46 protein-coding genes and 2 pseudogenes (2 of these 48 only partly in view) are annotated in these 57671 nt (G+C 42.3%); 23 read left to right on the top strand and 25 right to left on the bottom strand.

Annotation, left to right across the window (positions count from 1 at the left end):
• The 5 genes and pseudogenes from AAGA51_RS17095 to acnA form a co-directional block, all read left to right on the top strand.
• Positions 1-82, top strand: partial view of a DUF1611 domain-containing protein gene (locus AAGA51_RS17095; protein ID WP_042487390.1) — the end only. Its footprint begins 1124 nt before the window's first position; the window shows 82 of its 1206 coding nt (coding positions 1125-1206); the start codon falls outside the window, past its left edge; its stop codon occupies positions 80-82.
• Entirely contained in the window at positions 79-1212 is a 1134-nt protein-coding gene (locus tag AAGA51_RS17090) for an alanine/ornithine racemase family PLP-dependent enzyme (RefSeq protein ID WP_042487392.1), read from the top strand. Before AAGA51_RS17095 ends, AAGA51_RS17090 begins: the two co-directional genes overlap by 4 nt.
• A gap of 409 nt (positions 1213-1621) precedes the next feature.
• Positions 1622-1824, top strand: a pseudogene (locus AAGA51_RS17085) (cold-shock protein).
• A 119-nt stretch (positions 1825-1943) separates the two neighbouring features.
• On the top strand, positions 1944-2984 hold the full coding sequence (locus AAGA51_RS17080; RefSeq protein WP_000903432.1) for an IS481-like element ISVvu4 family transposase: 1041 nt from the start codon (positions 1944-1946) through the stop codon (positions 2982-2984).
• A gap of 299 nt (positions 2985-3283) precedes the next feature.
• Positions 3284-6007, top strand: coding sequence for an aconitate hydratase AcnA (gene acnA / locus AAGA51_RS17075; RefSeq protein WP_081878641.1), 2724 nt, complete (start codon positions 3284-3286; stop codon positions 6005-6007).
• 516 nt (positions 6008-6523) lie between these two features.
• Here acnA and AAGA51_RS17070 read toward each other — a convergent pair.
• The 3 genes from AAGA51_RS17070 to AAGA51_RS17060 all read right to left on the bottom strand — a co-directional run bounded on the left by AAGA51_RS17070 (position 6524) and on the right by AAGA51_RS17060 (position 8861).
• On the bottom strand, positions 6524-7075 hold the full coding sequence (locus tag AAGA51_RS17070) for a DUF4019 domain-containing protein (protein WP_052404543.1): 552 nt from the start codon (positions 7073-7075) through the stop codon (positions 6524-6526).
• 306 nt (positions 7076-7381) lie between these two features.
• Positions 7382-7726: a YajD family HNH nuclease gene (locus tag AAGA51_RS17065; protein ID WP_042480824.1), complete on the bottom strand. Its 345-nt coding sequence runs from the start codon at positions 7724-7726 to the stop codon at positions 7382-7384.
• 247 nt (positions 7727-7973) lie between these two features.
• Positions 7974-8861 (bottom strand): LysR family transcriptional regulator, encoded by an 888-nt coding sequence (locus AAGA51_RS17060; RefSeq protein WP_042480827.1) that lies wholly within the window; start codon positions 8859-8861, stop codon positions 7974-7976.
• Between the two features lie 98 nt (positions 8862-8959).
• On the opposite strand from AAGA51_RS17060, the gene AAGA51_RS17055 reads away from it, so the two are divergent.
• The 3 genes from AAGA51_RS17055 (at position 8960) to AAGA51_RS17045 (ending at position 11635) form a co-directional block, all read left to right on the top strand.
• Positions 8960-9925, top strand: a complete 966-nt coding sequence (locus AAGA51_RS17055) for a nitrilase family protein (protein ID WP_042480830.1) — start codon at positions 8960-8962, stop codon at positions 9923-9925.
• 282 nt (positions 9926-10207) lie between these two features.
• Complete coding sequence (locus tag AAGA51_RS17050; protein WP_042480835.1) at positions 10208-11287, top strand: hypothetical protein; 1080 nt, start codon at positions 10208-10210, stop codon at positions 11285-11287.
• Positions 11288-11308: 21 nt separating this feature from the next.
• A complete protein-coding gene (locus AAGA51_RS17045) occupies positions 11309-11635 on the top strand; it encodes a hypothetical protein (RefSeq protein ID WP_042480838.1) in 327 nt (108 codons plus the stop codon).
• Positions 11636-11793: 158 nt separating this feature from the next.
• Here the strand turns inward: AAGA51_RS17045 and glgC are convergent, their stop codons facing one another.
• Positions 11794-13050 carry a glucose-1-phosphate adenylyltransferase gene (gene glgC, locus AAGA51_RS17040; protein WP_042480841.1) on the bottom strand — a complete coding sequence of 419 codons (1257 nt, stop codon included), beginning with the start codon at positions 13048-13050 and terminating at the stop codon, positions 11794-11796.
• Between the two features lie 555 nt (positions 13051-13605).
• Between glgC and AAGA51_RS17035 the strand changes: the two genes are divergently transcribed.
• The 4 genes from AAGA51_RS17035 to AAGA51_RS17020 are packed head-to-tail and all read left to right on the top strand — an operon-like array spanning position 13606 to position 19277.
• On the top strand, positions 13606-15663 hold the full coding sequence (locus tag AAGA51_RS17035; protein ID WP_042480844.1) for a type VI secretion system Vgr family protein: 2058 nt from the start codon (positions 13606-13608) through the stop codon (positions 15661-15663).
• Positions 15660-16439 carry a DUF4123 domain-containing protein gene (locus AAGA51_RS17030; protein WP_042480847.1) on the top strand — a complete coding sequence of 260 codons (780 nt, stop codon included), beginning with the start codon at positions 15660-15662 and terminating at the stop codon, positions 16437-16439. The genes AAGA51_RS17035 and AAGA51_RS17030 overlap by 4 nt, the downstream gene beginning before the upstream one ends.
• Entirely contained in the window at positions 16436-18535 is a 2100-nt protein-coding gene (locus AAGA51_RS17025; protein WP_042480849.1) for a phospholipase effector Tle1 domain-containing protein, read from the top strand. Before AAGA51_RS17030 ends, AAGA51_RS17025 begins: the two co-directional genes overlap by 4 nt.
• Positions 18525-19277, top strand: a complete 753-nt coding sequence (locus AAGA51_RS17020; protein ID WP_042480853.1) for a DUF2931 family protein — start codon at positions 18525-18527, stop codon at positions 19275-19277. Before AAGA51_RS17025 ends, AAGA51_RS17020 begins: the two co-directional genes overlap by 11 nt.
• Positions 19278-19430: 153 nt before the next feature.
• On the opposite strand, the pseudogene AAGA51_RS17015 reads toward AAGA51_RS17020, so the two are convergent.
• Positions 19431-19601: pseudogene (locus AAGA51_RS17015) on the bottom strand (3-oxoacyl-[acyl-carrier-protein] synthase III C-terminal domain-containing protein); the annotation flags it as partial.
• Between the two features lie 87 nt (positions 19602-19688).
• Here AAGA51_RS17015 and AAGA51_RS17010 point away from each other — a divergent pair.
• Together AAGA51_RS17010 and AAGA51_RS17005 are read left to right on the top strand one after the other, a co-directional pair.
• Positions 19689-20447 carry a DUF2931 family protein gene (locus AAGA51_RS17010; protein WP_042480856.1) on the top strand — a complete coding sequence of 253 codons (759 nt, stop codon included), beginning with the start codon at positions 19689-19691 and terminating at the stop codon, positions 20445-20447.
• 299 nt (positions 20448-20746) lie between these two features.
• A complete protein-coding gene (locus AAGA51_RS17005) occupies positions 20747-21289 on the top strand; it encodes a glutathione peroxidase (protein WP_042480861.1) in 543 nt (180 codons plus the stop codon).
• A 60-nt stretch (positions 21290-21349) separates the two neighbouring features.
• Here the strand turns inward: AAGA51_RS17005 and AAGA51_RS17000 are convergent, their stop codons facing one another.
• The 3 genes from AAGA51_RS17000 to AAGA51_RS16990 all read right to left on the bottom strand — a co-directional run bounded on the left by AAGA51_RS17000 (position 21350) and on the right by AAGA51_RS16990 (position 24109).
• Positions 21350-21802 (bottom strand): EF-hand domain-containing protein, encoded by a 453-nt coding sequence (locus AAGA51_RS17000; protein ID WP_042480864.1) that lies wholly within the window; start codon positions 21800-21802, stop codon positions 21350-21352.
• Positions 21803-21971: 169 nt separating this feature from the next.
• Positions 21972-22667 carry a hypothetical protein gene (locus AAGA51_RS16995; protein ID WP_042480869.1) on the bottom strand — a complete coding sequence of 232 codons (696 nt, stop codon included), beginning with the start codon at positions 22665-22667 and terminating at the stop codon, positions 21972-21974.
• Between the two features lie 281 nt (positions 22668-22948).
• Positions 22949-24109, bottom strand: a complete 1161-nt coding sequence (locus AAGA51_RS16990; RefSeq protein ID WP_042480871.1) for a benzoate/H(+) symporter BenE family transporter — start codon at positions 24107-24109, stop codon at positions 22949-22951.
• A gap of 98 nt (positions 24110-24207) precedes the next feature.
• Between AAGA51_RS16990 and AAGA51_RS16985 the strand changes: the two genes are divergently transcribed.
• The 3 genes from AAGA51_RS16985 (at position 24208) to AAGA51_RS16975 (ending at position 25933) form a co-directional block, all read left to right on the top strand.
• Complete coding sequence (locus tag AAGA51_RS16985; protein WP_042480872.1) at positions 24208-24750, top strand: helix-turn-helix domain-containing protein; 543 nt, start codon at positions 24208-24210, stop codon at positions 24748-24750.
• Positions 24751-25077: 327 nt separating this feature from the next.
• Positions 25078-25596, top strand: a complete 519-nt coding sequence (locus AAGA51_RS16980) for a YgjV family protein (protein WP_042480875.1) — start codon at positions 25078-25080, stop codon at positions 25594-25596.
• A gap of 13 nt (positions 25597-25609) precedes the next feature.
• The gene (locus AAGA51_RS16975) at positions 25610-25933 is read left to right on the top strand and encodes a cupin domain-containing protein (protein WP_042480878.1); all 324 of its coding nucleotides are present in this window, start codon (positions 25610-25612) and stop codon (positions 25931-25933) included.
• 123 nt (positions 25934-26056) lie between these two features.
• On the opposite strand, the gene AAGA51_RS16970 is transcribed toward AAGA51_RS16975, so the two are convergent.
• The 9 genes from AAGA51_RS16970 to AAGA51_RS16930 form a co-directional block, all read right to left on the bottom strand.
• Positions 26057-26407, bottom strand: a complete 351-nt coding sequence (locus AAGA51_RS16970; protein WP_042480880.1) for a helix-turn-helix domain-containing protein — start codon at positions 26405-26407, stop codon at positions 26057-26059.
• A gap of 226 nt (positions 26408-26633) precedes the next feature.
• Positions 26634-27422 (bottom strand): DNA-binding transcriptional regulator KdgR, encoded by a 789-nt coding sequence (kdgR, locus tag AAGA51_RS16965; protein ID WP_042480882.1) that lies wholly within the window; start codon positions 27420-27422, stop codon positions 26634-26636.
• 314 nt (positions 27423-27736) lie between these two features.
• Entirely contained in the window at positions 27737-29707 is a 1971-nt protein-coding gene (locus AAGA51_RS16960; RefSeq protein ID WP_042480886.1) for a methyl-accepting chemotaxis protein, read from the bottom strand.
• A 63-nt stretch (positions 29708-29770) separates the two neighbouring features.
• Positions 29771-31459: a dipeptide ABC transporter ATP-binding protein gene (locus AAGA51_RS16955; protein WP_042480888.1), complete on the bottom strand. Its 1689-nt coding sequence runs from the start codon at positions 31457-31459 to the stop codon at positions 29771-29773.
• Positions 31459-32619, bottom strand: a complete 1161-nt coding sequence (locus AAGA51_RS16950) for an ABC transporter permease (protein WP_042480889.1) — start codon at positions 32617-32619, stop codon at positions 31459-31461. Before AAGA51_RS16950 ends, AAGA51_RS16955 begins: the two co-directional genes overlap by 1 nt.
• Before the next feature lie 2 nt (positions 32620-32621).
• Positions 32622-33629, bottom strand: coding sequence for an ABC transporter permease (locus AAGA51_RS16945; protein ID WP_042480893.1), 1008 nt, complete (start codon positions 33627-33629; stop codon positions 32622-32624).
• Positions 33630-33800: 171 nt separating this feature from the next.
• Positions 33801-35720, bottom strand: coding sequence for an ABC transporter substrate-binding protein (locus AAGA51_RS16940; protein ID WP_042480896.1), 1920 nt, complete (start codon positions 35718-35720; stop codon positions 33801-33803).
• 74 nt (positions 35721-35794) lie between these two features.
• On the bottom strand, positions 35795-37507 hold the full coding sequence (locus tag AAGA51_RS16935; RefSeq protein WP_042480899.1) for a DUF2264 domain-containing protein: 1713 nt from the start codon (positions 37505-37507) through the stop codon (positions 35795-35797).
• A gap of 289 nt (positions 37508-37796) precedes the next feature.
• On the bottom strand, positions 37797-38996 hold the full coding sequence (locus tag AAGA51_RS16930) for an anaerobic sulfatase maturase (RefSeq protein WP_042480902.1): 1200 nt from the start codon (positions 38994-38996) through the stop codon (positions 37797-37799).
• 180 nt (positions 38997-39176) lie between these two features.
• Here AAGA51_RS16930 and AAGA51_RS16925 point away from each other — a divergent pair, with 180 nt between their 5' ends.
• Both AAGA51_RS16925 and AAGA51_RS16920 read left to right on the top strand, forming a co-directional pair.
• A complete protein-coding gene (locus AAGA51_RS16925; protein ID WP_042480904.1) occupies positions 39177-40652 on the top strand; it encodes a sulfatase family protein in 1476 nt (491 codons plus the stop codon).
• Complete coding sequence (locus tag AAGA51_RS16920; RefSeq protein WP_042480908.1) at positions 40652-42115, top strand: sulfatase family protein; 1464 nt, start codon at positions 40652-40654, stop codon at positions 42113-42115. Before AAGA51_RS16925 ends, AAGA51_RS16920 begins: the two co-directional genes overlap by 1 nt.
• Before the next feature lie 107 nt (positions 42116-42222).
• On the opposite strand, the gene gnpA is transcribed toward AAGA51_RS16920, so the two are convergent.
• The 4 genes from gnpA to AAGA51_RS16900 all read right to left on the bottom strand — a co-directional run bounded on the left by gnpA (position 42223) and on the right by AAGA51_RS16900 (position 48450).
• Positions 42223-44409 carry a 1,3-beta-galactosyl-N-acetylhexosamine phosphorylase gene (gene gnpA, locus AAGA51_RS16915; RefSeq protein WP_042480910.1) on the bottom strand — a complete coding sequence of 729 codons (2187 nt, stop codon included), beginning with the start codon at positions 44407-44409 and terminating at the stop codon, positions 42223-42225.
• 80 nt (positions 44410-44489) lie between these two features.
• A complete protein-coding gene (locus tag AAGA51_RS16910) occupies positions 44490-45659 on the bottom strand; it encodes a glycoside hydrolase family 88 protein (RefSeq protein ID WP_042480912.1) in 1170 nt (389 codons plus the stop codon).
• A gap of 39 nt (positions 45660-45698) precedes the next feature.
• The gene (gene galT, locus AAGA51_RS16905) at positions 45699-46748 is read right to left on the bottom strand and encodes a galactose-1-phosphate uridylyltransferase (RefSeq protein ID WP_042480914.1); all 1050 of its coding nucleotides are present in this window, start codon (positions 46746-46748) and stop codon (positions 45699-45701) included.
• A gap of 64 nt (positions 46749-46812) precedes the next feature.
• Positions 46813-48450 carry a SulP family inorganic anion transporter gene (locus AAGA51_RS16900; RefSeq protein WP_042480918.1) on the bottom strand — a complete coding sequence of 546 codons (1638 nt, stop codon included), beginning with the start codon at positions 48448-48450 and terminating at the stop codon, positions 46813-46815.
• A gap of 707 nt (positions 48451-49157) precedes the next feature.
• Here AAGA51_RS16900 and AAGA51_RS16895 point away from each other — a divergent pair.
• The 3 genes from AAGA51_RS16895 (at position 49158) to AAGA51_RS16885 (ending at position 53323) form a co-directional block, all read left to right on the top strand.
• On the top strand, positions 49158-50123 hold the full coding sequence (locus AAGA51_RS16895; RefSeq protein ID WP_042480921.1) for a porin: 966 nt from the start codon (positions 49158-49160) through the stop codon (positions 50121-50123).
• Between the two features lie 193 nt (positions 50124-50316).
• Positions 50317-51270, top strand: coding sequence for a ketopantoate reductase family protein (locus AAGA51_RS16890; RefSeq protein WP_042480925.1), 954 nt, complete (start codon positions 50317-50319; stop codon positions 51268-51270).
• 394 nt (positions 51271-51664) lie between these two features.
• Positions 51665-53323 (top strand): putative transporter, encoded by a 1659-nt coding sequence (locus AAGA51_RS16885; RefSeq protein WP_042480927.1) that lies wholly within the window; start codon positions 51665-51667, stop codon positions 53321-53323.
• Between the two features lie 75 nt (positions 53324-53398).
• Here AAGA51_RS16885 and AAGA51_RS16880 read toward each other — a convergent pair whose 3' ends face one another.
• The 4 genes from AAGA51_RS16880 to AAGA51_RS16865 form a co-directional block, all read right to left on the bottom strand.
• Positions 53399-54151 carry an amino acid ABC transporter ATP-binding protein gene (locus tag AAGA51_RS16880; protein ID WP_269350155.1) on the bottom strand — a complete coding sequence of 251 codons (753 nt, stop codon included), beginning with the start codon at positions 54149-54151 and terminating at the stop codon, positions 53399-53401.
• Complete coding sequence (locus AAGA51_RS16875) at positions 54144-55088, bottom strand: amino acid ABC transporter permease (RefSeq protein WP_042480929.1); 945 nt, start codon at positions 55086-55088, stop codon at positions 54144-54146. Before AAGA51_RS16875 ends, AAGA51_RS16880 begins: the two co-directional genes overlap by 8 nt.
• 77 nt (positions 55089-55165) lie before the next feature.
• Positions 55166-55972 (bottom strand): transporter substrate-binding domain-containing protein, encoded by an 807-nt coding sequence (locus tag AAGA51_RS16870; RefSeq protein WP_042480932.1) that lies wholly within the window; start codon positions 55970-55972, stop codon positions 55166-55168.
• 181 nt (positions 55973-56153) lie between these two features.
• Positions 56154-57386 (bottom strand): trans-sulfuration enzyme family protein, encoded by a 1233-nt coding sequence (locus AAGA51_RS16865; RefSeq protein WP_042480935.1) that lies wholly within the window; start codon positions 57384-57386, stop codon positions 56154-56156.
• Between the two features lie 223 nt (positions 57387-57609).
• On the opposite strand from AAGA51_RS16865, the gene AAGA51_RS16860 reads away from it, so the two are divergent.
• Positions 57610-57671, top strand: partial view of an Lrp/AsnC family transcriptional regulator gene (locus AAGA51_RS16860; protein ID WP_042480938.1) — the 5' end (the start) only. 409 nt of this gene lie beyond the right edge of the window; 62 of the gene's 471 nt are visible here — the first part of the coding sequence; the start codon lies at positions 57610-57612; its stop codon lies off the right edge, out of view.

Below are 57671 nucleotides of genomic sequence, written 5' to 3'. Positions count from 1 at the left end.
ATCACAACCTGTTGAACATCTACTGAACATCGTAGTGTCAGCCTTCCCTATAATCGCAAGTAAACTGGCCGGAAAAGAGTGAACTACCCTAGGTTAGACATCGACTGTGGGAAAATTCACCACAACGCTCAGTTCCTTATTACTCAGCTCTCACTGAAAAACATCTCAATTACGCCTGTAACAAAAGCCTTCCTCGGCCACCCTATCATCGCACAAGTTCTTATTGATGCTGGCGCAACAATGTTAGCGGATTCAAGAATTGAAAATCTTCAAAAGATGACAGAATCTGGCATTTCTATTCCTAAAATGCTGATACGCACACCCATGCTAAGCCAAGCGGCTAGCGTAATTAAGTATAGTGACGTGAGTTTAAATTCTGAAGTAGAAGTTATTCAGAGGCTTTCATATGTAGCGGAACAACAAAATTGTCGTCACGATATTATTATTATGGTTGAGCTAGGAGATCTTAGAGAAGGTGTGATGCCGAATCGCATGATTGATTTTGTCCGTGAAATTATTTCTTTACCGAACATCACAATAAAAGGAATTGGTGCAAATTTAGCCTGTCGGTATGGTGTCGCTCCAGATGATCAAAATATGAAGATTCTTTCTGATCTTGCCGATGGGATTGAAGTTACATTTGGAATCAGCCTAGAGATTATTTCAGGGGGAAATTCTGCTTCTGTTAACTGGGCTCTTCAGAGAACTGGCCTAACTCGAGTAAATAACCTTCGTATAGGAGAAGCAATTTTTTTAGGCTGCGAACCTTTAGAGCAGGAAAATATCAAAGGTTTACATACAGACGCGGTTTCTTTGACCGCTGAAGTGATTGAATCCAATATTAAACCGACTTTGCCTTGGGGAAATCGGGGGTTAAATGCTTTTGGTGAAAATCAAAGGCTTCAAGATAGAGGGGTGGTCTCACAAGCTATTCTTGCATTAGGCCGCCAAGATGTTTGTGTCAGCGGTCTTAAAGCTCCGAATGGGATTAAGATCATGTCCTCAACCAGCGATCATCTTGTCCTTGAATCTTCACAGAAACCATTATTTGTAGGGGAAACAGTCACATTCAGTCTAGATTATAGTGCTCTCTTATCTTCTATGTCTTCACGTTATATTCATAAATACTTCAAGGCACATAAAGGGGCAAAAATATTTCAGCCGGGTGTGTCCAAATCGAAGGTGAACATAATAAGTTACAGCTCTTGCTAGATTAGTAAATTTCAAATTATTGGAAGTTTGGCAAAGACCTAACCTCCAAAACTAGACGGCTTATCCAGAAAGTGTCTATCAAGTCAGTAGATATTCAATCTAAGCGCTACTATCTATGGAATCATCGCAATTAACCAAAACGTTAAAAATATTGCTGATATTTTTTCATAAATATCATCACCGTATAACTAAAAGAATATATGGCTGAGGACTAAAGCAACTATTTTAAAAATAAGTCTTATACTTAAAGTAGTTCTGCCAGTTTGAGTTATTTTTTTCATTATAAAACAAGTTTCCTTTCACAGTAATTCTCGAAATTTTTCGTTTAACTTCTGCGACAGCCCTCTTGAGTGACTATGAAATAACTCAAGTTATCAGATCCTTAGGCTATAAAGTAATCGTGGTATATATGTCTGATAGAGGCAATGAATCAGTAAAATGGTTTAACGAAAATAAAGGATCTGGTTTTATCACCAAGGATAGTGATGGCAAGAATATTTTCGTTCGACTTCATCTGATGGATTTAAGACCCTATTGGACGGACAAAAAGTCAGTTTTGAAGTTGAATTTGGTGAGAAAGGTCCGCAAGCAACAAAAGTGGCTCTCATCTAGATACGGTTGAAGTGTATTAGTTCCGACTAGATCTGACACTTCAATTTGAAAAGAAGAGAGTTACCCACTTTGATTAAAGGTGCTTAATCACTAATCAAAGACAAAAAGAGGTAACTCTCATGCTTCATACTAGCAATCCAATTATCAAACACAAAGCGGGCCTTCTCAATCTTGCAGAAGAACTCGGTAATGTATCTAGAGCCTGTAAGGTTATGGGGGTATCAAGAGATACTTTCTACCGTTATCAAGAGTTGGTTGAGACGGGGGGTATTGATGCTCTGATTAACCGTAGCCGAAGAGCACCGAATTTGAAGAACCGTGTTGATAGTGAAACTGAGCAAGCCGTTATCAAATACGCCATCGACTTCCCAGCTCATGGACAAGTTAGAACGAGTAATGAATTACGTAAATTGGGAGTGTTTATCTCTCCAAGTGGCGTACGCTCAATCTGGCTTCGCAATGACCTAGAGAACTTCAAGAAACGTCTTATCGCACTGGAGAAACAGGTCGCAGAGAACGGTATTATCCTAACAGACGAGCAAGTTGCGGCTCTTGAGCGTAAGAAGCACGATGATGAGGCTTGTGGTGAGATAGAAACAGCGCATCCAGGTTATCTCGGCTCTCAAGACACATTCTATGTTGGCAACTTGAAAGGTGTTGGTCGCATCTATCAACAAACCTTCGTTGATACCTACAGTAAAGTCGCCTTTGCCAAGCTCTACACAACGAAAACACCAATCACCGCAGCGGATATATTGAATGATAAGGTTCTACCGTTCTTTGAGGCGCATGAACTGCCAATGCTGCGAATCTTGACTGACCGAGGCACTGAATACTGTGGTCGTGTTGAGCAGCACGATTACCAGCTCTACCTAGCCATTAATGATATCGACCACACGAAAACTAAAGCGATGTCACCACAAACAAATGGTATCTGCGAGCGCTTCCACAAGACCATATTGAATGAGTTCTACCAAGTGACATTCAGAAAGAAACTGTATGGTTCTATCGAAGAGTTGCAGAAAGATCTGGACGAATGGATGGACTACTACAACAATCACCGTACTCATCAAGGAAAAATGTGCTGTGGCAGAACGCCGATAGAAACATTAGAGGATGGGAAATCAATCTGGGCTGAAAAGAATCTAGCCCAGATATAATCTGACAGGCACCAAGTCGAAAAGTGGGTAACTGTCAGATCAGGTCTGAATTAGTACAGTTGAAGGCACAGTAATCACAAGCTTTCCTTCATTTTTTGAGTCTAGTTATTGTTTGGTGGCAACAGTCCATTCCAACTTATTCCTTCTTTTGGATTTTCAACTCTGATCCTTTCACTTTATAGATTTTGAAATGATTAAAGTTATTTGGATATGGGAAAAAATAAAAATGCCCAAAAAACATCTCTACGACAAGGAGGTTCCTTTTACAAAGGTCAACCATTATTGAAAGGAAACAAATCATGATACCTACCAACGAAAAATCATGGTGCCAAACATATCTAAGATCACTGGATGTAAAAGGTATTGAATATAGATACTGGTCGTTAAGAAAACTTGCCCAAGATTATCAAGTAAGCCTGTCCAACATTCCCTTTACTAAGCGCCTGCTTATTGAAAATGTAATGCGTCAATCCTCTGACTTAAAAGAATCATCTCGAATTATTGAAGCTTTATTTGTTAAAAAATCGACGTTCGATTCCGAGAGCAGCAGTAACTCATCAGAATTTAATTTCTATCCCAGCAGAGTGCTAATGCAAGACTATACCGGCATACCTGCTTTGGTCGATCTTGCCGCGATAAGAGATGCTGTAGCTCAAGGGGGCGGAGACCCGTGCCATGTAACACCTAAGTGCCCGGTAGATCTAGTCATAGACCACTCGTTAATTGTTGACCAGTCAGGTTCAGAATCCTCAATACATACGAATCGTAAACATGAAATGGCTCGAAATAGAGAGCGCTATACATTCCTTAAGTGGGCACAAAAAAACTTCCGTAACTTGACCGTTATACCGCCAGGTAAGGGCATATGCCATCAAGTGAATCTGGAGTATCTATCTCAAGTGGTTCGTGTAAACGAAAATGGAGTGTTAACACCAGATACTGTTATAGGAACTGACAGCCACACGACTATGGTTAACGGGTTGGGTGTGTTGGGTTGGGGAGTGGGAGGTATAGAAGCCGAAGCTGTAATGCTGGGTCAACCGCTCAATATTGCCGTCCCACGTGTTGTCGGCGTGCGTCTTGATGGGCAATTGCGTCCCGGCGTTACAGCTACTGATCTGGTTTTAACGATTACAGAAAGATTGAGGTCCCACGGAGTGGTCGGTAAGTTCGTAGAGTACTTTGGTTGTGGCGTAGCTCATTTATCTGTGCCCGACCGTGCTACTCTAGCCAATATGGCCCCTGAGTATGGCGCCACATGTGGATTTTTCCCGATTGACGAAAACACGATTACCTATTTAACTCTTACAAACCGCCCCTCTTCATTAGTTGATAGAGTTCGTGCTTATGCTCAAGAGCAAGCACTATGGTTGGATACAAACAGCCCTTCACCGGAATATGATGAAACTGTTGTGGTGAATTTATCTGATATTGTCACTTCAATAGCAGGTCCCAAACGACCGCAAGATAGACTTAACATCAGTGCAATTAAGCAAGTGACTCTTGATCATTGTTCTATTGAAGGTGCCTCAAAGTTAGACCGCTTAGACTCATATAAGCACTTAAACCATGGCGATGTCGTCATTGCAGCTATCACATCATGCACTAACACATCGAACCCTGCTGTTATGCTTACTGCTGGTCTGGTTGCTATGGCAGCAGTTGAAAAAGGGTTGACCGTTCCTAGTTATGTCAAAACTTCTCTCGCACCCGGGTCATTAGCTGTCGCTCGATATCTCAACGATACTGGTTTACAACACTACCTAGACCTATTGGGATTTCATCGCGTTGGATACGGCTGCACAACATGCATTGGTAACTCTGGCCCACTGAAGAATAATCTTGAAACCGAGATCGTAGAAAACAACCTGAACGTATCGGCAGTATTATCAGGCAATCGGAACTTTGAAGGCCGAATTCACCCATCCGTTAGCCTAAACTGGCTTGCCTCACCACCATTAGTCGTCGCATTTGCGCTAGCGGGTACAACCTGTATTGACTTAGAAAACGAACCAATTGCTATCAATGGTAACAATGAACCTGTATTTCTAAGAGATCTTTGGCCAAGCCAATCCACGCTAAATGAAATGCTGAATCAAGTACATGAGAACCACTTTAGATTGAGCTACAACGATATTACTGAAGGCAATGAAGAATGGGAACAATTGTCGATGAAAGATAGTCCCTGCTACCCGTGGGACGAAAACTCCACTTATATACAACGCCCACCATTTTTGGAAGTACCATCACCAACTTTTCCTATTGAATCAGCGCGTGTATTAGCAATTTTGGGAGATTCGATTACAACCGATCATATTTCACCAGCGGGTCTCATTTCAGAAAATAGTCCGGCGGGTCAATATTTGCTTTCAAAAAACGTCCCATCAGGGGAGTTCAATAGCTATGGTTCACGCCGAGGAAATCATCACATTATGGTTCGTGGGACTTTTTCAAATTCACGTTTGGAGAACAAAATTGCCTCCCCGACTATAGGCGGTTTCACGAGATGTCACGGCGATACCAAACTTAATGACTGTAACATGTCGACCACTGAGAAAGCGTCCCCAGTTATTCCTATTTTCGACGCGAGCAGGAGATCAATTGAACTTCAAGTTCCTTTGGTAATATTTGCTGGCAAAGAGTATGGATCAGGTTCTAGTCGAGATTGGGCGGCAAAAGGATGTTTGTTATTGAATGTAAAAGCGGTAGTCGCGGAATCGTTTGAACGGATTCATCGCAGTAATTTAGTCGGTATGGGCGTGCTGCCTCTTCAACTGACTCGACCAGATGAATTGGATTCACTGACTCTAGAGGGTAATGAGACCGTATTTATCGCCCCGAATGAACCTATAAAGCCCTTATTAGACTTGAATATTATCGTGGTAACCGCTCAAGGTTCCGAACTCACCATTCCAGTTATTGCACGTATAGATAATTACAAGGAGCTAGAGTATTTCAATTCAGGAGGTATTCTTCAGTATGTTCTGAAGCAGCTGAAAGCGAATATACCTAAAATGTCATAGTGAAATCTGCCCCTCTGGCGATGAAATAACGGCTTCTGCGATAATTTATTACCGCAGACTGCCGCCCCTCTATATTTCAGATCTGATGTTGTTCTTCTTTTCTCTCTCACAGAGAAATACCGTAAAAGTTAGAACGAGCAATGTTGCACAGATGGAAGCTGAGAAAATCCCAAGATTTATAGCATTAATGTGGTCAGGGCTATATGCCAATTCCTAGATAAACAAGACCATCGTAAAACCAAGACTGGCTAACATATCGCCTGATAAATCATTCCCTCTACTAGAGAGAAGAGTAAAACGTTGCGAACTCCCAATAACCTCATATTTCTCGAAGAACAATAAAACCTACCATTCATAAAAGAAACCGGGACAAAATCGAAGATCCGAGAAAATACATTGATGAAGAAAGAAAAGGAGGCATAGCTGATTTTGTTCCCATAATGGATTCAGAATGAGTAACAGTGTTTGAAGATGAGGTGTATTTTTAGAGTTAAATAACTCCTTTTAAATCAATTTTTAATTGATGAAATACCCTGAAACTCGCCATTCACTGGCTATTTTCTGCAACATCACAGTTTCTATAGCCGAGCTTTTTTTCCCAAAACTTGCTGCGAAATTGATAACAAGATACTGACCATCAGCAACCCCAGGAAGAGAATTGTGTTCAGAAGCTCTTTTAACTGAGCGAGAAATAACTTTGCCTAAAGGTGTGCGTATTTGAGTAAGCATTCTTATCCATTTGGAACTTGAAATCCTTTCTTGAAACACAGGCGCAGCTTTACTCCAACTCAAGGCATATTCACCTGAATCAACAATCTCTAACCATGATATAGCCGCATCTCTTTTACTATCATTTATACCTAAAACCGTTGAATTTGATTCAACACTTAGATCAGCAACATCTAGTTCAAAAGCAGCTGCAATAGCTTTCTGTGATTCCAACGAACACTTACCTTCATTTTCCGCTCTTTGAACTGTGCGAAGACCGATACCTGCAATGAGTGCCAGATGTTCCTGAGACCAGAATTTTCCTGAACGAAGTTTTTTGATTAGTTCTTGATTTACCATCTATTCCAACTTTCCCAGAGAAAATACGAAAATAAATTATTACAGGAGTGTTATTAGTTTTCCACGTCAGTCATACGACACATACGCCAAACACTAGCCTAAGCAATTAGCTTTACTAAATTATGCAGCGATAATCCGTTGAGGATTGAATATTCACTTTAGGAAATAGTGAATAGCCAACATGATGTTAGTCTCTTTTAAAATTACCCAAAATCGGTCAATTAATGACAAAAGCGATGTGTCCGAAATTTGGGACAGGATCAATACTTTAGCGCACAAGAGTCAAATCGCTCATGTGCTTTAGATTCACTTCTTCATCATCTTTGCTAAATCAGCAAATGGATTGTACGTCGCCCCTTTGTGTTCATCTTCACCTGGTTTTATCTCACTACCATAAAGTTCATGTTCTAGGTATTTACTATGCTCATGATCGTGGCAGTAGAGACACAATAGCTCCCAATTGCTGCCATCCTCGGGGTTATTCGTATGATCATGATCTTTGTGGTGAACCGTTAATTCACGCAGATTTGAATATACAAACTCTCTAGCACACCTTCCGCATACCCAGGGATAGAGTTTTAGAGCTTTTTCTCTATAGCCTGCTTCTTTACGTGCGTAATTGGCACTGGCTCCGTAATGGTCTGATGACATGTTTGTACCCTAAGTCGTATTTAAACTCAGATGCTAGCACGAGTATAAATTGGGGAAAAGTGACCAATGTTTCGCTGTTCGCAATCAGGGATTGATGCAAAATGGACCTTAACTCAACCAGCCAAAGCAGTCAGCGCCTTGTTGGCAAAGTTTGTCAGTACTTTTATTAAGTTAGAGATTTATGAATAGCTACAGGTATAAAAAGTCGCTTAACGTCATTCAGTCGTAATGCCGCAAATAATAAACTTTATAACCTTTTTAATTCTTCCAGCTTCTCTTTCACAATGAATTTTATGAAACTATCTCTAGCAGAATTACCCAAGTCCTCGTTCCAAATTAAACCAACATCCCATATAGCACTTGAACTAGGTAATGGAATAAAACGAACACTTTCATTGGCTATATTTTCAACACTGGCAGGAACAATGGTAAAGCCTATATTTGCTGAAACTAGTGCTAGAAGTGTCAGAATATCATCAGCTTCCTGTGCTGGATGTAATGTTTGATTTTGCTCTATCAGTAACTTTTCTATCTGTTTGGCTAACCCTAACCCACGTTCTGGTGTGAGTCTTAAGTAATCTAAATGACGTAATGAATTCCAAAGCTCGCTTTCGTCAATCAATTGGCTACGATGAACTGCGACTACTAAATGATCTGAGGAAAACTTTATACCTTTAAGTGGAGGAATGGCTGGTAGTCGGTTAAAGCCAAGGTGAAGTTCTCCGCGTAATAAGGATCCAGTTTGTAGCTGTGATGGCATGTCATTGAGCACAATATGAATATTCGGAAACGCCTGTTTAAACTGAGCGATATAGTGTGGAGCAAGATGATAGGAAGATATCCCAAAGCCTATTTTAAGGGTTCCCGTCGTTCCCTCAGCCACCAAATGAGTTAGAGCCTGAAAGGCATTAAAGTTATCCACCATACGTTGTGCTTCGGGCAGAAGCGTCAGACCAGCCTGAGTCAAACAAGCACCTTGTCTTCCTCTCTCAAAAAGAACCAATCCGGTATGCGCTTCGAGACGCTGAATCTTTTTGGTTAAAGCCGACTGCGTGATGCAAAGATGTTCAGATGCTACTCGGTAGTTACCATCTGTAGCTAACTGGCAAAAAGTGCGTAATTGATCGAAATCCATTCCATACCGTCATTAAACATAGAATATTTTTCATTATATGGAATGTATTTGAATTTTTATACTGGTGACGTCAATTCAGAACAGCAAAGGAGCTCTCAATGAAAGACGTGCGTGTTGCCTCAGTCCAGTTCAATCATAAAGCTAATGACAAAATCTACAATCTCTCAGTCATTAAGCACTATGTAGAAAAAGCCGCACTATTAGATGTGAAAATTATAGTGTTTCCCGAAATGTGCGTAACTGGATATTGGCATGTATCAAAACTCAGTAGGTCGGAGATTCAAACCCTCTCTGAGCGTGTTCCCCAGGGAGAGACATGTCAGGCTTTATTAGTTATGTCCGCTAAGCACAAAATCAGTATTGGTGCGGGTTTAATTGAAATAGACGATGCAGGTAACCTCTACAATACCTACACAATGGCGATGCCTGATGGCCGACTAAAGAAGCATCGAAAACTTCATACATTTGTCAGCAAACACATGGCAAGTGGTAGTGAATATACCGTTTTTGACACACCACATGGATGCCGTGTAGGTATACTTATCTGTTGGGATAATAACCTAGTCGAAAATGCCAGAATCACCGCTTTGAAAGGCGCAGATATCCTCGTTGCACCTCATCAAACCGGTGGCTGTAATTCCCGCAGTCCTAACGCCATGGGACTCATTGACACCCAATTATGGTATGACCGTAAACAAAACCCTGACGCCATACGTAAAGAAATGCAAGGACAGAAAGGACGTGAATGGTTAATGCGCTGGCTACCGTCACGTGCTCATGACAACGGGATGTTTCTAATATTCAGTAATGGCGTCGGTGTCGATATGGATGAAGTCAGGACAGGTAACGCCATGATCCTTAATCCATATGGACAAATCATAGCTGAAACAGATTGCGTCGAAGACGATATGGTCATCGCCGACCTCAAAGCACACGAGTTAGATATGTGTACAGGGCGACGTTGGATTCGTGGCCGCAGACCAGAACTCTATCAACCGCTCACGGCCAAAGGTAGTGAACTGTCACCTTTTGATGCTAGATTTTCAGAAGAAAAAATAGATTAGGTGTGCCTCTACATTGGACACTGACACAGTTAACAACTGTAGTCAGTGTCCATATTAACTATTCCAATAACACTAACGATTTCCCAATCTATTGATGCTAATTAACATCAGATAAAAAGGACGCAAATCTAATAAAATATAAGCCAATTCAATTTTGGACAGTAGTACACCTTCTTCCCTAGAGCGCACCGAACTATGAACATTATTTTGAGATCTTCACACTACTTTCAATACTAAACGTCTACTACGCTTTTAGCTGTTTCACTAAACAGGGACGCTAGGATGACAAAAATCAAATTATCACAATATGTTATCGCCCTTGGGGCAATAACAGTACTTTCCGCTTGCTCTTCAACATCAACCCAAATCAGTAGTTATGGTGCTGCTGTAGAACAACTTACAAGCCAGATTGACGCTACCATAAACGAGACTAACCAATTGAGTATCGACTATAAGTTGTCAAGAATAGCGGAGCAAAGCCACTACGGGGCCAACAAGGATTCTTCCAATGGTGGATGCTTCATCGTTGTTTCGCAAATAACAGACAACGTTGACGGTAATAGCAATCTCTGTACTCGTATAGGATTACCGACATTTGAAGATATTACACCCGTCATTCCAGAGAATGAGATAAAGTCACTCTACCTTTATAAGGCCAACAAAGCATTGCAATCTTATGCTCAGAGTCTCCAAAAGCTTAATGACGCAGGCTCCGCTCAAGAAATTACATCTGCAACGATCAAACTCGATAGTTCACTCGTGGGGTTATACACGCAATACGAGGCTCTATCGGGCGACACGGCATATAATGAAGATTTCCATAAAACCCTAGATATTGTCTCTGGCTCGATAGCTGCCATAGGACGCTCAGTAGCTGAAGCAAAACGACGTAAGGCGCTCAAAACTATTATAAAAGAAGCTGATCCATGGATTATCAGAGTAACGAAGTCAATGGAACAGGAACTTAACAATGACCATTTGGGGAAGTTAAAAAAAGCCTATGAGCAGACCTCTTTAAGGGAATTATTCACAAACTATAATGACTTAGTGCGAGCGAACAAACTAGATAAACAACAGCGCAAAGAAATGATCAACGATATTTATGAAACATGGAAAGATTACAGTGCCCGTGAAATGAAGAGCAATGCTTTAGTCAAAGCCGTTGAGAAAATAAGAGTCTCACATAACACTCTAAAATCCGAAGTTTCAAGAGATATATTTGTCAGCTCAGAAATATCGAATACTGTCAGCGAACTTAACGACTATTACAAGCAACTTGACTCTTTTCATGAACTGCTCGCTTCATGCAAAGGCACACTTAAGTTAGAAGATGAAACATACACTTGTAGCAACGAAGGCTAAGGACGTCAGAAGGAATGATGTATGGATATTGAAACCCAATTAGAAGAACATTTAGTTAAAACGATAAAGATCACAAACAGAAATATTCCGATTTTAAGTGACGAAAAACGACGTATCGCAGAACTTACTGTAATCGAAGCAATAAACAAACTAGAGCTACTTATAAAGGGCAAATCAACAGCAACGTCTCAAGAACAACAAGAAGCTCTGGATGCACTGAAGGAGATCACTAAAGAGGCAACGGAAGCTAAGAACGATATAGCTAAGATATCGAATGCCATCGACAAACTAGCGGGTGCAATTAACAAAGTTGAAAAAGTGGCATCGAAAGTCGTTAAGTATATTTAGCGATATACTGGATTACGACGAGTTGCAAAATGGTCTTATCTTCAGAAAGTGAAGACAAGACCTTAATTCGGGTGTCAGACCAATCAATCTCGCTTGCCTTGGTTCTCGGCAAGCGATGCCTTTGACTAGAGTTTCCCTATCGCAATAATTCGGTACGTTTATTTTGCGAGTTTATCCAGCATAGCTTTAGTGACCAAGGTCACTCCTTTTTCAGTCACGCGGAAACCATTCGCTATATCTTGCTTTCTATCATAACCAATACATAAGCCGGCAGGGACACTACAATAACTGTCAAGGATGACTCGTTTCAACTTAGCACGCTCACCCACATGGCTACCATGCAACAACACTGACTCTTCGATAAGGCTGTATGAGTGGGCATGAACACTCGAATATAACAATGATTTTCGTATGGTAGAGCCTGAAATAATGCACCCTCCTGATACCGTTGAATCTACGGCCATTCCGCGTCGTTCGTCGTTGTCAAAAATGAATTTAGCAGGTGGAAGCTGCTCTTGATACGTCCAAATTGGCCAAGCTTTATCATAAAGATCAAGTTGTGGCTTAGGAGTAACAAGCTCCATGTTGGCTTCCCAAAATGAGTCTAATGTGCCCACATCACGCCAATAGGGTTGATTGTCACTGTCAGGGTCTTTGAAAGAGTACGCGAAAACATTGCTCTCATTAATAATTGAAGGAATGATGTCGTGTCCAAAATCATGGGTCGAGCCTTCGGTATCCACATCTTTTAATAGCTGATTGAAGAGAAAATCAACATTAAACAGGTAATTTCCCATTGAAGCCAAACACTTACCCGGTTTATTCGGAATCTCATTAGGTTGTGCTGGTTTCTCATCAAAGGCAACAATTTTACTTTTAGAATCTACAGTCAAAACACCGAAACTGCCCGCTGCTTCTTCGGTATCGACTTCAAGACAACAGACTGTCATATCGGCATTATTCGCCACATGCTCAGCGAGCAAAGTACCATAATCCATGCGGTACACATGGTCACCAGACAAAATTAGAATGTATTTAGGATTATGAGAACGAATGATATCAATATTTTGATATACCGCATCTGCTGTACCAGCATACCAATCATCACCGGTTCGTTGTGAAGCTGGCAAAATTTCAACAAATTGTTGAGCCCTAAAACTTCCCCAACCACGGCTAATATGGCGGATCAACGAGTGTGATTTATACTGAGTTGCGATACCTACTCGGTGAATACCTGAGTTGAAACAATTTGATAATGGGAAATCGATAATACGAAACTTGCCACCAAAATAAACAGCTGGCTTGGCTCGAGAATCAGTGAGTTCAAAAAGACGGCTACCACGGCCTCCTGCCAATATCAAAGCATATGTATCTTTAGTCAAATTACTGATATGTCTGTCATAGTTATGGGACATAGAGGCCTCCTGAGCGTACGATTTATATAGATTTATTAGTTAGTTTTGTTATTAAAAGGCGTAGTTAAAGAACGGGCAGCGGTGCTGTCTATTGAATCTATGTTAGTTACTATATCGTTCAATCAACCGTTAAACTGTGACTAACTCAGGGCATTGCAGTTAGACAGGTTGAGCTAATTTGAAATAATTAAAGAACTAACAAGGCATTGCCCACCTACAAGTCTCACTTACTTTAAAGCTAGGTCGAAACCTATTTGCCTGCTTCACTTCTCGGTTGTTTTGCTGTTTGAAGTCACAAACTTTATTTGCTCCAGTGTTATGCCTAACTATTGTCTAATACTCCTCGGCTACACACTGAGTTCACCTTTTGCGAATAGTGAATACATCCAAGTAAAAACTTGCACCAAGTGTCACTTATTGCTCGCTGACTAGTAAAAACTTGCCCACCACTTGATAAAAAATCATTAAGCCACTGAAATATAGACACTTTATAATTGGCACTTCACTTGCCTACTCCCTCTACTCGTATGCGATAAACGTTGTTCAGAGGGATACATGACAAAGCTTAATTTCACGTTAACGGTTGATGGACTACCTGAAGACACGTTTGTTGTACGCGAATACAAAGGCTATGAATCTCTATCCGACACCCTTTTAGACAACGGTGATACTTGTTATGGATTTCGCTACTACATTGATTTAGCAAGCCGTCGGGCAAACCTCACGGCTAACAATATCGTCGACCGAAATGCGCATTTGAAGGTGTACAGAAACGGAGAGGAGGTTCAGCAGGTCAACGGCATCGTTCGAAGTTTCAGCCAAGGTGACACTGGGCACTCACACTCTTACTATTCCGTCACACTAGTTCCCTCATTAGAGCGTTTGTCGCTGCGCCAAAATTGTAGGATTTTTCAGTTAAAAACCGTTCCTGAAATCATCACCTTGTTATTGAATGAAATGGGCATCAGTGATGTTGTCTTTACCTTGAAACAGCCCAAAAAGAAGCGTGAGTTTTGTGTTCAATACCGTGAAAGTGACTTGGCTTTCGTGCAAAGACTCGCAGCAGAAGAAGGCATCGTTTACCACTTCGCCCATAAGAATGATAAACACACGTTATTTTTTAACGATGACAGCAATACTCAACCAAAGCTCAATACGCCAATTCCTTACAATGCTGCCGCTGGTGGAACGGCGGATTCTACCTTCGTTTTTTCTCTCATCAAGAGCACTCAATCCGATGTTTCTGAGATTCAGCTTTCTGACTATAGCTTCAAAAAGCCCGATTATCTTTTCCGCCAAACTAGCGCTGGCACTGAATTGGATTACCAATTAGAAACATACGAACACTTTGATTTTCCAGGACGATTCAAAGACAACGAAAACGGCAAATCTTACAGCCAAGCTCGATTAGGCTTTTTGCGCAGAGAAGCGAAGACAGCAATTGCGAAAAGCAACGAGCCAGCACTTCAAGCGGGATATAAATTTGATTTAGAAGAACATCTGGACGACACCAATAATCGCGATTGGCTGGTCGTTTATGCTCAACATTCCGCAACCCAGCCACAAGCTTTAGAAGAAGCCGGTGGGCATGGCGCGACCACCTACTCAAACCAACTCAAACTGATTCCTGCACACATACACTGGCAAGCTACGCCAATGGCGAAACATCAAGTGGACGGCCCCTGTATTGCCACCGTCGTCGGGCCTGAGGGCGAAGAGATTTTCTGTGATGAACACGGACGTGTAAAACTTCACTTCCCATGGGACAGATACTCGAAAGGAGACGAACACAGTTCTTGTTGGGTTCGAGTATCGCAAAGCTGGGCTGGAAGCCAATACGGTGTTATAGCGGTTCCACGCATAGGCCATGAAGTGATTGTCTCATTCTTAAATGGCGACCCTGACCAACCTATCGTGACAGGGCGTACCTATCACGCAACAAACACTCCACCCTACTTGCTGCCGGAGAACAAAACCAAAACCGTTATCCGCACTGAAACCCATAAAGGGACAGGATTTAACGAGCTCAGTTTTGAAGACCAAGCCAACGAGGAAAAAATCTATCTGCATGCTCAAAAAGATTATGAAGCCGATGTTCTCAATGATCATTCAACCCACATAAAACAGGACAAGCACTTAACGGTTGATAACGACCAATTTAGCTATATCAAAAACAATCAGCACATCACTGTAAACGGAGAAAGCCGCTTAAAAGTCGTGAAAGACTTCACCCAAATAATAAGCGGTAACCATCACCATAAAGTGGGTAGCCTGTATACCACTATCGCAGGAAGTGAAATTCACTTACAAAGTGGCACCAAAATAGTCATTGAAGCAGGAGCAGAAATCACATTTAAAGCCGCTGGTAGTTTCGTCAAAATAGACGCTTCTGGTGTCAGTATCGTAGGCCCAGCCATCAACCTGAATTCCGGCGGTCGAGCAGGTAACGGAAGCGGATATAACGGTCAATCTCCCACACTCCCAAATGGTGTTGAAAAACGACAACCTCCAGTAAAAAGCTCCAGTCAAGTCTCATATCAGCAACTTTTGAACGCTGAAAAAAATCACGTACCGGCAGTTAAAACATGCCCACTAGTAAAAGAGAATAGATGATGAAAGAGTGGGTTTTAGATCATTCAAATCACATCTACTGGTTGGTTACCGCTGATCTATTTAAAAAGGCACTCTATGAAAACATGCCAGCAGATGAAGCCATTCCCCTTTTCTGTATCGGTCAATTTAAAGACTTGATGCCGATGTCACCTTGGCTGCTACCCTCTGAATCGTTAACAGTTCTAAATGAAGAACTCCTTCAACAAGGATTGCTGCTGGAATCAGACTACCCTACAAATGAAGTGTTGAACCATCTGCGCAGCCTGCTGCTTGCTGGCTTAGACGGTGAAGAGGTTCTTTTTAGATTTTATGACCCTATAGTCATCGCGCCCATGTTAAACCTAATGCAAGAGTCAGAAAAATACCTTTTTATGGGCAACATTAAAACGTTACGGTATTGCCACCTCGAGAAAGTCTTCATTTTGAACAATCCGCTACATGATTGCCATAAAAAGAATGAAGAACCTTGGTGGGTTATTCAACCTGAGCATTTAGTGAACTCCTATGACTTAGATACTCATTGTCAGATTTTAGATAGACGTTTTTGGAATGTCATACCCGAAGTCATGGAGGCTAACGTTACTTCCAATATCATCATTAAAGACGCACTTATCTATGCATCAAATCAGCAGTGGTCTAGTGATGACGCTGAACTCTATGCTCTTTCACAACTGCTAGTAACAAGCAACTCTTCTATCGCAGACATAACCAAAAAATTCCACTTATCCAGCAGTGACGCTACCACATTAGTAAAATTTAGTGAGGTTAAAGCATGAGTACACTTGGCGTTAACAGTTGTTGCCTCAGCTGTGAACAATATAAAGACTGGATAGAAATTGTGATTCGTGATGAACACAATAGGCCCTTCCCAAACATAAAAGGCATCCTCACAGGTGCTTGTGGTGCTACTTATCCAATCACTGTTGGAGAACACCCAATCTTTTTAGACTCATTAGCTTCAGGCCGTGTGTCAATAACACTAGAAAACGATTTGTGGCTAGAAGCAACTCAAAGTCGCTTACCTGCAGAAGGTAAAGCCAAAGGTCTCAAGGATTGGCTTAGTTTACATCCACATGGTTACAACCAAAGCGCTTGGAAGAGTCAAACATTAGCTTTGGGAGATTTCATTCAACTAAAACCAAATCAAGAGATCCCTAAACGTCACCTCGCTAATGCATGTGAAACGCCAAACCTCGTCACAGGCAAGAGTCACTATATAACCATTCAAGGGTGTCGATATATCACTTTACGTCTGGGAGTATTTTTTGATGGTACAGCAAACAACACCTACAGTGCCAAATGGGGCAAAAAGCAACTCGATAAACATGTGAATCTTTGGAAAGCATCGTATGAGGCTTCAAACGCCATCCTACGTGACAAGGGGATATTTAAGGAACACCTATCGGCCGTAGAGCTAATAGATAAATGTTTTGAATACCCACCAGAAATAGAAAACCTTGAATGTGCTAGCGCAAAAAACGAACTCACCAATATTCAAAAGCTGTTTGATTTATACAGAAATAATGAATTCAGCAATAACAAAGATGCTTACTATCATGCTCAATACATAACAGGAATTGCTACAGGAAACAGTACAGAGATAGCTCCCGCTGATGAAGATCAAGAATGCGGTCAAGGCATGGGTATAGGTAAATACGGAGTCTTGGAGAAAGTAAAAACTGGTATAGAACAAATCTGTAGTCAAATGGAACTTATTATTTCAAATGCAAAAAGGCATTTCATTGTAGATGGATTCAATAAAGTTGAATTCGATGTTTTTGGATTCAGTCGAGGTGCGGCGGCGGCAAGACACTTTATAAATACCGTTTTTGATAATAACGATAGGTTATTCCAAGAACCTTTTTCCAATGCATGCATATCCCATCGTTTTTATTTGACTCATAATTTCGACTGGAATAGTAATGAACATTGCTGCATTGCCTTTGCGGGATTGTTCGATACCGTTGCGGCAGTGGCAAACTTTTGGGAGCTGGACTTTTCAGCACATGATAATGATAACGGTCCTATCAAACTCTGGTTAAACCCAGACCGCGTAGCGAAAGCCGTTCATCTGGTAGCAAGTAGCCATACTGAATACCGCCACAACTTCAGTGTAAACTTATTAAATAAAGCACCACACTTTGATGAAATAGTGGTGCCGGGCGCTCATTCAGATATAGGAGGAGGTTACCATTCTAGACAAGCGTTTAGTGATAAAAGCTACTTACTTCCGTTACTCGAAAACCAATTAATTAAGTCTATCTCAAAAGACAATATTCCCCGTTTTGAGGAAACACGCATAGTTAATTCAATGCTATCCAAGCTAGAAAAATCAAAGCATTTCGATCAGTCACATGGCTGGAGTATAGACAGCTATCTTATACCTAAACATAAAATTCGTTTTGCAGCCAAAGACAATAAGTATGCAGAAGCGAGGTTATTGTATCGTAACTGTACAGAAGGCGATTTATCTCGATTGTACTTAAGAGTGATGTTCGGGCTTGCAGTGCATCATGGTGTCCCTTTCGATGATTCGGAAGGTAGTAACGTAGTATGGAACAAGTCCAATGATAGTAATATTGGTAAAGTGGAATACTACACCATCCCTAAGAGTCTGTATTACCCCAACAAAAATGCTCCCCCTTTCCCTTTTGGCGAATTTTGCCAACACGCTATGGACATAGCCAAATCAGGTAACATTATAGAATTGCAAGAGACTCTCGGCTCCCCAAAACTCACAAAGCTCTTCCAGTCTCTTAACCTTATACATCATTCCTCAAATGAAAGCTTGAGTAGCGGAGTAATCAAACCATTTATACCTAATTTGAAAGATAACCGCTATTTAAGAGAGGAGTACGAATGTGAAGTGTAACTTTAAGATTGTTTCAATACTTACACTAATCCCTGCTATTACAGCTTGCTCAGCCAGAGCAGACTTCCCTAACGACGAACGTTTTCATCCATGGAGAATAGGAGTCGCGATACCATGGGTCTACGTATCCGGCGTAACAGAAGCTTATGGAGTGAATGAAAAGAATGATTGGACAAGTTTAATGCTGCCATATAGTCAACTATTGTTAAGCGATAGCAGACGAAACATCAATTACATTCGGGAAGATCTGCAACGGCAAGACTATGATGGCTATGGAATTGCACTTGGACATTCAGACTTTACTCCCAATCAAATTGGCTTAGGTTACAAAACTCTGCCAGATGAACTCTATCTCTATTGGAATTCAAGTTTCACTAATAGACATTACGCAACCGTGGTCAAAGTTACACCAAAAATAAAAGCCGCCATGAAGAAACCCTATCCTCATCCTTGGATCGAGGGAGAAAACTGCTATCAGACTACTTTTAAGTTCGGATTATTACCCGATGGACGAGCAAAACTTTGGCTGGAGGGGTGCAATGTTTATACGTATGTTGGAGTATTTGCCCCTGCTCGCTCCGAGTTAAGAAGCCCAAATTGGACGAAAGAAACTTCAAGTGCTTATCACGCGGCTAAACAGGAAGGTTTAACTATAGAACCAATACCTTGGGAAAAAGTAGACAAAGTCTGGTACAACGAAAAAAGGGATAAAATGCAAACACTTGAAGAAGCGTTGAGATAGTAGATTCAAACATCTAACAAAATGTTAGTTGATATATATCGACCGAGTACTTCTCCAAAATCTAATACGCCCGATAAAATTCATCAGGCGTATTGGACTCAAATGAACATCAATCTACTCGGTACATAGTTTCAATGCGGATGTATTACCTTAATTTTGAATGTTTACAAACGCTTTGTCTTGACTGATACCTGATACATCACACAACGACTGGATTATACGAATGTTCGCTAGGTGTAGAATAACGACATCAACATCGTCGCTTGACCGACCGCTTCGTTGCTGTACTTGCTGAAAAGCAGCTCCCATACCACACACTGCACGCATCTGATGTAAGTATAGGAGCTGGCGCTATCAAACCACTTAAAGCCAAGTTGGTTGATAATACTTATCAACGTAAGGAACTTGAATGTGAACAGTAGTTTAAAACTTATAGCCGTGATACTTATGGCTTCGAATGCATCAGCATGTTCAACCACTGACGACTTCCCTCAAGACGCACGATTCCATCCATGGAGAATAGGAGTCGCTATACCATGGGTCTACGTATCCGGCGTAACAGAAGCTTATGGAGTGAATGAAAAGAATGATTGGACAAGTCTAATGCTGCCATATAGTCAACTATTGTTAAGCGATAGCAGAAGAAACATCAATTACATTCGGGAAGACCTACAACGGCGAGACTATGATGGCTATGGAATTGCACTTGGACATTCAGACTTTACTCCCAATCAAATTGGCTTAGGTTACAAAACTCTGCCAGATGAACTCTATATCTATTGGAACTCAAGTTTCACTAATAGACATTACGCGACCGTGGTAAAAGTTACACCACAAATAAAGGCCGCCATGAAAAAGCCTTATCCACATCCAAGTTGGCGATTCGAAGGACAAAACTGCTATCAGACTACTTTTAAGTTCGGATTATTACCCGATGGACGAGCAAAACTTTGGCTGGAGGGGTGCAATATTTATACGTATGTTGGAGTGTTTGCCCCTGCTCGCTCCGAGTTAAGAAACCCAAATTGGACGAAAGAAACTTCAAGTGCTTATTACGCCGCTAAACAGGAGAGCCTCACTATAGACCCAATACCTTGGGATAAAGTAGACAAAGTTTGGTACAACAAAAAAAGAGATACAATGCAAACACTTGATGATGCTTTGAAATAGATAATTAAGATTTATTTCGTGCAACTAACACAGATAATAATTTAAATGCCTCTTAGTTTAACGGTAAGAACGCTCTCTACTATCTCTATTGTCACCTCTCTCTAACAGAATACTTGAATACTATAGAAATCGATTCGTCTTTAACCCGTTAACTAATTTATCATTGCTCACAATATAATTGTGCGATACCTTGATATTGTGAACGTTAATCAGACTTGAAGTCTCGGCTATTGCCGCTAAAACTTCATTGAGAAAATAAGAAACTAAAAGTACTTCAACCGGAATACAAGGACAGAATAATGAGCTCAATTTATGATATTGATTTAGTGACAATCGAAGGTAAACAGCAAAAGCTAGCTGACTTTAAAGGTAAAACACTGCTGATCGTTAACACTGCTTCTGAATGTGGTCTCACACCTCAATATGAAGGTTTAGAAAAGCTTTACCAAGCTGAAAAAGAGAATGGATTAGAGATTCTTGGTTTTCCATGTAATCAGTTTGGCGCACAAGAACCAGGTCAAGAGGCAGATATTCAGTCATTTTGCAGCATGCGTTTTGGCGTAACTTTTCCTCTATTTAGCAAAATCGAAGTTAACGGCGAAGGTCGTCACCCTCTATACCAACATCTGTTTTCTGCTCTACCAGAGCGCACTACTGCGCCAGAAAGCGGTTTTGCAGAAAAGCTCAAAGGTCATGGTATCGAAGCGAAAGAAGGCGATATTATGTGGAACTTTGAAAAATTCCTAGTAAGTAAGGATGGCGAAGTTATTGGGCATTTTGCTCCAGATATGACTCCAGACCACGAAATTCTAGCTAAGGCGATTGAAAAAGCTCTAGCATAATTCCTTACCCAGTATTTAATCCCCCGAGCCATCAAGTTCAGGGGATTATGTCTTATCTATTTAATTATTTTTATTGCCTTTTCCGTTGCTGTTGTTGCTGTTGCCACCACCATTATCATTTTTAGATTTGTTGCGGTTAGTCTTTTCTTCTTTATACATCTTCATTTCACCTGTACCGTTACCAGGGTTTGAATAACGACTATGGGCTGCAAATTCTTCTTGGGTAATCACACCATCTTTGTTCTTATCGAATGAGGCAAATGCGCTCACTGAGTCTCTCTTATTCAATTGTTTTGCATTCGTAGTTGAATCACTTCCCTGATTCATTTGCATGGGCATACTTGAACGGTATGTATCCAATTCAGACATACTGATCACGCCGTCACCATCGGTGTCCACGCTCTCAAATGAAGGCATAATTCTCATTGGTCGAGTATCTGTCTCTTCACTCGCCAAACTGTTAACAGACAATACGCTCGCACACACTAGTAATCCGACACTTAGTTTGTTCATAGTTAGGTACCTACTCATGACTAAAGACCTTTTAATAATAGAATAGTTAACGCTAACTGCAGCCCTATAAATGAAGTAAATAGTTTTAAAAATAAAGATTGGAATCAGAGTTTAAAAAGGCCTCTGATTTCTTTCATAACCAAAGACCTTGATGCGAATAAATACTAGATTATTTTGACTCTACAAATTCAAGTTTGGTACTAGGAAATACTTGAACGATATAGCGGCTAGTTGTGTAGATGAGAAGAGCAATACCCAACATTTCCAGCGTTTCTTCACAGGTGTAACTCATGGCATAAATAAACGACTCTGTTCCCGATTTCTGCGCGATCACACCGCCCACCAGTTCAAGCCCTATCGCACCTGATAAGAACACTACGCCAGATAGCAGATACAGTCCCAACATATTTTTTGGCAAATTCAGCAGGAATCGAAAGTAAGCAGTACCCAACACAATTGCCACAATGCCATATGGAATAACCCATGCGAAATAGAAAACACCTGAAGTATGTAAAGTCTCTCTCACTGGGCCAACGAGCATTTCATGAAACTCTGATGACTCATCTATTGATAAAAAGATAAAGATAAATGCTAAGCCAAACCAAGGAAAACTAGATTCCTTTCTCACCCGATGCATATAGCCAACCAACGCAAGTAGACTACTTGCAACAAACATCGCAAATGAAGAATACAAGGTTGGAATGTTCATTTCTGTATCAACATCGACAAGACGAATAAAGCTCTTAATATGAGGAAAATTCAGATAGAACCGAGCATATACACCAACCAAGTTGGCAATAACAAGAAGGACGATTATAAATAGAAACGTCAAAAATATAGACTTGGGATTTAACTTCACACTCACTGCGGTTCTCCACCTATATGCTGGTTCAATAAGTTAAGTCAGTTCTATTAAATATGTAACCAGACACACATTCTTTTTCGTGTAGTAATCCTAGCTAACTCATTAATGTACCGTCTAGAAATTTCTAGTATTAATTCAATTAATAGCAATATTAAGAATGTAGAACTCTAGAACAATCACACACCCGTTACTGCAAAACTCGATAGATCATTTGAGGACAAGCTCTGTATAGATCTAAATCACTGGAAGCTCTCGCAAGCAAAAACCTTTGCAGCAATCATCTACACTTTCTTGGCTATAAAGTGTACATGCAACAGCCCTACAACTAAGCCCCACACCACAGAACCAATCCCAAGAAATGTCACTCCAGACAAGGTGATCAGAAATGTGTATAGAGCGGATTCACGAATATTTTCGTCTTTAAAAGCCGTCTGAAAACACATCAATAAGGTACCGAGCAAGGCGAGACCTGCAAGAATCTGCGTCACTTCTTTAGGCAGAGCTAGGAACGTTGCCACCACCGTGGTCGCCCAAACACCGGCTATCAAATAAAAGATGCCTGCCCAAATCACAGCACGATATCTTTGAGCGGGATCTTCATCGACTTCTTTGTTCATACAAATCGCCGCGGATATCGCTGCTAAATTCACGCTAAAGCCGCCTATAGGTGCAAACAGAATATTGGCTAAACCACTACCAAGAAGCAACGGCTTGACTGGAACTTCATAAGAGTGCGATCTCATCATGGCAATACCGGGTAAGTTTTGAGAAAGCATAGTAATGATATAAAGCGGAAAGCTCAGGTTGATCATCGCTGCGATACTAAAACTCGGCGAGATCCACTCCGGTCTTGCAAACGTCAGATCAATACTTTGATTGTCGAATGCACCACTAATCACTGAATAAACAATACCAACAAGCAGCAATATCGCCATAGTGTACTGAGGCAGAAATCGCTTTCCAGCTAAAAATGCGGCAAACATACAGAAGAAGATAATAGGGTCTGTCATCACAGGGCTAAAGGTTTTCACGCAGAACGAAAGCAAAATAGCTCCCAACATTGCAGTCGCCAACTGCGGAGGGATATTAGCCAGAGCTTTACTCAGTGGTGATATCAGCCCCGTAAATACAATCAATAAGCCAGAGATGACAAATGCGCCTAGCACCACTGACATATCATATTGCCCGACTACAGCTACCAGCATAGCCGCTCCCGGCGTTGACCAAGCCGTTAAAATTGGCTTCTTGAAATACCAGGAAAAGGCAATCGAAGTGAGGCCCATTGCTAACCCAAGAGCCAGCAACCAACTTTCTATTTGAGAAGAAGTAGCACCCGCGGCCGTTGCAGCTTGAATAATTATCACCACCGAACTGGTGTAACCCACTAATACTGCGGTAAAGCCTGCCGAAACGTGACTTAAATTAAACATTCCTTTTTGCATTTCATACCCTTTTCCTAGAAATCCTTTTAGTCGTGCGTTATAACGTACGTAGCTGAGAATATCACCGTGCGCTATAACGCACAACAAGGATTTTATTTGTGGATGACACCATTTTCAAAACTCAAATAGCCAACTACTTACGTGCTCTAAGAACAAACAAAGGGTTGAGTTTAGATGCAGCATCAAAGCTAACTGGAGTTTCAAAAGCCATGCTTGGGCAAATCGAAAGAGGCGAATCAAGCCCAACCATTTCAACACTTTGGAAGATTGCCAGTGGATTAGAAACCTCATTTTCAGCTTTCTTTGCTGATGAACCAGAGCTACGAAGCAGTGAGCTGATCTTTCCTGACGATCCCAAAATGAAAGTAAATACGTTGTTCCCCTTTAATGAAGACGCTGGATTTGAAATGTTCGAAATAACCTTAACCGATCAGCATCAACAGATGTCGGAAGCCCATGATGTAGGGGTAATAGAGCATGTCCACGTTCTAAGTGGTGAACTAAATCTCTACTTTGAGGGGCAATGGCACCTTATTGGTCAAGGAGAGAGCATTCGTTTCATGGCAGATCAACCCCATGGCTATCAAGCGGTTACAGATAAGGCTGTATTTCAGAACATAGTCTGTTATCCAAGAAGATAGGTAGCTTTATATCTAAACGCTGATTTAAAAAAGTTAATCACCCACACATTACTGAAAAGGTGTTTTAATATTAATTGTAATTAATGCTTTTTTTGTATATCGTACCAACGATAAAACACTCAGATACTGATGAAGAATATTTTACTAAATGCTTCTAATTACTTGTTAAATCTGTATTTGATAAGCATCAGTGGGAAGAGTGGATAGGCAAAATGGCTCGCTGAGCATGTCAAAAGGTAAACATCAAGCGCAGTCCATTTGAAAAGGGTTCTGAGTAATTTTTATGATTTGCTCAGTTGTCTATTACTTTTCGAGTGTGAGAGTTTGATGGATTTTTCTTTGGCTCAGGCTTTAGGGTTAGTCAGTTTTGCTTTGGGTATATCAACGTTTTATCAAAAAGATGACCGTAAATTGAAAATCATTATGTTGATTTTCAATATGAATCATCTGTTGCATTACTTGTTACTCGGTTCAATGACTTCGGCTTTAAGTGCTGCCTTATCTGCCGCAAGGACCGGGACATCGATTTATACTTCCTCTAGATATGTTGCCGCTGTATTTATAGTTTTGGGTCTAACTTTAGGGTTAAGTATTTCAAACCACTGGTGGGACATGTGGCCGATTGTTGGGACTGTTATCGGGACATTCGCTGTGTTTATGCTCAGGGGGATAGCGATGCGCATTGCCTTCTTAGTTGGAGGAGTCTGCTGGTTAATCAACAATATAATCGTAGGTTCCATTGGTGGAACCATGCTTGAAGCGACCTTGATTTGCGTTAACTTGCTGACCATGTATCGCTTAGTTAGAGACGAAAAGAAAGCAGCAATTCCATCAGAAGTTATATAAGAAAGGACAAGCTATGTTCATATACAACAAAGACGTAAAATTGGAAGATCTGGGCAATGGTATATCTCGCAAAATCCTTGCATACAGCGAGAACATCATGAGCGTAGAAGTCTATTTTGAAAAAGGTGCGGTCGGTACTCTACACAACCATCCGCACGAACAACTGACTTATGTTCTTTCCGGCGAATTCGAATTCACTATAGGTGATGAAAAGAAAATCGTAAAAGCAGGAGACGCGCTCTACAAAGAACCAAACGTAATGCACGGCTGTGTTTGTTTAGAAAAAGGTGTCTTGCTAGATAACTTTACGCCAATGCGTAAAGACTTCATCGCCTGATCAAAAGTTTATTAAAACAACGACATGACAACACCCTAGAAATAGGAACTCATCGATCTCCTTGCCAGTCTCTATGACTGGCTTTTTTTATCAATCTACAATCTTAAATCGCGCCCATTCTCATTACGACTTCGCTACATGCACATATTCAATAATGACTTGATTGCCTTCCACGTGCACTTTCTGAATCTCACCATCCACACTGACTCGGTTCTGCAAATAAACGACAGACTCCCCTCTTCCACTCTTCTGTCTCAACGTTGGTAATACGTTTTCCGGTTCAACGTGTAAGTGTTTACAGAACTTTGTCACGAATGACATAGATAAAGGCTCGGTACCACGTAGAAGATTTGAAAACTCCACCTGGCTGACACCAAGACGCTTGGTTATTTCCATTTGGGTAAGATGCATTTTCGCTTTTTGCGACATCCATACATCATATAAGGCTCTTCGATCTTCTTGGCAAAATTCCATGTCATATCTCTTAAAACATCACTCAAACATATAAGTACAATGCCAAATCATCATAAGAAAAATGTCAGTCCAGAGTGAGATTCTGTCCAAGGTTTTGGCAATTTCCGTTCATTTTGCTGTTGCAATATCTCAAGGAAAGAATCTGTTTAGTATTTAAACAGCCCAAAGTAAAAAAGCCGTGTATAGGTGAGGCTATACACGGCTTTTATATATTAAACGTTGTTAATTAGTCTGCATATGGATAGTCAGCGCAGCCTAGCTTCTTAGAAATACGTCGAGCAGCAGCATGCAACTCAGTAACATATTCCACTTTCTTCTCTTCGGTAAAACGTATGGTTGGAAGAGAAATACTTAAGCCCGCGATCACTTGATGGAAACGGTCGTATACAGGTACGGCAATACAGCGCAAGCCGATTTCTTGTTCTTCCACATCTTCTGCAAAACCTTGCTCTTTAACCAGCGCTAGCTCAACGAGTAAAGAATCCACATCTTTATGCGTACGCTCTGTTGTTTGAACAAACTCAACCTCAGAAAGAATGTCGCGAACTTCCTGCTCAGGGCGAGTACATAGCAATACTTTACCGATTGCCGTCGAGTAAAGCGGATTGCGGCGTCCTATACGTGACTGCATACGTAAGTTGTATTTAGAATCCAACTTATGCACATAGATAATGCTATCACCGTCCAGAGCCCCTAGATGGAGGGCTTCCATAGTCAGGTCGGAGATGCGACGCATTTCGATGTTCGCTATCTCCACCAAATCAACATACTCAAGTGCAGCTGAACCGAGTTCAAACAGCTTTAGAGTTAACGAATAGTTCTCGGTTTCACCTTCTTGAGCAACGTAACCAAGAGATTTCATCGTTTGCAGAAAACGATATACCGTGCTTTTAGACATCATTAATCTTTGAGCTAACTCACTGATGCCAATATCCTTTTGCGTCGCAAGTGCCTGTAAAATACCAAATGTCTTCAATACGGAAGAAACAGATTCGGGTTGCTTGTCAGCTGTCATCTTGTCTTACCTATTATTCATATTCATTTTTATCGACATACTCTTTATCGCCCAATGAGCAGTTGGCATGAGCTCGATTCAGATAGAATGCCGCCTAGAGCAGCTTTCAAAAAAACTAAAACACGTTTCCAAACAACTAAACGTCCACCCGTTAATTTAAAATAATGTGCTCAAAAAAAATAGGGTTCAGTTATCTTTTTTCACAATTAATCGCCGAAGTGAACTGTTTTAGTGATTTTCATGGCCTTTTCAACAAAAAATGGCTGATAGTCAAGAAATTACATACAGTTTCATTAACATTATCTATCTTGAGCTCAGATGGCGTAGTCACTGACTAAGGCGCGCTGTTTAGAAGAGACTTGCTTGATCTCACTGATGCTATCGGAAAGAGCCTCAACACTCTTGGTATTGTTTTGCGCGCTGATTTTAATTGCCGTCAACTTTTCCACCATGACATGACTTGTTGTCAGTTGTTGCGACGTTGCAACGGATATTGCATGTGACATCTCGGCAGCAGTATCAATGCATAGTTTTACTTCCTTCACCGCATCATAAGAAATTTGAGAGCTGTGTGTGGCTTCTAACATGCTACTTTTACATTGTTGAATCAGTTGTACCGATTGAGAAACACTTTGTTGCAGCGATTGAATGTTGCCCAAAATACCGTTGGTTGATTGCGTGGTGTTAGTCGCTAATTGGCGAACTTCATCAGCAACAACGGCAAAGCCACGGCCATGTTTTCCTGCCCGAGCGGCTTCTATCGCTGCATTCAATGCGAGTAAGTTCGTTTGATCTGCAATTTCTTCGATCATCGCAAGGGCCGATTCTATTTGCTTAGCATCTTTTACTAGATGGTCAATCGTTTCTACTGCTTGATCGAGTAACATTGAAGTCGAAACAATGCACTGGTCATTGAGCTTTATATGTTCATAGCCTTTTTGAGATTCATCAACCGCTAACGCCATTCTGTCGCTGGTTGCTTTGGCCTGCTGAGCCACATGTTTGATAACGCCCTCCATCTCTTCGGTTAATGAAGCGACTTCATCGGTTAACTCAACTTGGTGTTTTAACGCTAGCTCAGTTTGGCGCGCATGGACGCTGTTATGTTCCACGACCTCATTCAGGGTATGAGAGGATTGTTGCAGTTGCCCCAATAGTCCACACTGTAGCTCACGAACCGATTCTACGTGCTTAGCCAACCACGCCATTTCTCTACTTTTGCTATACGATGCTTGCAAGGTGAGATCACGATTTGCCATCGAATTTAGAACCGCTCTTAGTGCCCTTAAGCCAGCTTGTATATTTCGAGAAGTCGCGATGACAAGCCCTAATGACAATACCCCCACAGCTGCGATGAAGGCAACCAACTGCAACATATAACGACTCTGCTGTTCTTTTACTTCCAAGACCTTGTTTTGGGCTTTAACAATTAAAACATCTCTAAAGGTCTCTAAAGCATTTATTTGTTCTCGCACATGAAAAGAGAGATTCTGCGTAATGCTTTTCTCTTCGGCAGATAACTTGATCATCTGTAAATGATTAAAAACCGCACCATCATGCTGAGTACCGTGCGCTAGTAGTGATTCAATTAACTTCTGATTTTTTTTCGACACACTGTTACTGCGCTCGGCGAGTTCCGAAACCATAGCAATGATTTGGTTACTGACTTCTTTGTTCTTGACGAAAAAAGTTTCAACCTCTTCTAGGTTGGTTGAATCCAATGCCTTGTCTGTATTGAACATAAGGGAGTCTAAACGACTACTTAAGTTCTCCACCATCATGGCACTGTTCATATCTTTCTCAGTAGCGCTCAAGGTATAAATAAAGCGTTTTACCTGTGAAGAAAGTAAGCGGTAGTTTTGTGTGCGTTTTTTCTGCTCCGATAACAGTTCACCGTGCATCTCCATCATGTTCATCAAACGTTGAAAATCTTGCTCAAAGCTTTCTGGTACCACCCACTGTAAACTTAACCCATTGTGTTGATTGTCAATTTGAGCGATTTCTTGTTTTGAGAAGTTGACGTGAACCAGTACGTGTTCACTGATCTCTTTCCATGTATCGGTGTCAAAATTAGCGATATCGTTTTCCAAATCGACCAACTCAGTTTCAACGACCGATAAGCGAGACAACTCATCCATAGAAAACTTGCCAATGTAATCTAACTGCTCCGTCAGCTTCTGACTTTGCCAATAGCCAATGCCTCCTATCGCTGTAATGACCACCAGCAAAAGGCTAGTGACAAAATAGAACCTACCAACAATAGACATTTTGTGCCAAATACTCATGCTAGATCTCCAACGAAAGAAGCCTTCTCAATATCCCTAATGAGAAGGCTATGAATAATAGAATTAAACGGATATTTCAGGCGCTAACTCAGCGACGGGAACGGCTGAAATTAACTGTTGGGTATAAGCCTGTTCCGGATGGTATATCACCTGTTCCACCGCACCCTGTTCCACGATTTTTCCGTGTTGTAGCACTAATACTCGGTCACAGAAGTACTTCACCGTAGCAATGTCGTGGGTAATGAGGATGAATGCTGTGCCATACACGTTCTGGAACTCGATAAGCAAATCCAGAACCTGTGAACGCAGTGATACATCCAGTGCTGCCGTTGCTTCATCTGCAATGACCACTTTCGGAATAGTGACCAACGCACGAGCAATAACGATACGTTGCCTCTGACCACCCGAGAATGCGTGGGGATAACGGCTTGAGAACTGAGGTGGCAACCCAACCCACTTCATAATATTACGAACACGCTCTTCACGTTCCGCTTTGTTCATTTCAGTACGCAGTTTAATTAACGGCTCTTCGATGATATCAAATACAGTCATACGTGGATTTAACGACGACCAAGGGTCTTGGAATATCAATCGAAGATCTGCAAACAGCGGGTCACGTACCACACGTTTGTAGTCAGATAGCTCAATGTCAACGTTACCTTTTTCATCAACGTATTGAATCGTACCTGATGTCGCCGGAGACATACCAAGAATGGCTCGCCCTAAAGTACTCTTACCCGAACCAGATTCACCCACAATGCCCAACGACTCACCTGGATACAATTTGAGGTGAGCATTATCAACCGCTGTCATCGTGCTTTTTTTCTGGAACACTTTTGCAGGCTTATGAAAAACTTTCGTTACACCGTTCAAATCCAGAATTGGACGAACATTGCTGCCCTCTTGCAAGCAATATGGCACTTTCACTTTTGAAGGTTTTTCTAGAGATCGCGTCGCTTCCATCAACTTTTTGGTATATGGATGTTCAGGACGTTCAAAGACTTGGCGAATATTTCCACATTCAACCACCTCTCCCTTTTCCATCACCACAACTCTGTCTGAAATTTGTGCTACTACACCAAGGTCATGAGTGATGAACAGAATCGCCATACCTATTTCATCTTGCAGCTTCTTAAACAAATCTAAAATCTCTGCCTGTGTAGTGACATCAAGGGCAGTTGTCGGTTCATCGGCGATTAAAACGTCGGGGCGAGACGCAATGGCCATTGCAATCACGACACGCTGTCTCTGACCACCCGATAACTCAAATGAGTACTTATTAATTAAACTTGATGGTTCTGGCATCTGCACTTGTTCAAGCAGTTCAATTGCTCTCATGTGTGCTTGCTGTTTCGTGATACTTGGTTCAACCAGACACAAAACTTCTTTGATTTGATCACCGACAGTGTGCACTGGGCTCAACGCTGCCATCGGCTCTTGTGAAACTAGTGAAAAGTTGAAACAGCGTAATGAACGCATACTCTTGCTGCGTGGATCCATTTGTGCAATATCAATAACATCACCCGTTTCGGTGGTGTAAAGAATCTCACCGGAATCTATTCGCCCTGGTTTATCTAAGAGCTGCATAATTGCAGACGAAGTGACCGACTTACCTGAGCCCGACTCGCCGATAACAGACAGTGTTTCACCACGATACAAATCGAATGACACATTTTTAACCGCATGGAAGTGCTCCATACTGGTCGGGAAACTCACATTAAGGTTTTTAACTTGTAGAATTTTATCGCTCATTATTTTGCTCCCTGATCATGGTATGGGTCACAGGCATCACGCAGACCATCACCAACGAAGTTCATCGCTAGAATAACAATAATTACCGCTACCGCAGGAATGAGTAGCCAAGTAGCTTCAGCCAAAGCTCGAATATTTTGTGCTTCTTGAAGTAGTACACCCCAGCTCACCATTGGAGCTTGTAGACCTAAGCCAAGGAAGCTCAATGCTGTCTCACCCAAAATCATCATAGGAATTGCGAGTGTCACTACAGCGATAATGTGGCTCATAAAGTTCGGTGCCATATAACGTCGGATAATTTCAAACGGGCTATTACCATCCAACCAAGCAGCAGCCACATATTCCTCACCACGTAATGACATAAAGCGACTGCGCACCACTCGAGCCATATCAGGCCAAGAAACTAAGCCCAAAATGATGGTAATTAAGAAGTATTTGGTTAGTGAGCTCCACTCAGCAGGCAGAGACGCCGATAGCGCCATCCACAGCGGAAGTGTCGGAATCGATTTGATGAACTCAATCGTGCGTTGAATGATGTTATCTACCGTACCGCCAAAATAACCCGACACACCACCGATCAAAATACCCAAAACAAATGTTGTGAATACCCCCATAAGGCCAACAGACAATGAAATACGTGCACCATAAATAAGACGCGACAACATATCTCGTCCCATACGATCTGAACCCAAAATGAAGAAAGGTTGCTTGGTATCGTGCGGCACGATGAACTTGTAGCTCATAGGGATAAAGCCCATCAGTTCATAAGACTCTGTTTTGCCAAAGAATGAAAAGTAAACTTTAGTCTCTGGATCCAACTGATAATGCCTCTTTAAGGTGCGCTTATCTGTTTCACTCTTATAAAACTCCAAATGAGGAGCCCAGCGCCATCCATCATGGCTATTTTCAAACAAGCTCACAGATTGTGGCGGAGCATAGGTATAGCGTCTCCAGTTATCACTCGGATCAAACGGTGCAAAGAACTCGGCAAACGCAGCAATAACGTACACAATGATCAAAAACTTCAAACTGAACCATGCCAGCTTGTGCTGACGCATTTTCATGCCTATAAGCTGCCACTGAGTTGCAGTACTTAAATCAATAGTTTTCTTGCGGCGCTTAAACAGATGCCCAAGATTACGAATAGCAGACGTAGTCATAATTAAAACTCCTTCGCAACGCCAACACGTACTCGAGGGTCAATCCAGTACAGTAAAAGGTCAGAAATCAAGGTACCAATGATGGTGAGAATGGACATGATCAATAGAACATCACCCGCAACATACATATCTTGAGAACGTAATGACGCGAGCATTAGTGGGCCAAGAGTTGGTATGTTCATTACTTGGCTTACAATAATGTCTGCGCCCAGCAACGCAGGAAGCATCCAGCCAATAGTTGACACAATCGGAAGAATCGCAATACGAACTGGGTATTTCAAAATGAGTTTTGCTTCCGTTTGTCCTTTCGCTCGCGCTGTTTTCACATAGGGCTTCTTCAGCTCATCGAGTAAGTTCGCGCGCATGATTCGAATAATGCCTGCCATACCTGCGGTACCAACAACCAGAATGTAAATCCAGCTTCTTGAAGCAGCGTCCATAAGTTTTGCCCAAGACATTGGTTGATCAAGATATGCATCAGAATATAAACCGGAAACCACGGTATCGAAGCTGTAGTAGCCAATCAGCAGAGCGACAATTGCAATCACGAAGTTAGGCGTTGCCATGCCAATGAAACCAAAAATTGTTGCTATGTAGTCTCCCCAAGAGTACTGACGTAACGCTGAATACATGCCAATCGGAATAGCGATTAGAAACTGGAAAATGAATACGGCTGCAGCAAGTGAAACTGTAGGCCATATACGTGGCTCGATCGTTTCCCACACAGACTGGTTAGTGGTTAGCGATATTCCTAAATCGCCAACTAACAATCCTGCAATCCAATTGACATAGCGTTCGCCCAGAGATTTATCCAAACCATACATTTCGCGCATGGTATGAATCATCTGCGGATCCACAGTTTGTCCCATCGCTTGAAGTTCAGCGATCTTGGCCGTAGCAAAATCGCCGGGAGGCAGATCTATGACGGCAAAAACGACAATTGATACGGCCAAAAGAGTGACGAATATCGACACCAGCCGCTTACCTGCAAACAGAAAAAAACTGTTCATTACTGTTCCTTAAATAGTGACACCAAATTGTTTACCACTGACGTGTGATGAATGTGAGCTCGAAGAAATGGACCATTTCTCAAGCTGCAACTTTTATAGGTATATTTGTTGTTATTCGTGCTAAAGATTGCCCCACTATCCCGTGGGGCAAGGACTTTCAAACGCTATTGATTATTGGCTTTTCCATAACTGGCTCATGCGCATTGGTCCAGGAGTTGGGAAGTTCCAAGACTGAGGCATGTTTTCTGGAACGTTGTGCAGTTTATTACTCACCACGACACCAGCAGGCATAGCTTCAACAGTACCAATCACGTAGAAATTTTCTTTCGCGATTTGCATGATTTCTTTCATGTATTTCTGTTGTTCTTCCTGAGAAGAGGTTTCTGTTACCTTTTTCCACAACTCAAGCTGCTGTTTCACGTAAGCTGGTGGCTCAACGGCAAACTCATTGGTTGGCTCATTTGCCCATAGGTAGTAACCCATACCCCATGTAGATTCAGGGCTGAATGGGAAGTAGTAACGAGCTTCATCAATAACACCAACACCGCCTTCACCTAGGTTAGGAATCAAATCGAAATCATTCGTTAGACGAAGGTTGATCAGGTGATTAGATTCAATGATACGGATGTCTAGGAAGATACCGACGTCTTTCCATTGGTTTTTGATCAGTTCTAATGCATCTGCAAATACACCTTTTCTGCGAGTTTCAGATATCGCTTCAATACGCAGACGCTCGCCATTCTTAAGCAAACGATAGCCTTCCGCATCACGTTTAGTCAGGCCTAAATCATCAAGGATTTTGTTGGCTTTCTTAACATCATATTGCGTGTACTGCTCTACAGCATCTTTATCATAGAAAGGCGAAATATCTGTTGGAGCAGCCTGATGTGGTCCTACAACACCTGAATAAACCGTTTCACTGATTTCTGAACGATCGATCGCATGTGAAAGAGCGATACGGAAATCCTTATTCGCGAATAGCTCACGTTTCAGAGGATCTTTAGATGTTTGGTTCAAAGGCAGTGCAAGCTCAGTGCTTAGTGTGCTAGGACGGAACTTGTAGGTGTAATTGCCCTTCTTTTCATTTTCAATCAACAAAGAGCGGTACGATGTCTGACCGATATCGCGGTGTTGGAAATCCGTTTCACCGTTTGCAGCACGAAGCACCATTTCTTCCTGATCTTCACTGTAACGCCAGCGAACAGAATCCAAATATGGTAGCTGGTTACCTTCAGTATCAACCTGCCAGTAATAAGGGTTACGTTCATAAACTGCATACGTCGCGTTTGGTCCCGGAGGTGTGGTCACTTTCCATGCGGTAAGTACCGGGCGATCTACGTTTGCATGGTGCTCAAGGAAATAATGTGCTTCACAACGTGTTGAAGCGTATTGGCGCCAAGAATCAAATCCTTTTGCCTTCGCATTTTCTACCGCTTTGTCATTGAACTTAGGCATAAATTGAGAACAGTAGTGTTTAGGGAAAGCGGTGAAACTTTCACTATCTACAGTCGCTAATGTACGGATAAACATGCCGTTTGGTTTAGCCAAAGTGATTTTCACAGTATGCGCGTCAATCACTTCTGCTTTTGCTGAATCATGAGCAGGCAGTGCTAAAGGACGGTTACCAGAATGTTCTGGGTCACCGATGATTTCATTGATATAAAATGCAATATCGTCCGCAGTGAACGCAGTACCGTCAGACCATTTCACTCCCTTACGCAGTTGAATGGTGAACTCAGTATTCTCGGTATTCGAAGTGAAACCAACCGCTAAGTTTGGAATGACTTTCGAGTATGTAGTATCAAAATTAAACAAGTTGTCATAAGCGATGGTGCGGATGCGGTGACCGTTATCCATTGCTTTACCAACTAGGTTCAAGGTTCCACCGTATTGACCGATAGACTCATTCGGCTCAACAACCAATGGATTTTCTGGTAAACGTTCCTCAACTTTAGGTAACTTACCGGACTTCACCAACTCATTCAGCTGAGGCGCTTCATTATAAGTACCTGCCCAACTTGAGAAAGACAGCGCTGCAGCAACTGCTAAAGCCGCTTTGCCCAAATGAGGTATCTTATTGTGTTTCTTCATATTTAACTCCATAAGATGATCTATTGTTTCAAGGTTTTTGTTTTAAGGAATTCAAGGCATTACATAAGCAATGCTCATATATTTCCGGCCAGAACATGGACTTCTATGTCCGTGTCACCAACATTGATGACACCCGAAATAGCGGGAACACTGGAATGCGGATACACCACGTTGGTGTTCGGAGCGCACGGGTAGCAACAGGCTTGCCCCTGACCTCTGACCAACCGCAATTCACTAAATAATTTTTTGGATTCAATTCGCGAAGGCGCTGCGGCAGCGTGACTAAACCAGCCTCGCCACTCGTCCACACAATATCCGGTCATAAGGAACGACAAATCTCGGTCACTCGTTATTCGATGAATGCGAACTTCTCGATCTGTTTGAAGACTTTGGTAGGTGGTAACGTTGCAACCATTGAATGGAGACCAGACAGAGACCAACGCCTCTCCCTCTCGATAGGCTTCAATATGTCTCGGTCTGCTATACCACTGCAGCGTGTCTGGATGCTGGAAAGCGAGAATGTTATCACCAGCCCACCCTTGGTTTATCCAACGCACACTGTCTATACAGAACCCATGAGCAGAGCTATAGGCAAACTTGTAGTATTTATCTACACATTCACGCAGCTCGTTGCTGCCAGAAGCGTTGGTCAATAAATAGCTACCGCCGTTACGCCACTGAAGATGTCTGTCGTTTACCCACTGTGGTTTTGTGGTAGGCGTCAGTGATGCAACTTCTACCTGCCAAAATGGATGAGTATCTTCCATCGCTAAAGCATTAAACGCTTTAAAAGCTAATAGCGGTGACACTGAGCTGGTATAGAATTCACTCATTAGCAAGTTAGGATATGCGAATCCCGGTAGAAGTAAGCCGTTGTTGTCAGAAATAGGCTGCTTCGCCCACCAGTTCATCCCTTGCGTCCAAAGCGTTCGCCATAAGCCAATATCAGGATGCTCTGGGTTAACTCTGGCAAGTTCGGCCCAAAAAGCTAATGCTGCGAAACGGTAATTTAATGAACGGCCGTAGGCAAGTTGACGTCCTTCAACGTCAAACCAGTCACTGTAAGTTTTCGCGAACTCTAACGCGTTACTAAGCAGTAATTCTTTACGTGGTGATTCTGGATTCCAGCGACAATACATCAAGGCGTAAAGATGAAATGCCATAGGATTGTAGTAATCCATAACACCAGTGGCACCATCTTCATACCAACCTTGCTCAAGCTGCATATCATCGATGGCTTGTAGATCGAACTCTAAGTTCAACGCATCAACAGCAATACCAACCGAAGACAGAGATTCCAAAACAAGCACGCGGAACCAATACCAGTTGTTGGGTGGCAGTGCGATGTACGTAGACGATAGCAACCATTCAGACAAATTCGCTTGTTGCTCTTCAGTTAATGGTTGCCAGTAGATTTCAGGCGCTTCCACAAGCGCCATCGCGATGGCCGACATTTCTACAACTCGTTGGTCATAGTCCTTTGCAGGTTGCCAAAACTCACTAGAATCAGGCGCAGTTCCATCGATGATTCTCTGACTCAACAAATGATTGATTTCAGGATGAACATGCTTTGCCGGAACCGCTAACCATAATAAACGGCATACATATTCAATATCTGCCGTTTGACGCGTGTAATGGGCGGCACTATTTGCTTGAACATCTAATTTAACTTGGTCGGAAATAATCATTACGTGTTGATGCAACACATTTTTGGCTAATTCTGCAACGCTCTGACGAGTCGCAAATAAATTGTCTTTCTCGGTTAAATCTTTCCAGCACACAGACATTATAAATAATCACTCAGTTAAATAAGCTGCTTCGTTGGAAATAATTTAATATCACGAATTATTATTATTAAAACGACTTTTTATATTTTCGATATCTGAGTCATAACTCCATCCATTCACCTCAATTATTTTTCGATTGCATCGCATTTTTTGACGAAAGATTAATTCACACTTTTACATAAATTATTAAAAACAAATTAACAGAACATAAATCAAGAAAAATGGAACCCAAAAAATCATTAAGCGCATCGCACTTATAGAAGAAGATATTTACTTACTTCAATATTATTTATTCTTCCCCTTTGACGAAATGTGAGTAATAAATCACCGGCAATTGTTGTCTTAAACATTCACCCATCGCTTTTAAATACGGTTCAATAAAAGAGAAGAACATAAAGTATCCTTCACACAGATGGTGCTTCTCAGTGAACGAGATCTCTCCGTTTTGATTGATCCTCTGAGCAGGACAAGCCCCATGACACAAATAACGTTGTGAACACTGACCACAGTGCAGCGCGCTTGACGATGGTTTTCCGCGAGAAAAGTTCTGCTGGATTGGTGTTTCAATCAGATCTGGATAGTCACTGCGTTTTATGTTGCCCAGTTTAAATTGCGGATAAACAAAATGGTCACAACTGTACACATCACCGTTGTGTTCAATGACTAAGTTATTGCCACAGCTTGGCGAATGAACACAGCTCGATGAAGGCATACCCAAGCTCATGCCCAATGCATTGTCGAAGTGGCTTACAAACACTCGACCAATATCGTTTTCACGCCAAGTGTTAAATACCTCGATCATGAAGCGGCCAAATTGCTTTGCTCCGACTGTTCGATCTGTGACACCTTTGCCTTTCTCAGCTTCAACGACCGGAATAAATTGAATGAACTGAACGCCAAGTGATGTGAGATGTTGATAAACCCTTCTACCGTGACTGCCGTTATTTGCTTGAACCACGGTTAACACGTTGTATTCCACATCATACTTTTGAAGACAACGTAGCCCTCTTAATACCTGCTGATAAGATCCTTTGCCGTTTCGATGTTTGCGGTAGCGATCATGCAACTCTTCGTCGCCATCAAGACTAATACCCACCAGAAAACAATTCAGTTTCAAAAACTGCGCCCATTCATCATTGATAAGCACACCGTTAGTCTGAAATGTGTTCAACACATTCATGTCCTCTCGTTTGTGCTTTTTCTGATAGGCGATGGCTCGCTTGTAAAAGTCGATACCGCGTAGAGTCGGCTCTCCCCCTTGCCAGCCAAAGGTTACCTCTACCGTGCCGCGGGGCTGACTTTCGATGTATCCCTTAATATGAGCTTCTAGAAGTGCGTCACTCATATCAAAACGATTTTGATTTGGAAAATATTCTGTCTTATCGAGATAGAAGCAGTAGTCACAATCTAGGTTACACAAGGGGCCAATGGGCTTAATAAGTACATGAAATGGATTTAAAGCGGTTGGTTTCGATGTAAATATGTGCATATGAGTTGCTTCATTGAGTTTCGAAAAAGAAAATACTAAAGCATTAAAGTCATGAGGTAGATAAGAATATATCGAACAAATTATTAATTTATCGTTTGCGAGTAAGTTAAAAAAATGCCATAAAAACACTCAACTAAATAGTTATAAAATCCAGTTATTTTTCATACATAAGTTGTCTATATGAATAAACCAAATTTACTCTATATATTCCCAGATCAATTCCGACAAATGTCGATGAGTTTGTGGAATGAATTACTATTTAAAGAACATTGTTCTGGAAAAGCTGACCCAGTATATACGCCTAACCTCGATAAATTTGCTCAACAAGCCTATTTATTACCGAACGCTGTAAGTAATTGTCCGGTATGCAGCCCTCATCGCGGAAGTTTATTTACCGGCCAGTATCCAAATAAAAGTGGCGTTCCTCTTAACTGTAATTCTGATCGAGTAATATCTGACCTCCCTGCTAGTGCTACTTGCTTTACCGACATTCTGGATCAATCAGGCTACCACGTTGGTTATATTGGTAAATGGCACCTTGATTTACCAACCCCTAATGCGCCTGATAAGCCCGGAGAGTATGTCGATTCCTCAGTCCCAGCCTGGGATTCTTATACGGAACCACAGCGCAGGCATGGTATTCATTACTGGTATGGTTACGGTACCTTTGACGAGCATCGTAATCCCCACTACTACGATACTGATGGCGTGAGACACGAACCTCGCACTTGGTCTGCTGAACATGAAGCAGATAAAGCTATCGCTTATTTAAAAAATGAGAATGCTGAAAGAGACCCAAGCCGTCCATTTGCTCTTTTCGTTTCTATGAATCCTCCTCATAGCCCTTATCAAAGTTTAGAAGATTGTCGTGAGCAAGATTTACAGCTTTATGAGGCATTTATCGATGAACAACTTCTGGTGCGTGACAACGCCAAACTGGATTTAGAGAAAGCCGCAAGCGCAAGATATTACTTTGCGAATGTCAGTGGCGTTGACCAGCAGTTCGGACGAATTGTTGAAACTCTAAAAGAGATTGGTGAATGGGATAACACTATCGTGGTGTTCACCAGCGATCATGGTGAAACCTTGTGCAGCCAAGGCCTAACAGATGCGAAAAACGTAATTTTTGAAGAAGCGTTCCTCGTACCATTCTTAGTCAAAGACGCTGATCAAAATCTGCCTAAAGTGTCTGAAACCTTTCTAAACAGCGCAGACATCATGCCAACGATTTTAGACATGCTAGGTCTAAAAGAGGACTTACCAACCAATATCACAGGCCAAAGTAAAGCGTCGTCTATTATCGACAACAAGAACGACATTCATTCGAACTGTGCCCTTTATATTCGCAATTTAGATGGCGAAAAAGACGAGAATGGCAAAGTAGTTAGCTACTTCCCACAAAGCAGAGGAATTAGGACTGACCGTTATACCTTTGCCTTGGAAATCGACCGCAAGCTTAAGCTCGATAGCATTTTACTATTCGATAATAAGAGAGACCCTTACCAGTTAGCCAACATCGCTTGGCAAGCATCCGCTTCTCTCACTCAAGAACTACTTTCACAACTTGCTGCAGAACTGGCTCGTATCCAAGACCCTTGGGCAGAGCTGAAAATTCTAAACGATATATTACCTTATCCTCATTCTAAGGACTGTTAATGAACAATACTCCTCCTAATGTCATCATTCTCTATGCCGACGACTTAGGTTTTGGCGACTTGAGTTGCTATGGTGCCAACGATATTCCCACGCCAAATCTCGATAAACTGGCAGACGAAGGCATTAAGTTTCATCAGGGTTATGCCACTGCAGCAACCTGTACCCCTTCTCGCTATAGCTTGCTAACCGGCAGCTATCCTTGGCGAAATCCTAACGCAGCCGTGTTACCCGGTGATGCCGCTCAAATCATCAGCAAAGATCAGCCAACGCTACCTAAAATGTTCAAGAAACAAGGTTACAACACAGGTATTGTAGGCAAATGGCATTTAGGTTTGGGAGATGGCAAGCTCGACTTCAATAAGTCAATTTCAGGCACACCGAATGATGTCGGTTTTGACCAATCCTTTATTATGGCCGCCACCAATGACCGTGTACCTTGTGTGTATATCGACAATCGCAATGTAGAAAACCTAGACCCAAACGACCCAATTGAAGTGACCTACGACTGGGACAACGCATTTTCTGATGTGCCAAATGGGCGTAGCCATCCAGAGTTACTCGACGTGATGTATGACCATGGGCATGACGGCACCATCATTAATGGCGTCAGCCGTATTGGTCATATGCGCGGTGGACAATCTGCGATTTGGAACGACGAAACCATGGGCGAGCGTTTCGCCGAGAAAGCGATTGAATTTATAGAACAAAACCAAAATACTCCGTTTTTCCTATACTACGCGATGCATCAACCACACGTTCCGCGTATTCCAAATCCTAAGTTCAGAGGCGCTACCCCACACGGCGTGCGTGGCGATGTCATCGTAGAAATGGACTGGTGCATTGGTCAGGTTCTCAACAGAATTGACGAACTAGGGCTCAAGCAAAATACCATCGTCATTTTCTCCAGCGATAATGGGCCTGTGCTCAATGATGGCTATAAAGACCAAGCAATTGAGCTCAATGGTCAGCATAAAATGGCTGGGCCTTTACGTGGTGGAAAATACAGTTTGTTCGAAGGCGGTACTCGCGTGCCATTCATCGTTCGCTGGCCTGAAACTATCAGCGAAAAGCACAGTCATGCATTAATCAACCAAGTCGATCTTTACCACAGCCTGGCAAAAGTTATTGGTTACGAGCTGACGGAAGACGAAGCACCAGATAGTGAACAGCAGCTCGAAGCGTTAATCGGTCGTGATCCATATGGACGTGAAAGTATGGTGCTGGAAGGAATGCAATATAAAAAAGTGTTCCGTGATCAACGTTACGCCTACATTCCACCTCATGATGACGACTTCATCTGTCAATATACTGGTAATGAAAAAGGTAATATGTCATCGGCTCAGTTGTATGATCTGTTTGACGACATCGGCCAGTTAAACAACCTTGCGGATACAATGCCGGAAAAGGTGGAGCAAATGCAGAAGCTTCTGGATGAGTCAATCAAGAACGAAAAGACTCGTTAAAGTGCTAGGTTAATCACGGTCAGCGATTAACCTACCTATCGACACTCTTAAACGTAAAAAAGGTGCAATCCCATGCACCTTTTGTTTTATCCCTGTTTAGCGAAAGGTTAGATGGAGATCCACTTCCATTCATAGCCTTCTAAACTGATGTTCACGAACTCGCCTATAGCGTTAGATATCGTCACTTGCTGAGGCTCACTTACGTAGTTAACGGCAGCGACCATGCCAGTTTGTGGATAATAAGCGACATCAACATTTGGATAGTCTGACAACCACGCATGCTGCTGTGTCTCATTGTGGCTTAGCCATATCAATACTTGCTGTAGCAAACGGGCATTTTTCATATTGAATGGCAGATTACCCATGTATACCGAGCGCCCTTGACCATAATTACGTGCCGTTAAAGCAAGGTGCTGACCTTGTGCGGCCAACACTGCAATATCTGTCGCCTGCGGATATACGTAGCTAGGGTTGCCAAAGTCTAGTCCTTCAGTGACGAATTGACTTAGGTAATGTTCTTTCGCGATAGACAGCGGCATCGCCACGCGACCCATAGTCAGCGCTGTCTCTTTCTCTAAACCAAATACATCACCGAGTTGGAAATAGCGTCCATTTTTCTGAAACGCTGAAGGATCACAGACCCCAAGCAAACCACCACCTTGGCCGACAAACTTGCGCAATGCCACCAGCACTTCACTGTTGTCCCAGCATTCGCCACCGCTCCATGCAGAGTTGGCATCACCCGTATTAATGATCACTTTGATATCTTCACTAATACCGTTTTGGATAATGTCGTCGAAACTGATGAACTCTACTTCAAACGGCAGACCCGCCAAACACTCCAGCAAGTTATTACCGACAAATTCCATCACATCTGGGCGTGGCGGAACATAGAAACGTTGATCTCTCGCTTGGTTTTGCAGCCAACTGCGAGCCTTACCCCAAGCACTTAATACAGCAATTTTTCCCGTCAACTTCTGAGATTCTGTACCCTGAGTGTGTTGTAGGTAATCGCCAAACTCACGCGATATCTCACTTACATGGTCAATAAAATGCGGGAATTTATTAGCTAAGGACAAGTAGCCACCGTAACCAATTCTGTCCAGAGGCTTCTGCAACATCGCTCGGCGAATTTTCACCCAGTTAGACATCGACTCAACGACAGGATCATTACCTTCACGGAAAACATCTGGGAAGAAGTAAGGATAAAAACGCGCTTCACGGGTTTGTTCTCCCATGGAGTCCGTTAAACGACGAAGTGCGACCCCGTCTTCCACCGCGCCAATGTTGATATCAAGACCAATGTTTTGGTAGCTTTCTAAAAACGGCTCGGTACCAATCCAGTGATCACCCTGAAACATGGCGCTTTTCTTTCCAGCTTTATGCGCCATTGCGACTAACTCAGCGGCGAAATCAACAATAAACTCCTGAACGAAAGTCATCCAATCTTGGTAACGCTTTGATGGTGCCTTGTAAGTGCCATTGTAATAACCCGCATCCACGAAATCTTCTGGCGTTAAAGCGTAACCAAAACGCTTTTCAAAGTCCTCTAACGCTCGGGGGCTGACGGTTTCTCCGTAGCCAGTCCAGTCACGATAGATATCCTGATTTTGCTCACCAGTATCAATTACGAACAAGAATGCGAAAGTCGTAAATCGCACGACTGTTGTGTTCGGATGTTCATCCAACCACTGAGCAAAGTGCTTAATTAAATGTGCACGACACTCTGGATGATAAGGGTCTAAGCTCTTGATACGCGGCCCTTTCCAATCATTGGTTAGCGCATTGTACATAGATACGCTGTCCCACACCTGACGAGCCATAAAAGTCACGGTGTATTCATGGTATGGCTGTGTCTGCTTAATCAAAACTTGTTGAGTAGCAGCGTCAAATTCCCACAGCGACACATCGATCACGGTATTGGTCGTGCGGTTGTGTACTTCCCACCAGCATTTTGGATCGCTGTCGTCATCAAGCTCATACTTGTCTTTGCTATAGCCATCAAGAGGCTGGATAACAAGCGTCTCAGCCATAGCTGTGACAGGAAATGACATCAGATATTTACGATGTAAATACTCAGGGTGTTGATTGGCAAACTGTTGGTCAGCGCGCACCAAACACACGACAGAATAAATATCGCTGTCTTGCTTTGTTAATGATTCCGGCATAGTAGTACCATCGCTGTCTCGCAATGCGTCCGCTTGCCAACGTTGGTATAAATCCAATACCACTTCTTCTTGTCCAACCTCAACAGGCAATGTCATGTGCCCTTTAGTTGAAGAAACCTGTTTCATGTTCAAACTCCAAAACGTTAAATCAGCGGGCAGACTTGCCCGCGTAAATCAAAAAATAAAGGTAAAGACAATCAGAGGGCTTACCAGAAGAAGTTCTGATATCCGTTCGCACGCATTAACGCTTCTAAGTAGTAGTAGTCACCATAAGGAAGCATGTTGTCGCATAGACCCACTTTGACAAAAGATGCCCCATGAGCCAGCAGACCAAGCGCACTTTCATCATGAGTTAGGTCACACTGCTTCATCAGTCCTTGAAGTAGGTACAATCCCCAGTCTCGATACATTTTTGCTTCTTGTTCGTCTTCAATACATTGAGCGATAAGCAGTAAACCGGCTGCAGTAATGGCTCCAGCAGAGCTGTCTTTGTATTGAATTTCATGATTTGGAAGCAGGTAATCCCACACGGGTACACCATCATCGGTAATATGATCAGTTGCGTACTTAGCCAGTTTCTTTGCCAGCGTTAAAAACTGCTCATCTTTTGTATACAAGTATGTCTGAGCAAAACCATGAATAGCCCAAGACTGACCACGCGCCCAGCAAGAGTCATCCGCATAGCCTTGGAACGTTTCACCTTTCAAAGGTTGCTGAGTAATGGGATCGAAGTTGAAAGAGTGATAGGTAGAGAAATCATCTCGGACAATATGTTTCGCTAGCGTCTCGCTGTGACGCTTTGCCGCATTTGCATAAACAGGTGATCCTGTAATTTCAGAAGCCCAGAATAGCAATGCTGTATTTTGTAAAGAGTCGATAATTGACTTGCCCAGCGTCACTTCAGGGCCGAGTGGATGGGTATCATTCCATGCCACGATATAGCCACCAATTTTTCTGAAGCGGTGAATCAAATGATCAGCGGCTCTCAACGCCATCATTTTCGATTCTTCATCTTCAGTAAGTTTGTAATCTGCGACACAGCTAAGACTGTATTGAAAGCCTAAGTCATGGTCGAGCCAGAATGGATCCAGCAGCATATTGGCAAAATAGCTCTTACGCAGTTTTGCACTGTTCTTGAATACCTCTTGCCCTGTCATTTGGTAACTCAGCCATAATTCGCCAGTCCAGAATGACGAAACCCAATCGAATTGATCGCAGTAGTCCCACTGATGAGTTGCCGTACCTATCTTAGGGTTGCGCTCACCAATTTTAGCGATATTGCGACGAATCGATTCCACAACAGTTGGTAAATGATTAACGACACTTTGCTCGTCTAACGCTGATGGCAATGGGCGTAGAAATACTTTCTCGGTCATAGTGAATACTCTTTATAGATTAAAATTAAGAACTTAAATTTATTTTTCTCGGTAATGAACATTGCTTACAGCGCGGAGTTTTTCTGCGGCTTGCTCTGGCGTTAAATCTCTCTGAGATTCAGCAAACATCTCATAACCCACCATGAATTTTCTTACCGTCGCGCTACGTAAAAGAGGAGGTAAAAATGAAGCATGCACTTGCCAATGGTCACTGTTGTCTCCCAAGGAGAAAGGCGCACCATGCCAACCCATGCAGTAAGGGAAAGAACACTGGAACAAATTGTCATAACGGGTAGTGATCTCTTTAAGAGCTATAGACAAATCGGCTTGCTGCTCTTCAGAGAGATCAGTGATGCGACTCACTTTTGTTTTTGGCAGAACAAGTGTTTCAAAAGGCCAGCCTGCCCAATATGGCACCACCACCGCCCAATGTTCTGTCTCTACGACAACTCGTTCTTTATGCATCAGTTCGCGCTGAACATAGTCATGCAGTAACGGCGAACCCTGTTTGTCAAAATAGTCCCTTTGGTGATGGTCTTTTTTACTCACTATGGTAGGAATGAAACTGTTTGCCCAAATCTGTCCATGCGGATGAGGCTGCGAACATCCCATGGTTTCACCTTTGTTCTCAAAAATCTGAACCCACGGATAACGCTTACTTAAGCTGTTCGTTTCTTTAATCCAGGTTGCAATTACTTGCTCGATTTCAGTGTGAGAAAGCTCTGCCAATGTGCGACTGTGATCTGGAGAAAAACAGATAACTCGGCTTTCTCCTTTGGCACTTTGAAGCTTAAATAACGGATCATCCGTCGAATCCTTTTCCGGCGTGTCATCTGTTAACGCAGCAAAATCATTTTTAAATACAAACGTACCCGTATAGTTTGGATTCACATCTCCATTAATTCGCTCATTCCCTGCACATAAAAAGCATGACTTGTCATAACTGGTTGAAACCTCTGTTGCCGGCATTTCTTGTTGCCCACTCCAAGGTCGCTTCGCTCGATGTGGAGAAACCAACACCCATTCACCCAACAAAGGGTTGTAACGGCGATGGGGATGTTCAATTTCATCAAACTGGGTTGCTTTCATAGTGACTCAATATCCTTCTATACAATGTAAAATTCGCACCTTCCCACTTCTCGAATGCAGACTATCAATGCACATCTATACGCCACCCCGCCAAAAGCGGCGTTAGGCGTTCAGAGAAATGGGTTTCTTTGAAAACGGAAGAACCATGGAGCAATGCTTGTTTAGCGTTCGCTTTAAAGTGGCAGAAATAGATTTCTCGATTTCCTTGTGTGGAGAGTTCAGCCAGCATTTGCACACCAAGGTGGTCAATAAAGTTGATCCCTTTTCCTAAAATGATGAGTCGCTGCGCCTTGATCGAATCCAGCTCTCTATGCAGGTGTTCTACACAGCCGAAGTAAATAGAACCATTGATTCTGACGATCTGCGTGTCCGGAAAACTGGCTTCATCAATATCCAGCTCAGTTGGGGTTACTTTGTCGACCACTGGCCGAGAAGTTCTTCTAAGATAAAAAAACATCGACATCATGATGCCCACGTAAATAGAGAGCTCTAAGTGCAAGACGATTGCAGCAACAAAAGTAGTCATTAGAACTGCGGACTCTTTCTTATCTTGTTGAATGATCGAACGTATGTAGGGAATATCAACGAGGTTATAGGCAACAACTAATAAGATGCCTCCCATACCAGCGAGCGGAATATAGCTGACATACTCAGCCATCACTGGCATCAGCAATAACAGAATTAACCCCGCAAAGACTGCTGCTAAGGGAGTTCTGGCTCCGCTACTAAAATTCACGCCGCTACGGGTAAAAGAACCTGAAGACATATAGCAAGAGAAGAATGCCCCCACTAGGTTTGAAATACCCTGCCCGATGAACTCTTGATTGCTGTCTATACGTTGTTTTGATTTCAACGCCACTGCACGACCAATTGAGATGGCTTCAACCAGACCTAATAATGCAACCGCTAGAATCCCACCGGACAGTTCTCCGATAATTGCTGAATCGAGTTCTGGTGCTGACAGCTGGAGCGTTGAGCTTTGAATTTGGTCTACGTAATCGATGTGAATACCAATTTGAGTAAGCAAAAGAGCCAAAAGCACAGACGCCAACATCGCGACTAACATATTTGGAATGGCAGGCAATAATCGCTTTGCTACAATACAGCTTGCGATGGTGATCAGAGCGATAAGTAATGAGAAAACCTGAAGTTGGTTAAGGTGCAGTATTACCAACCACAGGTTTTCAATCGCAGTATTTGCCGAAGAGTAGTCTAAACCGAGTACATGTCTCAATTGGCTAACGGTAATCACAACCGCGGCTCCGGCTGTAAATCCGATCACAACCGAATGAGAAACAAAATTGACTACGGCTCCTATTCTCATCACGCCCATCAAAAGCTGTACTATGCCAGCGCAGAAGGTCAGAGTAAGGCATAGCTGGATATAGAATGGCGTTCCTGTATCAGCAAACTGGCTGATAGTACTGAAGACAATGACGGACAAAGCGGCGGTTGGCCCAGAAATCAAATGGTTTGAAGAACCAAATAGAGCCGCCAGAATGGCGGGAATGATTGCAGTATATAAACCATATTCAGGAGGAAGGCCGGCAATCATTGCATACGCTACACCTTGAGGCATAACGATCACAGCGCCCGTTAATCCCGCTAATAAATCCGCTTTTACAACGTCCATTTTTACTTGCGGCAACCAAGCAATAAAAGGGAAACAACGAACTAAAACTGTTAGAAACCGACCGCTCATAATATCTCTTACATTTAGAATTCAACTATTTTAAAAATGCGAATCACCACACAAAAACAGTCAAAACCAGAATAGAAAACAAACAAAACCACTTATTTAATAAAAGCTATTATAGTCAACAAGCCACCTTGTTCAATCCAATTTGAAATTGCGTTTCAAATAATGACTTACAAGTATTACAATTTGCGATCCAGATAAAATTTAACTCAAGAAAAATATAAAGCCCTATCTACTTATTTGGCCAACCTCAGACGTAAAGAACTTCACCCTCCGAACAAAACCTATGTGACCGTCCTTCTCAATTACAAAACAACGTAAGGAATATCAGTGCTTAGCTGCCATATAAACCAATCTTCTCAAATGTAAACAAGCACCCAAGAGCTATCGCGAGGCACATCTCAAAATAAATAGCCATGTAAATTAAATTAATGAATACGTTAAATAATATCGAATAAATAAATTTATTAATTGCATTGAAACTTGTTACTTAACAACAAACATTAATATCGCAATGATTATGAAGTAGATCGTAAAAAATATTTCAAAAATAAATTTTCAATATATTTAAAAGTTGTTTTGTATAAGATTCACCTGTCGATTTGATTAATAAAAATATATTGCTCACCGGCAAGTAAATTAGGTTGTTAAGCAAATTAATACACTCGATTACGTTTTTGAGTAATCAATATAAAAATATGGAGTAAAATATGAACATCAAACCATTAGCAGCAGTGGTATCTCTTTTAGCAGCAGGTTCTGTAGCGGCAGGCGAAATCTACGCTACTGACACAAATACAGTTGAACTTTCAGGTTGGGCTAAAGCTACTGGTCTATACGTAAAGGCAGACCAAGCAGAAAAAGAAACTCATGTTTTTACTGATGCGCACCTAAAAGCGAAAGCAACACACTTCCTTAATGAAGAGACTAAAGTAATCGGTTCATTTGCAATCAATACTGGCGACAGCGCTGGTGACAGAACAGCAAAGTTCGAAGACATCAAACTGGAATTTGATCACAGTGGCTTTGGCAACCTATCTCTAGGTGACACAGGTAATTCATTTGGCTCAATTGAAAAAGCGAAATCTGGTGAAGGTGCAAACCTATACATCGTTGGACAAGGTGGCGTTGACGGCCAGGGTATCCGTTATAAGAAAACGATTGATAAACTAGAATTATCAGCTAACTATGAAACTGATAGCGAATCTAGCAACGATTCAAACTACGCTCTTTCTGCAAACTACAAAGCTGATAACTTCTCTGCGGCAATTGCGTATGGTTCAGACGGTGATGAAGCAGATTCAATGGGTGTAGCTGCAGACCTAACTCTTGGTTCGCTAAAACTTGCTGCAGGTTACATTTCTTTTGAAAATGCAAAATCGTTGAAAGCAAACGATAGTGTTGAGCTAAAGCTTGATCTACCTAACGATGGCGACACTTACTCTGTTGCAGCGACTTATACTATCGACGTAATCCGAATCTATGGTTCTCTGCAATATGCAGAAGGTAACTACCAAGGTAACTCGTTTGACGCTCAAACAGCATATCTAGGTCTTGGTTACGACGTAACTAAAGAATTCAAAACTGACTTCGTTCTACAAACTGGTGAAATCGAAAAAGCTGGCGTTGAAGAAGACGGTCATGCAGTTAAATTTGTAGCAAAATACTCGTTCTAATTACGAGTACTTTATCTACTGACTTTTCTTATTAATTCCGCATTTTGCGAAAGCCACATCAAGGTTGATGTGGCTTTTTTTAATTGTGCTGCCAACATCTTATCGTATATTCCTACTCACTTAACTCTGGTGATTACTTTCTTAAGCGTTTAATCTGTTTTTGCTTATAAATGTGTACGTAAGGAGAGCTCTCTTGAAATTCGCAATGATCGGTGCAGGTGGTATTGGTTGCTACTATGCGGCAAAGCTAGTTAATGCAGGACACGATGTTGTTTTTGTTGCCAGAGGTGAACATTTAAAAGCGTTACAGCAACAAGGTCTTGAGATAACACATCCAGATTTTTTCTTTTCGGCCCCCGTTTCGGCTACCGATATTCAAGGGCTTTGTGATGATTACAACGGCAATGATTTTGATTTGCTAATTCTTGCATCAAAAGGCAGCACAACCAGCTCAATGATGGATCAAATGAAGCCATGGCTTGATGCGTGCGATACTCCTGTTTTGTCCATTCAAAACGGCGTGATGAATGAAGGCATTATCGCCAATACGGTTGGATTAAAACGCACCATTGGCGGACTGGCAATACGAATCGGAGCCCATGCTCTGGAACCCGGAAAGATAGAAGCGACAGGCAAGGCACAAATCGATTTCGGCGCGTGGCCATCAGAATCTGCAAACCCACACCTGAAAGATTTCCTTTGCGAACTTGGCTCAGTTTTCGACTCTGCAGATATTCCAAATCAGCTTTATGAAGATGTAAGTTATGCGTTGTGGCGTAAACTGCTCATAAACAACGCGATAAACCCAATTACCGCTTTAACAATGAAAGATACTCAAACCGTCACAAAAGACCCAGTATTGAAACAAGCCGTTTATAAGATCATGCAAGAAACAGCAAGAGCGGCAAGGTGTGCGAATGTGAATATGACTGAAGATGATGTAGCAGAGATGTTTAGTCTTATCTGTGAGTTTGATGCTATCAAAACATCCATGTTGGTCGACCGAGAAAAAGGACGCCCAATGGAGATCCAAGAGATCTGCGGCCCGGTAATAGACTACTGTCGGCAAGCTGGTGACCCAGCAACTACCACAGAATTAATTTGCCATCTGTTACAGCATGCCAGTGATCAAATGATCGAAGCCTAAAACTGCTTTTTCTGCATATCCCAAACTCATCTAATTGGAATATGCAGTGAAATATTATGTTACATTCAGGCTCTCAGCGTTTACTTTACTTGCATTTAGGAAACGCTTTTTACCCTTATTTAACATATGTTTATTGGCTAAATCTATTTCCTGCTAAACAGCACACTTTTGTATAACTAGAGTTAACAATCTAAATCTATTGCAGTATTACTAATAGCATAGTTAGGGCAATAAAGTGACGTTGAACTGCTCAAGATACCTCGCACATTCAACGCCTATATCTGAACCCTCCAGCCGTAGACATAACCACGTTTTAGTTCTTACGCCTACCCCTGCCTGATGTTCAACAACGATTGCCCGTCAACCGTTTTTGTAATTGTTCAGGAGACTTACTATGAGTGATATCGCACTCTCTATCAGTATCCTTGCTCTGGTAGCGGTGTTAGGTCTGTGGATAGGGAACTGGCGACTCTATGGCGTTGGTTTAGGGATCGGCGGAGTGCTGTTTGGCGGCATTTTCGTTGGTCACTTTACTGGAGCATGGGGCGTTGAGCTCAACTACCACACCTTACACTTTATCCAAGAGTTTGGATTAATCTTATTCGTTTATACGATTGGTATTCAGGTTGGACCCGGCTTCTTCTCGTCACTGAGAAGTTCAGGCTTAAAACTCAACGGCTTTGCCGCATTGATTGTGTTGTTAGGGTGTCTGGTTACTGTCGCTCTCTACTACCTGTTTGATGTCCCTCTTCCTGTTATTCTTGGTGTCTTTTCTGGTGCGGTGACTAACACCCCTTCTCTTGGTGCGGGTCAACAGATCCTGACGGAACTCGGGGGTCAGGAAAACCTACTTGATATGACGGGTATGGGCTATGCCATTGCCTACCCGTTTGGTATCTGCGGGATATTGCTCACTATGTGGTTGATTAGACTTATCTTCCGCGTCAATGTGAACCAAGAAGCCGATGAGTTTGAAATCAAAAATGGTCACAAGAAATCAAGTTTACACACCATGAATATCTCTGTTAAAAACCCCAACTTAAACGGATTGTTTTTGAAAGATATTCCAGCACTTAGTGACGGTAACATTGTGTGCTCACGCCTAAAACGCAATGAACAGTTATTGGTACCAAAACCGGATTCTCGTGTTGAAGTCAATGACCTGCTCCACCTTGTCGGCGACAAGAACGCTTTGGAAAAAGCGCGTCTCGTGATTGGCGAAGAGGTTGATGTATCGCTCTCTACCAGAGGAACAGAACTGCGAGTGCAACGTTTGGTTGTTACCAATGAAGTTGTTCTGGGTAAAAAGCTCAGAGACTTAGATCTAAAAGAGAAATATGACGTTGTTGTCTCACGCCTTAACCGTGCAGGTGTTGAGTTGATCCCCACCAGCAACTCTACCCTTCAGTTTGGTGACATTTTGAACTTAGTCGGACGTCAGGAAGCCATTGAAGCGGTTAGCGGCATGGTCGGCAATGCTCACCAAAAGTTGCAACAGGTACAAATGCTGCCTGTGTTTGTCGGTATTGGTCTCGGAGTGTTGCTCGGTTCAATTCCTTTTTACCTACCGGGTTTCCCCGCTGCAATCAAACTCGGACTGGCTGGCGGCCCACTGATCGTTGCACTCATTCTTGCCAGAATAGGCAGTATCGGCAAAATGTACTGGTTTATGCCACCCAGTGCCAACTTGGCGCTACGGGAAATTGGTATCGTACTGTTCTTGGCTGTGGTAGGTCTTAAATCTGGTGGTAACTTTATTGAAACGCTGGTGCAAGGCGATGGACTTAGCTGGATGGGATATGGTGTCGCTATAACAGCAATTCCGTTGATTACGGTTGGCATATTGGCAAGAGTGCTGGGCCACATTAACTATCTCACTATCTGTGGCATGTTGGCAGGTTCAATGACCGATCCACCAGCGCTCGCATTTGCCAATGCCTTACATGAATCAAGTGGTGCATCAGCACTAGCTTATGCCACTGTATATCCGCTGGTGATGTGTCTACGAATACTGTCGCCACAAATACTCGCGCTGATACTTTGGGCCATGTAACCTGCAAATAAGAAAAAACCGAGCTTTAAGGCTCGGTTTTGGTTTAATCGTATCGCTACTATTACAAGATTTTTATTACAGAACTTTCGCCAAGAACTGCTGCAAACGAGGATGGCTTGGATTATCAAACACGGCTTGCGGGCTGTCATCAACCAACAATTTACCATCTTCCATAAACAACACGCGGTCTGCGACTTCACGGGCAAAGCCCATTTCGTGAGTCACGATAACCATGGTCATCCCTTCTTTTGCCAGACCTTTAATAACGTCCAGAACTTCCCCTACCATCTCAGGATCAAGGGCCGATGTTGGCTCATCAAACAACATCAAGTCTGGGTTCATTGCTAACGCGCGGGCAATCGCTACACGTTGCTGCTGACCACCGGATAAGTGCGTTGGGTAGTTGTTCATGCGATCTTCAAGACCGACACGTTTTATCAACACTTTCGCGGCACCTTCCACCTCATGTTTAGGGCGCTTAGCCACTTTCATGGGTGCAATCATTACGTTTTCCAACGCAGTCATATGCGGGAATAAGTTGAAACTTTGGAACACCATTCCCACGTTCTGACGCAATACGTTAATGTCCGTGCTTTTTGCGTACATATCGAAACCATCAACGATGATAGTTCCTGAGCTGATCTCTTCTAACTGGTTCAGAGTACGTAAAAACGTCGATTTACCTGAACCTGAAGGGCCAATGATAACCACGACTTCACCACGTTTTACCGTCGTTGATACCGATTTTAAAGCGTGGCAACCGTTAGGATAGAACTTGTCGACATTGCTGGCGTAAACCATATCTTCGCCGTTATATTCACTAGTCACTGGCTGATAACCTCTTCTCTAAACGTTGAATTGCCCAAGACAGAGTCCCGGTTACTAGTAAGTAAAGTGCTGCGACGGTAAACCACACTTCAAAAGGTGCAAAGCTGCCACTGACCACTTCACGACCCGCTTTAGTTAAGTCCGTAATTGAAATAACAGAAACCAGCGATGAGTCTTTTATTAGGTTAATAAACTGACCGGCCAGAGGTGGTAACGTGCGTTTTAAAGCTTGAGGAAGAATGATGTAGCGCATCGCTTTTGGATAAGTCATACCCAATGAACGCGCGGCTTCCATCTGCCCTGTTGGAATGGCCTGAATACCTGCGCGTACGATTTCGGCAACATAAGCACCTGTAAATACTGATAACGCGACAACACCGGCAGTAAAACGATCGAAATCGAGTACGGTTCCGATAAAGAAATAAACGATGAAGATTTGAACCAGAAGTGGCGTGCCACGTATCAGTTCAACATAGGTTAGGGATAAATTTCTCGCCACTTGATTTTTGGACACCCTCATCAGACCAAACACAAGGCCAAGCAAAACCGCAAAAATGAGGGAGATAAAGGAAATTTCAACCGTCACCCATAAACCATGAGCAATCGGGCCAAACTTCCATTCATTCAGTTGTGCAACGGCATCGCCTTGGAAAACCAAATCACCGTTTCCAACCAAAAGTGTTGTGTAATGATCAATGATCTGTGGTTGGCTAGCATCGTCGAATTCAATCGTTAACTGACCCGCTTTAACCACCGCTGTACCATCTCCGTTTGCACGAAGTTGTTGCATCTCGGTGTTAACAACGTACGGCCAGAGACGATCCCAATGCCAGTTATAGTTAATACTCTTCCCAGAGAAATAGACCGCACCAATAAGCATGGCCATAATTAGGACGTAAATTCCGTGTCCTATCCATTTTGAGGATTTTGACTGCATCACTCAGATTCTCTTTATTCTTTTTAATGAACTGGGCAACATTACGCTGCCCAGTTGACTACAGCTTAAGGCGTTAATTATTGAACGTCTTTCAACCAGTCGTCAGATTTAAACCACTTGTCGTACATACGATCATAAGTACCGTCGCCTTTGATTTGACGTAAGTAGTTATTCAAGAAATTTAGGAAGTTCGGGTCATCTTGACGAATCGCCCAACCTAGAGGTTCGTAAGTGAACGGTTCTGCTAAATGCGCAACTTTGCCTTTGTTTTGAGCAGCGTAGATCGCGTTGTATGGGAAGTCATAAACGAAAGCGTCTGCTTTGCCGTTAACAACCTGCAGAACGGCGTCTACTTCTGTGTCGTAAAGGTCAACTTTTGCATTGAAAAGGTGTTTCTTCGCAGCTTCAACACCAGTAGTACCAAGCTTTGTTGAGACTGTGTATTTAGGGTCATTCAAATCAGCGTAGCTTTTAATTTTACCTTCAAGCGCTGGAGAGAAAATTATAGATTGACCGATAACAATGTACGGGTCAGCAAAGTTAACTTTCAAGTTACGCTCAGGAGTGATAGTCATACCACCCATGATGATGTCACACTTGTTGGTTTGAAGCGCAGGGATAATACCATCCCATGCGGTGTTTACAGGTGTGAACTTAACACCCATAGAGCGAGCCATGTGCTTACCTAAATCGATATCAAAACCAATGAAACGGCCATCTTTGGTTTTCATTTCGAAAGGCATGTAGCCCGCGTCGAAACAAACTTTTAATTCACCTGAGCTAAGAACACCTTCTAGGTCAGACTCCGCCATTGCTTGATTAGCACCAAGCAGAGAGCAGGCAAAAACAAGTCCAGCAGCTGAAGATTTAATAAATTTTTTCATAATATCCCTTATAAAAAATTTTGTTATTTTTCTGTTCGTCCAATGACAAATACGATGTTGTATTGAATATCACGCAAACGCGTACTGACATCAAAAACCACCAGATAATGCAACACAATCTAATAACATTTCAATAACTATCCGAATTTAAAACCAATAAAATGCTATAAAAATTCAGCTTTCATCTAAGAAGATGACTTAAGTCCCGAATCAAATCAGTTGGTGACTCAAGACCAACTGAGAGCCTGACCACGCCTTTGCCAGCTTCCCTAGAAAACTTCGCTTTTTGTTCCGGACTAAATCGATAAGTCGACTTGTCCAAATCATCGGTTTTTAACACCACTGCTAAACTGCGTTGATGTCCTATGGAATAAGCGTAATAAAACATCCTCGACTCATGTGCAAACCGTTGCTCAATCAGTTCGATATCCTCTACTTGGAATGCAATAATGCCGCCAAAAAATGTCATTTGCTGCTTAGCCAGCGAAAATTGTTGATGAGACGCCAAGCCGGGATATAAAACCCTTAGCACCTTGGGGTGGTTTTCTAACCACTCAGCAATGGTTTGAGCCGATTCACAAAGGGTTTTCATACGTGGATAAATCGTCTCCATACCCCGCATAATTAGCCATGCGCTCTGCGCACTTAAAGATGCACCAAAATAGACGCCAGCAACGCTTCTGAGCTTGCTAATCAAGGCTTTTGAGCCCAGCACGCATCCGCCAAGCACATCTCCATGCCCGTTAATAAACTTGGTTAAAGAATGAATCACCAAATCTGCCCCAAGTGCAAGTGGTCGGGTAATAACCGGGGTTGAAAAGGTCGAATCAGCACTGAGCAAAATTCCACTGTTTTTAAGCAGCAAAGAGACCTCTTGAATATTGGTTAGTCTTAATAACGGGTTGCATGGCGTCTCTATGTGCACCAACTTAGTGCTAGGGCGTAGTGCATTTTGCACACTTTTGATGCATGAAGTATCCACTGCAGTGACTTCGATTCCATACTGGGGCAATACTTGGGTAGCAAACTCATACACAGCGGCATAGCAGACATCGCTGATGACCAGATGATCCCCTGCTTTGAGTAAAGACATAAATACCGCAGTGATTGCGGCCATTCCGCTGGCAGTCGCGAGTCCATCTTCAGCCTGTTCTAAAATAGCCAAGCGCTGTTCGAGTAAGCGCACCGTTGGGTTTGTCCAACCGGCATAGAGAAACGGAGAGTCGGAGATATCTTCCATGCCTTGTGCTGAAAATGCGCCTTCATTCGGCAGAAAGCTGTGATTTACCGACATCACAATGTTCGGAGCAATGGCGTTCGTATGAGGGTCTGGTCGAATAGCCGCATGCACCGCAAGTGTTTCAGGAGCGAAGGTTTCAGGGTTTAACCCTGTATCAAAATCATCATTAAGCATTTTTTAATCCAGTCATAGCCATTAGGCCAGCCATAATCATTAAACTAACCAAAGTTACGAGCTAAGAACCATTTGAGGTTGATAGCCGTTTTTCTTTCTAAACCGTACGAATGGAGTAATTGTGGATTCCAATTGGTAAGTAAAATCCGCTATTCTTGGCACCACATGGAAGATTTACCGCATTTAGGCACCAATAATGCGGAATAACCGCAAGAGGAAAACCATGAGTGAAACCACTCTGGATAATTTCGATAAGAAAATACTGGAACTGATGCAAAGCAACTG

This window comes from Vibrio diazotrophicus (assembly GCF_038452265.1).
Lineage (GTDB): Bacteria > Pseudomonadota > Gammaproteobacteria > Enterobacterales > Vibrionaceae > Vibrio > Vibrio diazotrophicus.
Note: the sequence above shows the minus strand (reverse complement) of the source record. Positions and strands in the feature narration are given on the sequence as shown.

Bases quoted from the DNA above. Each gene is read 5' to 3' on its own strand.
- kdgR (WP_042480882.1), bottom strand. From the start codon at position 27,422: ATGACAGCTGACAAGCAACCCGAATCTGTTTCTTCCGTATTGAAGACA.
- AAGA51_RS16955 (WP_042480888.1), bottom strand. From the start codon at position 31,459: ATGAGCGATAAAATTCTACAAGTTAAAAACCTTAATGTGAGTTTCCCG.
- glgC (WP_042480841.1), bottom strand. From the start codon at position 13,050: ATGTCCCATAACTATGACAGACATATCAGTAATTTGACTAAAGATACA.
- AAGA51_RS17060 (WP_042480827.1), bottom strand. From the start codon at position 8,861: ATGGATTTCGATCAATTACGCACTTTTTGCCAGTTAGCTACAGATGGT.
- AAGA51_RS17025 (WP_042480849.1), top strand. From the start codon at position 16,436: ATGAGTACACTTGGCGTTAACAGTTGTTGCCTCAGCTGTGAACAATAT.
- AAGA51_RS16865 (WP_042480935.1), bottom strand. From the start codon at position 57,386: ATGCTTAATGATGATTTTGATACAGGGTTAAACCCTGAAACCTTCGCT.
- AAGA51_RS16935 (WP_042480899.1), bottom strand. From the start codon at position 37,507: ATGTCTGTGTGCTGGAAAGATTTAACCGAGAAAGACAATTTATTTGCG.
- AAGA51_RS17005 (WP_042480861.1), top strand. From the start codon at position 20,747: ATGAGCTCAATTTATGATATTGATTTAGTGACAATCGAAGGTAAACAG.
- AAGA51_RS16950 (WP_042480889.1), bottom strand. From the start codon at position 32,619: ATGACTACGTCTGCTATTCGTAATCTTGGGCATCTGTTTAAGCGCCGC.
- AAGA51_RS16875 (WP_042480929.1), bottom strand. From the start codon at position 55,088: ATGCAGTCAAAATCCTCAAAATGGATAGGACACGGAATTTACGTCCTA.
- AAGA51_RS17055 (WP_042480830.1), top strand. From the start codon at position 8,960: ATGAAAGACGTGCGTGTTGCCTCAGTCCAGTTCAATCATAAAGCTAAT.
- AAGA51_RS16990 (WP_042480871.1), bottom strand. From the start codon at position 24,109: ATGCAAAAAGGAATGTTTAATTTAAGTCACGTTTCGGCAGGCTTTACC.
- AAGA51_RS16895 (WP_042480921.1), top strand. From the start codon at position 49,158: ATGAACATCAAACCATTAGCAGCAGTGGTATCTCTTTTAGCAGCAGGT.
- AAGA51_RS16870 (WP_042480932.1), bottom strand. From the start codon at position 55,972: ATGAAAAAATTTATTAAATCTTCAGCTGCTGGACTTGTTTTTGCCTGC.
- AAGA51_RS17045 (WP_042480838.1), top strand. From the start codon at position 11,309: ATGGATATTGAAACCCAATTAGAAGAACATTTAGTTAAAACGATAAAG.
- AAGA51_RS16910 (WP_042480912.1), bottom strand. From the start codon at position 45,659: ATGACCGAGAAAGTATTTCTACGCCCATTGCCATCAGCGTTAGACGAG.
- AAGA51_RS17050 (WP_042480835.1), top strand. From the start codon at position 10,208: ATGACAAAAATCAAATTATCACAATATGTTATCGCCCTTGGGGCAATA.
- AAGA51_RS16945 (WP_042480893.1), bottom strand. From the start codon at position 33,629: ATGAACAGTTTTTTTCTGTTTGCAGGTAAGCGGCTGGTGTCGATATTC.
- AAGA51_RS17035 (WP_042480844.1), top strand. From the start codon at position 13,606: ATGACAAAGCTTAATTTCACGTTAACGGTTGATGGACTACCTGAAGAC.
- AAGA51_RS16900 (WP_042480918.1), bottom strand. From the start codon at position 48,450: ATGAGCGGTCGGTTTCTAACAGTTTTAGTTCGTTGTTTCCCTTTTATT.
- acnA (WP_081878641.1), top strand. From the start codon at position 3,284: ATGATACCTACCAACGAAAAATCATGGTGCCAAACATATCTAAGATCA.
- AAGA51_RS16930 (WP_042480902.1), bottom strand. From the start codon at position 38,996: ATGCACATATTTACATCGAAACCAACCGCTTTAAATCCATTTCATGTA.
- AAGA51_RS16975 (WP_042480878.1), top strand. From the start codon at position 25,610: ATGTTCATATACAACAAAGACGTAAAATTGGAAGATCTGGGCAATGGT.
- AAGA51_RS16925 (WP_042480904.1), top strand. From the start codon at position 39,177: ATGAATAAACCAAATTTACTCTATATATTCCCAGATCAATTCCGACAA.
- AAGA51_RS17000 (WP_042480864.1), bottom strand. From the start codon at position 21,802: ATGAACAAACTAAGTGTCGGATTACTAGTGTGTGCGAGCGTATTGTCT.
- galT (WP_042480914.1), bottom strand. From the start codon at position 46,748: ATGAAAGCAACCCAGTTTGATGAAATTGAACATCCCCATCGCCGTTAC.
- AAGA51_RS16940 (WP_042480896.1), bottom strand. From the start codon at position 35,720: ATGAAGAAACACAATAAGATACCTCATTTGGGCAAAGCGGCTTTAGCA.
- AAGA51_RS16970 (WP_042480880.1), bottom strand. From the start codon at position 26,407: ATGGAATTTTGCCAAGAAGATCGAAGAGCCTTATATGATGTATGGATG.
- AAGA51_RS16885 (WP_042480927.1), top strand. From the start codon at position 51,665: ATGAGTGATATCGCACTCTCTATCAGTATCCTTGCTCTGGTAGCGGTG.
- AAGA51_RS17065 (WP_042480824.1), bottom strand. From the start codon at position 7,726: ATGTCATCAGACCATTACGGAGCCAGTGCCAATTACGCACGTAAAGAA.
- gnpA (WP_042480910.1), bottom strand. From the start codon at position 44,409: ATGAAACAGGTTTCTTCAACTAAAGGGCACATGACATTGCCTGTTGAG.
- AAGA51_RS17030 (WP_042480847.1), top strand. From the start codon at position 15,660: ATGATGAAAGAGTGGGTTTTAGATCATTCAAATCACATCTACTGGTTG.
- AAGA51_RS16920 (WP_042480908.1), top strand. From the start codon at position 40,652: ATGAACAATACTCCTCCTAATGTCATCATTCTCTATGCCGACGACTTA.
- AAGA51_RS16980 (WP_042480875.1), top strand. From the start codon at position 25,078: ATGGATTTTTCTTTGGCTCAGGCTTTAGGGTTAGTCAGTTTTGCTTTG.
- AAGA51_RS17070 (WP_052404543.1), bottom strand. From the start codon at position 7,075: ATGGTAAATCAAGAACTAATCAAAAAACTTCGTTCAGGAAAATTCTGG.
- AAGA51_RS17080 (WP_000903432.1), top strand. From the start codon at position 1,944: ATGCTTCATACTAGCAATCCAATTATCAAACACAAAGCGGGCCTTCTC.
- AAGA51_RS16960 (WP_042480886.1), bottom strand. From the start codon at position 29,707: ATGAGTATTTGGCACAAAATGTCTATTGTTGGTAGGTTCTATTTTGTC.